Origin of the sequence: Peribacillus cavernae (genome assembly GCF_003989135.1) — a bacterium.
Classification (GTDB): domain Bacteria; phylum Bacillota; class Bacilli; order Bacillales; family DSM-1321; genus Peribacillus; species Peribacillus cavernae.
The window spans coordinates 1-53,468 of record NZ_RYZZ01000045.1 but is presented as its reverse complement, the minus strand read 5'-3'; the positions used below and the strand labels follow the sequence as shown (position 1 = coordinate 53,468).

General features: G+C 42.0%; 51 protein-coding genes and 1 riboswitch. Of the genes, 35 read left to right on the top strand and 16 right to left on the bottom strand.

From position 1 onward, the window contains the following. The first annotated feature begins 167 nt into the window (after nucleotides 1-167). Genes ELQ35_RS21180 through ELQ35_RS21165 form a run of 4 tightly spaced genes read left to right on the top strand, consistent with a single transcriptional unit; the run spans nucleotide 168 to nucleotide 4,887 of the window. Nucleotides 168-935: a 3-hydroxyacyl-CoA dehydrogenase gene (locus ELQ35_RS21180; RefSeq protein WP_126867167.1), complete on the top strand. Its 768-nt coding sequence runs from the start codon at nucleotides 168-170 to the stop codon at nucleotides 933-935. 36 nt (nucleotides 936-971) lie between these two features. Then, entirely contained in the window at nucleotides 972-2,117 is a 1,146-nt protein-coding gene (locus tag ELQ35_RS21175; RefSeq protein ID WP_126867166.1) for an acyl-CoA dehydrogenase family protein, read from the top strand. Between the two features lie 25 nt (nucleotides 2,118-2,142). Next, nucleotides 2,143-3,297: a thiolase family protein gene (locus tag ELQ35_RS21170; RefSeq protein WP_126867165.1), complete on the top strand. Its 1,155-nt coding sequence runs from the start codon at nucleotides 2,143-2,145 to the stop codon at nucleotides 3,295-3,297. A gap of 24 nt (nucleotides 3,298-3,321) precedes the next feature. Further along, nucleotides 3,322-4,887: a fatty acid--CoA ligase gene (locus tag ELQ35_RS21165; RefSeq protein WP_126867164.1), complete on the top strand. Its 1,566-nt coding sequence runs from the start codon at nucleotides 3,322-3,324 to the stop codon at nucleotides 4,885-4,887. 204 nt (nucleotides 4,888-5,091) lie between these two features. On the opposite strand, the gene ELQ35_RS21160 is transcribed toward ELQ35_RS21165, so the two are convergent. The 3 genes from ELQ35_RS21160 to ELQ35_RS21150 form a co-directional block, all read right to left on the bottom strand. Then, entirely contained in the window at nucleotides 5,092-5,283 is a 192-nt protein-coding gene (locus tag ELQ35_RS21160) for a YfhD family protein (protein ID WP_126867163.1), read from the bottom strand. A 105-nt stretch (nucleotides 5,284-5,388) separates the two neighbouring features. Then, entirely contained in the window at nucleotides 5,389-5,514 is a 126-nt protein-coding gene (locus ELQ35_RS21155) for a YfhE family protein (RefSeq protein ID WP_126867162.1), read from the bottom strand. 148 nt (nucleotides 5,515-5,662) lie between these two features. Next, complete coding sequence (locus ELQ35_RS21150; RefSeq protein WP_126867161.1) at nucleotides 5,663-6,577, bottom strand: TIGR01777 family oxidoreductase; 915 nt, start codon at nucleotides 6,575-6,577, stop codon at nucleotides 5,663-5,665. Nucleotides 6,578-6,660: 83 nt separating this feature from the next. Between ELQ35_RS21150 and recX the strand changes: the two genes are divergently transcribed. Together recX and ELQ35_RS21140 are read left to right on the top strand one after the other, a co-directional pair. Further along, on the top strand, nucleotides 6,661-7,473 hold the full coding sequence (gene recX / locus ELQ35_RS21145) for a recombination regulator RecX (protein WP_126867160.1): 813 nt from the start codon (nucleotides 6,661-6,663) through the stop codon (nucleotides 7,471-7,473). 142 nt (nucleotides 7,474-7,615) lie between these two features. After that, entirely contained in the window at nucleotides 7,616-7,936 is a 321-nt protein-coding gene (locus ELQ35_RS21140; RefSeq protein ID WP_126867159.1) for a YfhH family protein, read from the top strand. A 133-nt stretch (nucleotides 7,937-8,069) separates the two neighbouring features. On the opposite strand, the gene ELQ35_RS21135 is transcribed toward ELQ35_RS21140, so the two are convergent. Beyond that, the gene (locus tag ELQ35_RS21135) at nucleotides 8,070-8,237 is read right to left on the bottom strand and encodes a small, acid-soluble spore protein K (RefSeq protein ID WP_126867158.1); all 168 of its coding nucleotides are present in this window, start codon (nucleotides 8,235-8,237) and stop codon (nucleotides 8,070-8,072) included. A 111-nt stretch (nucleotides 8,238-8,348) separates the two neighbouring features. Between ELQ35_RS21135 and ELQ35_RS21130 the strand changes: the two genes are divergently transcribed. Next, nucleotides 8,349-8,615 (top strand): YfhJ family protein, encoded by a 267-nt coding sequence (locus tag ELQ35_RS21130; protein ID WP_126867157.1) that lies wholly within the window; start codon nucleotides 8,349-8,351, stop codon nucleotides 8,613-8,615. A gap of 107 nt (nucleotides 8,616-8,722) precedes the next feature. Here ELQ35_RS21130 and ELQ35_RS21125 read toward each other — a convergent pair whose 3' ends face one another. Next, nucleotides 8,723-9,703, bottom strand: a complete 981-nt coding sequence (locus ELQ35_RS21125; RefSeq protein ID WP_126867156.1) for a metal-dependent hydrolase — start codon at nucleotides 9,701-9,703, stop codon at nucleotides 8,723-8,725. 302 nt (nucleotides 9,704-10,005) lie between these two features. Here ELQ35_RS21125 and mutY point away from each other — a divergent pair, with 302 nt between their 5' ends. Beyond that, nucleotides 10,006-11,127: an A/G-specific adenine glycosylase gene (gene mutY, locus ELQ35_RS21120; RefSeq protein ID WP_126867155.1), complete on the top strand. Its 1,122-nt coding sequence runs from the start codon at nucleotides 10,006-10,008 to the stop codon at nucleotides 11,125-11,127. A 146-nt stretch (nucleotides 11,128-11,273) separates the two neighbouring features. On the opposite strand, the gene ELQ35_RS21115 is transcribed toward mutY, so the two are convergent. Then, nucleotides 11,274-11,498, bottom strand: coding sequence for a hypothetical protein (locus ELQ35_RS21115; protein WP_126867154.1), 225 nt, complete (start codon nucleotides 11,496-11,498; stop codon nucleotides 11,274-11,276). Between the two features lie 151 nt (nucleotides 11,499-11,649). Between ELQ35_RS21115 and fabL the strand changes: the two genes are divergently transcribed. From fabL to ELQ35_RS21075, 8 genes are all read left to right on the top strand, one after another. Continuing rightward, the gene (gene fabL, locus ELQ35_RS21110; RefSeq protein WP_126867153.1) at nucleotides 11,650-12,399 is read left to right on the top strand and encodes an enoyl-[acyl-carrier-protein] reductase FabL; all 750 of its coding nucleotides are present in this window, start codon (nucleotides 11,650-11,652) and stop codon (nucleotides 12,397-12,399) included. Nucleotides 12,400-12,478: 79 nt separating this feature from the next. After that, nucleotides 12,479-12,772, top strand: coding sequence for a gamma-type small acid-soluble spore protein (locus ELQ35_RS21105; protein WP_126867152.1), 294 nt, complete (start codon nucleotides 12,479-12,481; stop codon nucleotides 12,770-12,772). A gap of 388 nt (nucleotides 12,773-13,160) precedes the next feature. Next, complete coding sequence (gene tnpA / locus ELQ35_RS21100; protein ID WP_221884994.1) at nucleotides 13,161-13,403, top strand: IS200/IS605 family transposase; 243 nt, start codon at nucleotides 13,161-13,163, stop codon at nucleotides 13,401-13,403. Nucleotides 13,404-13,553: 150 nt separating this feature from the next. Then, nucleotides 13,554-13,760, top strand: coding sequence for a hypothetical protein (locus ELQ35_RS21095; protein ID WP_126867151.1), 207 nt, complete (start codon nucleotides 13,554-13,556; stop codon nucleotides 13,758-13,760). Beyond that, nucleotides 13,753-14,340 (top strand): ATPase, encoded by a 588-nt coding sequence (locus ELQ35_RS21090; protein ID WP_126867150.1) that lies wholly within the window; start codon nucleotides 13,753-13,755, stop codon nucleotides 14,338-14,340. The genes ELQ35_RS21095 and ELQ35_RS21090 overlap by 8 nt, the downstream gene beginning before the upstream one ends. Nucleotides 14,341-14,854: 514 nt before the next feature. Next, nucleotides 14,855-15,109, top strand: coding sequence for a YgaB family protein (locus tag ELQ35_RS21085; RefSeq protein WP_126867149.1), 255 nt, complete (start codon nucleotides 14,855-14,857; stop codon nucleotides 15,107-15,109). A 303-nt stretch (nucleotides 15,110-15,412) separates the two neighbouring features. Beyond that, complete coding sequence (gene ntdP / locus ELQ35_RS21080) at nucleotides 15,413-15,940, top strand: nucleoside tri-diphosphate phosphatase (protein WP_126867148.1); 528 nt, start codon at nucleotides 15,413-15,415, stop codon at nucleotides 15,938-15,940. A 116-nt stretch (nucleotides 15,941-16,056) separates the two neighbouring features. Next, complete coding sequence (locus ELQ35_RS21075) at nucleotides 16,057-17,805, top strand: ABC transporter ATP-binding protein (RefSeq protein ID WP_126867147.1); 1,749 nt, start codon at nucleotides 16,057-16,059, stop codon at nucleotides 17,803-17,805. Nucleotides 17,806-17,959: 154 nt separating this feature from the next. Here ELQ35_RS21075 and ELQ35_RS21070 read toward each other — a convergent pair whose 3' ends face one another. Beyond that, nucleotides 17,960-18,736, bottom strand: a complete 777-nt coding sequence (locus tag ELQ35_RS21070) for a 3-hydroxybutyrate dehydrogenase (protein WP_126867146.1) — start codon at nucleotides 18,734-18,736, stop codon at nucleotides 17,960-17,962. Between the two features lie 286 nt (nucleotides 18,737-19,022). On the opposite strand from ELQ35_RS21070, the gene ELQ35_RS21065 reads away from it, so the two are divergent. From ELQ35_RS21065 to ELQ35_RS21025, 9 genes are all read left to right on the top strand, one after another. Next, nucleotides 19,023-19,961: a 3-hydroxyacyl-CoA dehydrogenase family protein gene (locus tag ELQ35_RS21065; RefSeq protein ID WP_126867145.1), complete on the top strand. Its 939-nt coding sequence runs from the start codon at nucleotides 19,023-19,025 to the stop codon at nucleotides 19,959-19,961. After that, on the top strand, nucleotides 19,962-21,140 hold the full coding sequence (locus ELQ35_RS21060) for an acetyl-CoA C-acetyltransferase (RefSeq protein ID WP_126867144.1): 1,179 nt from the start codon (nucleotides 19,962-19,964) through the stop codon (nucleotides 21,138-21,140). 74 nt (nucleotides 21,141-21,214) lie between these two features. Next, complete coding sequence (locus tag ELQ35_RS21055; RefSeq protein WP_126867143.1) at nucleotides 21,215-21,505, top strand: hypothetical protein; 291 nt, start codon at nucleotides 21,215-21,217, stop codon at nucleotides 21,503-21,505. A 2-nt stretch (nucleotides 21,506-21,507) separates the two neighbouring features. Then, nucleotides 21,508-22,596 carry a sigma-54 interaction domain-containing protein gene (locus ELQ35_RS21050; RefSeq protein WP_246026168.1) on the top strand — a complete coding sequence of 363 codons (1,089 nt, stop codon included), beginning with the start codon at nucleotides 21,508-21,510 and terminating at the stop codon, nucleotides 22,594-22,596. A 615-nt stretch (nucleotides 22,597-23,211) separates the two neighbouring features. After that, the gene (locus ELQ35_RS21045; RefSeq protein WP_126867141.1) at nucleotides 23,212-24,603 is read left to right on the top strand and encodes a GntP family permease; all 1,392 of its coding nucleotides are present in this window, start codon (nucleotides 23,212-23,214) and stop codon (nucleotides 24,601-24,603) included. A gap of 169 nt (nucleotides 24,604-24,772) precedes the next feature. Continuing rightward, nucleotides 24,773-25,468 (top strand): CoA transferase subunit A, encoded by a 696-nt coding sequence (locus tag ELQ35_RS21040; RefSeq protein ID WP_126867140.1) that lies wholly within the window; start codon nucleotides 24,773-24,775, stop codon nucleotides 25,466-25,468. Between the two features lie 15 nt (nucleotides 25,469-25,483). Further along, nucleotides 25,484-26,134 carry a 3-oxoacid CoA-transferase subunit B gene (locus tag ELQ35_RS21035; protein ID WP_126867139.1) on the top strand — a complete coding sequence of 217 codons (651 nt, stop codon included), beginning with the start codon at nucleotides 25,484-25,486 and terminating at the stop codon, nucleotides 26,132-26,134. Between the two features lie 109 nt (nucleotides 26,135-26,243). Next, on the top strand, nucleotides 26,244-27,569 hold the full coding sequence (locus ELQ35_RS21030) for a short-chain fatty acid transporter (protein ID WP_126867138.1): 1,326 nt from the start codon (nucleotides 26,244-26,246) through the stop codon (nucleotides 27,567-27,569). A gap of 333 nt (nucleotides 27,570-27,902) precedes the next feature. After that, on the top strand, nucleotides 27,903-30,245 hold the full coding sequence (locus ELQ35_RS21025) for an alkaline phosphatase D family protein (protein WP_126867137.1): 2,343 nt from the start codon (nucleotides 27,903-27,905) through the stop codon (nucleotides 30,243-30,245). Nucleotides 30,246-30,415: 170 nt separating this feature from the next. Here the strand turns inward: ELQ35_RS21025 and ELQ35_RS21020 are convergent, their stop codons facing one another. The 7 genes from ELQ35_RS21020 to ELQ35_RS20990 all read right to left on the bottom strand — a co-directional run bounded on the left by ELQ35_RS21020 (nucleotide 30,416) and on the right by ELQ35_RS20990 (nucleotide 42,495). Next, on the bottom strand, nucleotides 30,416-30,784 hold the full coding sequence (locus ELQ35_RS21020; protein ID WP_126867136.1) for a hypothetical protein: 369 nt from the start codon (nucleotides 30,782-30,784) through the stop codon (nucleotides 30,416-30,418). A 15-nt stretch (nucleotides 30,785-30,799) separates the two neighbouring features. Continuing rightward, nucleotides 30,800-31,330 (bottom strand): NAD(P)H-dependent oxidoreductase, encoded by a 531-nt coding sequence (locus tag ELQ35_RS21015; RefSeq protein WP_126867135.1) that lies wholly within the window; start codon nucleotides 31,328-31,330, stop codon nucleotides 30,800-30,802. Nucleotides 31,331-31,368: 38 nt separating this feature from the next. Next, nucleotides 31,369-32,982, bottom strand: coding sequence for a DHA2 family efflux MFS transporter permease subunit (locus ELQ35_RS21010; protein WP_126867134.1), 1,614 nt, complete (start codon nucleotides 32,980-32,982; stop codon nucleotides 31,369-31,371). 39 nt (nucleotides 32,983-33,021) lie between these two features. Further along, the gene (locus ELQ35_RS21005; protein ID WP_126867133.1) at nucleotides 33,022-33,660 is read right to left on the bottom strand and encodes a biotin/lipoyl-containing protein; all 639 of its coding nucleotides are present in this window, start codon (nucleotides 33,658-33,660) and stop codon (nucleotides 33,022-33,024) included. Nucleotides 33,661-34,289: 629 nt separating this feature from the next. Then, entirely contained in the window at nucleotides 34,290-35,384 is a 1,095-nt protein-coding gene (locus ELQ35_RS21000) for an FUSC family protein (protein WP_126867132.1), read from the bottom strand. Nucleotides 35,385-36,356: 972 nt separating this feature from the next. Then, nucleotides 36,357-40,829, bottom strand: coding sequence for a glutamate synthase-related protein (locus tag ELQ35_RS20995; RefSeq protein WP_126867131.1), 4,473 nt, complete (start codon nucleotides 40,827-40,829; stop codon nucleotides 36,357-36,359). A 358-nt stretch (nucleotides 40,830-41,187) separates the two neighbouring features. Further along, entirely contained in the window at nucleotides 41,188-42,495 is a 1,308-nt protein-coding gene (locus ELQ35_RS20990) for a glutamate-1-semialdehyde 2,1-aminomutase (RefSeq protein WP_126867130.1), read from the bottom strand. A gap of 301 nt (nucleotides 42,496-42,796) precedes the next feature. Between ELQ35_RS20990 and ELQ35_RS20985 the strand changes: the two genes are divergently transcribed. The 5 genes from ELQ35_RS20985 (at nucleotide 42,797) to ELQ35_RS20965 (ending at nucleotide 47,730) form a co-directional block, all read left to right on the top strand. Beyond that, nucleotides 42,797-43,612: an ABC transporter ATP-binding protein gene (locus tag ELQ35_RS20985; RefSeq protein WP_126867129.1), complete on the top strand. Its 816-nt coding sequence runs from the start codon at nucleotides 42,797-42,799 to the stop codon at nucleotides 43,610-43,612. An 80-nt stretch (nucleotides 43,613-43,692) separates the two neighbouring features. Beyond that, entirely contained in the window at nucleotides 43,693-44,640 is a 948-nt protein-coding gene (locus tag ELQ35_RS20980) for an iron-hydroxamate ABC transporter substrate-binding protein (RefSeq protein ID WP_126867128.1), read from the top strand. Beyond that, on the top strand, nucleotides 44,637-45,674 hold the full coding sequence (locus tag ELQ35_RS20975; protein ID WP_126867127.1) for a FecCD family ABC transporter permease: 1,038 nt from the start codon (nucleotides 44,637-44,639) through the stop codon (nucleotides 45,672-45,674). Before ELQ35_RS20980 ends, ELQ35_RS20975 begins: the two co-directional genes overlap by 4 nt. 4 nt (nucleotides 45,675-45,678) lie before the next feature. Next, nucleotides 45,679-46,683, top strand: coding sequence for a FecCD family ABC transporter permease (locus ELQ35_RS20970; protein ID WP_370873521.1), 1,005 nt, complete (start codon nucleotides 45,679-45,681; stop codon nucleotides 46,681-46,683). 21 nt (nucleotides 46,684-46,704) lie between these two features. After that, entirely contained in the window at nucleotides 46,705-47,730 is a 1,026-nt protein-coding gene (locus ELQ35_RS20965) for an NAD(P)/FAD-dependent oxidoreductase (RefSeq protein WP_126867125.1), read from the top strand. A gap of 52 nt (nucleotides 47,731-47,782) precedes the next feature. Continuing rightward, nucleotides 47,783-47,881, top strand: a riboswitch (guanidine-I (ykkC/yxkD leader). Between the two features lie 170 nt (nucleotides 47,882-48,051). On the opposite strand, the gene tatA is transcribed toward ELQ35_RS20965, so the two are convergent. Continuing rightward, entirely contained in the window at nucleotides 48,052-48,264 is a 213-nt protein-coding gene (tatA, locus tag ELQ35_RS20960) for a twin-arginine translocase TatA/TatE family subunit (RefSeq protein WP_126867124.1), read from the bottom strand. 213 nt (nucleotides 48,265-48,477) lie between these two features. Between tatA and ELQ35_RS20955 the strand changes: the two genes are divergently transcribed. From ELQ35_RS20955 to perR, 4 genes are all read left to right on the top strand, one after another. After that, complete coding sequence (locus ELQ35_RS20955; protein WP_126867123.1) at nucleotides 48,478-48,897, top strand: potassium channel family protein; 420 nt, start codon at nucleotides 48,478-48,480, stop codon at nucleotides 48,895-48,897. Between the two features lie 66 nt (nucleotides 48,898-48,963). Then, nucleotides 48,964-49,431, top strand: a complete 468-nt coding sequence (bcp, locus tag ELQ35_RS20950; RefSeq protein WP_126867122.1) for a thioredoxin-dependent thiol peroxidase — start codon at nucleotides 48,964-48,966, stop codon at nucleotides 49,429-49,431. 11 nt (nucleotides 49,432-49,442) lie between these two features. Beyond that, nucleotides 49,443-50,552 carry an aminopeptidase gene (locus ELQ35_RS20945; protein WP_126867121.1) on the top strand — a complete coding sequence of 370 codons (1,110 nt, stop codon included), beginning with the start codon at nucleotides 49,443-49,445 and terminating at the stop codon, nucleotides 50,550-50,552. A gap of 442 nt (nucleotides 50,553-50,994) precedes the next feature. Next, a complete protein-coding gene (gene perR, locus ELQ35_RS20940; RefSeq protein WP_126867120.1) occupies nucleotides 50,995-51,438 on the top strand; it encodes a peroxide-responsive transcriptional repressor PerR in 444 nt (147 codons plus the stop codon). 277 nt (nucleotides 51,439-51,715) lie between these two features. Here the strand turns inward: perR and ELQ35_RS20935 are convergent, their stop codons facing one another. Next, on the bottom strand, nucleotides 51,716-52,072 hold the full coding sequence (locus tag ELQ35_RS20935) for a YgzB family protein (RefSeq protein ID WP_126867119.1): 357 nt from the start codon (nucleotides 52,070-52,072) through the stop codon (nucleotides 51,716-51,718). Nucleotides 52,073-52,227: 155 nt separating this feature from the next. Between ELQ35_RS20935 and ELQ35_RS20930 the strand changes: the two genes are divergently transcribed. Next, complete coding sequence (locus ELQ35_RS20930) at nucleotides 52,228-53,091, top strand: nucleotidyltransferase-like protein (protein ID WP_126867118.1); 864 nt, start codon at nucleotides 52,228-52,230, stop codon at nucleotides 53,089-53,091. Nucleotides 53,092-53,468: the final 377 nt, after the last annotated feature.

Here is a 53,468-nt window from a genome sequence, read left to right as displayed (position 1 = left end):
TCCGAGGGCGAAAGCCCTCGTCCTACTCTACTATTTTGATATTGAGGTTCTCCCTAAAAAATCTTTATTATAAATTTTAAAAATATCCTTTTCCCTGCTATAATAAGGTATATTCGGAAGATTTAGAAAGATAGCATCAGAGAGAACGAAAACGGGGGAGGTTATGCATGAATATTTCAAATGCTATTGCTATAGTTACTGGCGGTGCTTCGGGGCTTGGGGAGGCAACTGTTAGAAATATTACAGACAAGGGTGGAAAAGCAGTAATATTGGACACTTCTGAAGAAAAAGGTAAGCGTTTGCAAGATGATTTGGGAGAGTCCGCCTTGTTCGTAAAGACTGACGTTACAAAAGAGGAAGATGTCTGGAGGTCGCTGAATCAGGCCATTGAATCATTTGGTTTTATTAATGCAGTTGTGAATTGTGCCGGAGTAGCGATCGCAAAAAAAGTGTTGAGCAGAAAAGGACCCCATGAATTGGACTCCTTTTCTAAAGTAATATCGATTAACTTAATAGGTAGTTTTAACGTCATCCGCCTGGCTGCCGAAAAAATGGTACATAACGAAGAAAATCAAACCGGTGAAAGAGGGGTGATTATAAATACGGCGTCTGTAGCCGCTTTCGAGGGACAAATCGGGCAGGCTGCGTACAGTGCTTCAAAGGGAGGCATTGTTGGGATGACGCTGCCGATTGCCAGGGAACTTGCATCAAGCGGCATCAGGGTCATGTCTATCGCACCGGGACTATTTCATACGCCGATGTTTGATACTTTGCCTGAAGAAGCGCGGGTTTCGCTCGGGAAAACTGTCCCGTTCCCCTCACGGCTTGGATTGCCTGAAGAATACGCAAAATTGGTGGAAAGCATTATTGAAAACCCGATGCTGAATGGTGAAACCATCCGCCTCGATGGCGCAATCAGAATGCAGCCGAAATAAGGCGGCAGAAAATCAATCCGGAGATGAGGAGAGTCCATGAACCATCTGTATCTAACTGAAGAGCATGACATGTTCCGTAAATCATTGCGAAAATTCCTCGACAAAGAAGCTTATCCTTATTATGAACAGTGGGAGGAGGACCGTATGATCCCGCGTTCTTTCTGGGAGAAGCTTGGCGAACAGGGATTTTTATGCCCCGATCTGGATGAAAAATATGGCGGTGCAGGAGTCGATTGGGGCTTTTCAGTTGTCATTAATGAAGAGTTGGAGCGTGTAGGTACAGGGCTTGTCGGTGTAGGTCTTCACAGCGACATTGTTGTACCCTATATTAGTGCATATGGTACGGAGAAGCAAAAGCAGAGGTGGCTGCCTAAGTGCGCGACAGGCGAAATCATCACCGCGATTGCCATGACAGAGCCCGGCACTGGTTCAGACCTGGCCAATATAAAGGCGACTGCAATTCTTGAAGATGACCACTATCTTGTAAATGGACAAAAAACGTTTATCACAAATGGAATCCAATCCGATTTAATCGTTGTCGCCTGTAAAACAGATCCCCATGCCGAACCGAAGCATAAAGGAGTAAGCCTGCTTGTCATCGAAAGGGATACTCCCGGTTTTTCGAGAGGCCGGAAACTGAATAAGGTCGGCTTGCATTGTCAGGATACAGCCGAGTTGATCTTCGAGGACTGTCGTGTGCCTAAGGAGAATTTGCTTGGCGAAGAAGGGAAAGGTTTTTCCTATCTGATGGAGAAGCTGCAGCAGGAGCGTTTGGTTGTCGCGATTGCCGCGCAGGTGGCTGCAGAAGATATGTTCGAAATGACGCTTGAGTATGTAAAAACAAGGGAAGCATTCGGTAAGCAAATAGGGAAATTCCAAAATACCCAGTTCAAAATTGCCGAGATGGCCACGGAAATCGAGATGGGGAGGACTTTTCTGGATCAGTTGGTTGCCAGCCACATTTCCGGTGAAGATATCGTGACTAAGGTTTCCATGGCCAAGTGGAAGCTGACCGAAATGGCAAGGGAGCTTGCGACGCAATGCATGCAGCTTCATGGCGGCTATGGCTATATGGAAGAATACAAGATTGCAAGAAGGTACCGCGATATCCCTGTTGCCAGCATTTATGCGGGCACAAATGAAATAATGAAGACAATCATTGCGAAAAACCTGGGATTATAAATTAGATTTCAGAAAGGAAGATAATATGCGTGAAGTAGTCATTGTTGAAGGAATCCGTACACCAGTTGGCAGAAAGAATGGGGCACTTAAAGACATCCGTCCTGATGATTTGGCGGCAGAGGTTTTAAAAGAATTAGTGAACCGTACCGGGATCAAGCCGGAAATTATCGATGATGTGATTTTGGGCTGTGTCAGCCAGGTCGGTGAGCAGGCTGGGGATATTGCAAGGGTGGCAGCCTTGATTGCCGGATACCCGATTGAAGTCCCAGGAACGACCATTGACCGCCAATGCGGTTCAAGCCAGCAGGCGGTACATTTTGCCGCACAGGCAATTCTGTCAGGAGATATGGATGTTGTCGTGGCTGGCGGAGTGGAAAACATGTCCCGCGTTCCGATCGGTTCCAACTATCAAGGATCAGGATTGAGCGAAAAATTAACAGAGCGCTATGAAATGATCCATCAGGGTTTGTCCGCAGAACGAATTGCTGAGAAGTATGGTATCACCAGGGAAGAGTGCGATCAATTTGCTCTCGAAAGCCATCAAAAAGCATTGCGTGCGCAAGCCGAAGGGTTTTTTGACCGTGAAATAATCCCCGTGACAGGAACACTTGCGGATGGAAGCAATGCCGAAATCCGCGAAGACTCAGGACCAAGGAAAGAGACATCTCTGGAAGTACTGGGCGGGCTTAAAACGGTTTTTAAAGAAGATGGCTTGATTCATGCCGGAAATTCAAGCCAGATCAGCGATGGTGCAGCTGCCCTTCTTTTGATGGAACGAAACAAAGCAGAAGAGCTTGGCTTGAAACCGCGTTTCCGTGTGCATACAAGGGTTGTCGTCGGCTCAGATCCAACCTTGATGCTAACTGGGCCAATCCCGGCTACAGAAAAAGCACTTAAGAAATCAGGACTATCCATTGATGACATTGACGTTTTTGAAGTGAATGAGGCGTTTGCTCCAGTAGCCCTTGCCTGGCTGAAAGAAACGGGGGCAAACCAGAAGAAACTCAATCCGAATGGCGGGGCGATCGCGCTTGGACATCCACTGGGCGGCAGCGGAGCGAGGTTGATGGTTACAATGATGCACGAATTGGAGCGAACTGGCGGACGATACGGCCTGCAAACAATGTGCGAAGGCCACGGCATGGCCAATGCGACCATTATTGAACGTCTATTAAAATGAGGAAGAGTCAGGGAGGGAACCAGGATGTCAACAACAATTGGCAAGATCTTTGATTTGACGGTAAAAAAATTCCCCAACAAAGAAGCACTTTATGATGAGCGAAGAAAAGTGCGCTATACGTATCAGGAATGGAGTCATCGGGTAAACTCTCTGGCTAATGCCCTGTTGGCCGATGGCGTTAAAAAAGGCGACCGTGTTTCCACGTATCTTTATAACAATGAAGAACTGGCGACCGCCTTTTTTGCCTGTGCCAAAATCGGAGCTGTTTTCAACCCGATCAATTTCCGTCTTATGGAAGAGGAGCTCAGCTTTATTTTGAGTGATGCAAAACCAAAGGTTGTCCTGTTTGAAGAGGCGCTTGAGACTACCATTGCAGACATTGAAAAACGCTTTCCCGAAGTGGCATTCTGGTTCATTGATGAAAACACTCCTTCCTATGCGGCAAACTATCATGAAAAAGTGGCTAATGCGCCTCAAGCTGAATTGACTGATGACATAAAAGAAACAGATCTTTATGCAATCATGTATACAAGCGGGACTACCGGAAGACCAAAAGGGGTTCTTCATAGGCAACGTGACATGGTTGAACAAAGCATGATTTTGATTAATGGCTGCAGCTTTAACAGTGATGATATCGGGTTAATCACAGCTCCGATGTTCCACTGTGCCGAACTGCACTGTACTTTCCTTCCACGCGTTCACGTAGGTGCAAAAAGTATCATTCTCCACCAATTTGATCCTAAGAAAGTCTTACAATTAGTTGAAGAAGAAAGGGTTACCAAGTTTTTTGCCGCTCCGACAATGTGGAATATGCTCCTGCAGGAAAATCTGGATGAATATAATACAAAAAGTCTAAAGCTCGGATTATATGGTGCTGCCCCGATGGCGCCAACACTAGTAAAAGCATGCCGGGAAAAACTGGGGATTGAACTTGTTCAAGCTTACGGGATGACGGAGATGGGTCCAGCAATCACGTTGCTTTCTGAAGAAGATCAAATAAGGAAGGCTGGCTCCGCAGGCCAAGCCTGCCTAAACCATGAAATTATTATCGCACGCCCTAAAGAAGACGGACCATCTGATCCGGATGATGTCATGCCGCCAGGGGAAAACGGCGAAATCCTCGTTAAAGGTCCATGTATGATGAGCGGCTACTTCGGGCGTGAAGAAGCCAACGAAAAAGCTCTGTACAAGGGGTGGTACCATTCAGGGGATATTGGCTATCTGGATGAAGAAGGTTATCTGTGGGTCAAGGACCGCGTAGATGACATGATTATCAGCGGGGGAGAGAACGTTTATCCAAGAGAGGTTGAGGACACTCTTTATGAGCATGCAGGAGTTCTTGATTGTGCTGTTCTCGGCCAGCCCGACGATCGTTGGGGTGAAACTGTAACAGCCTTTGTCGTAGCCAAAGACTCTTCCTTATCCGAAGAAGAATTGGAGGAGTGGTGTAAAAACAGCAGGACGCTTGCAAATTATAAACGTCCTAGAAAGTATATGTTCTGCAATGAACTGCCTAGAAATGCGAGCGGCAAAATTCAAAAGTTTATCCTCCGTAAGCAGCTGGAAGACGCTATCCACAACCATAACTAGCGCTACCATGAGGATACATCAACTTACCCACATTATCCACAATGTTATCCATAGCTTTTGTGGATAATGTGGGGATAAAATGATTTTTTCAAATGGTATGACTACAAGCTTTCCAAAAGATATCCACGTTATCCACACGCGTGTTGATAACTTTATCCATTTGTCAAAAAGAAAAACAGGGAAGAGATCCTCCCTGTTTTTACGTTATTTGCTTTTTTGTCTATTTCTTGCGCGTTGATCAGCTGCGTCAGAACGTACTTGCGACTCTAGATCATTATGATCCGCAAGCTCATTGGAATATTCAACATCCAGTCCGTCGCTTTTTAAGTTCTTCGGCACCTGTGGCAGTGTTTGTTTATTCTTATCCCGATTATGGTGAATATTATTTCTACCCATATTAGCAGCCTCCTCAAGAAATAATTCGGAATGACCCCGAAGCTTTAGCCATTACCGTTATATTTTCTGCAGAAGGAATCGGTAATATGTATGGAGGGCAGCATTTTAGTGTCTTCCTTTTTTTTCTGTAAATCCACCGGCACGGTCGGCGTTTTTAAATTCGCGGGCATAAAGGACTGCCTGCGTGCTTGACAGTGTATTCTTCATTTTTTCTTTTCTCTTTTGATCCATCGCTTATCATCTCCTTAAGGAAAGTATATACCCATTTTTTCCCCACCGCGTAAATCCATACATTGATTATGCTTTTTCAGGTCGGTTGGCTGCTTTTAAAGACGAAAAAGGCGTACATTTTACATACCTCTCAGTCAAAAAGTAACGTTCAACGCCGGTCCGTTAGCAGATCCTTCAGGGCGGGCGCCAAATCAGGGTAGATAAATGGATATTGATGATTCAGCAGCTTTTCAGGAAGTACTTTCTGTCCTTCTAAAACTAGGACGCTCATTTCCCCGAGTAACCTTTTCAGTAAAAATGCTGGCACTGGAAACCAATGAGGCTTGTGTAAAACTGCTCCTACTGATTGACCAAAATCGTTCATTTGTTTCGTGTGAGGAGCGGTAAAGTTCACCGGTCCCCTGATTTCTTTATGCTTCATACAGAAAATGATGGCTTGTGTGACATCTTGAATATGAATCCAGGACACCCATTGCCGACCGCTACCGATCCTTCCGCCTGCAAATAGCTTGTAGGGAAGGACGATGCTTGGCAATGCCCCATCTTTTCTACCCAGTATGACACCAAAGCGGGTTAACACAAGCCTTGACGTGTAGGAACCTGCTTTCATGGCCTCTTTTTCCCAAATTTTAACCGTGTTGGCCAGGAAATCATCCCCTTCTGAGCGGGTATCCTCTGTATATGTAATTACTTCTGAATTGCCGTAATAGCCAATGGCACTGGCATTTATTACGGTTTCCGGCTTTTTAAGAAGCTGTGAAAGAATTCGTGTCATCTCTTTTGATGATTGTATACGGCTTTCGACGATTCTTCTCTTCCTTTCAGCAGTCCAGCGTCCACTATTCAGGGATTCCCCGGCCAGGTTGATAAAAACATCTATCCCTTCCAGTTCTTCTTCGGGGGAAGCTCCATTGGACAACCACTGAACGTAGCGGACTTGTTCATGCGATACATATTTATCAGGGTTCCTAGTCAGGATGCATATCTCGTGCTTTTCTTTGAGAAGTTCTTCGGTTAACGCCGTTCCGATAAACCCGCTGCCCCCGGCAATCGCAATTTTCATGAATATACCTCCTTGAAAAATTTCTGTCTTTTACACATAAAACATCCTTTGGGATGTGTTACATTAATATCAGGGGTGATTTTATGCCGCAAATTACAAAAGTAACGAGCCAAAAAAAACGAAAAGATCGTTATAACATTTATATAGATGATGGCAAAGGTGAAAAATATGCCTTTAGCGTGGATGAAGAAGTCCTTTTGAAGTTTAATCTGAAAAAAGGAAAAGATATTGACGAATTTGACCTTGCTGATATTCAATATTATGATGACATCCAAAAAGCCTTTACGTACGCCTTGAATTATTTATCACACCGAATGAGATCGGAATTAGAGATCCGTTCCTATTTAAAGAAAAAAGAAATCGATGATCCGATTATCCAGGAAGCTGTTTATAAGCTGTATAATTATAAATACCTGGATGACTTGGCGTTTGCACAGGCATTCGTCAGAACACAAATTAACGGCGGCAATAAAGGACCGTTAACGATAAAGCTTGAGCTGAAAGAAAAAGGCATTAACGAAAAAATCATTGAGCAGGCCTTGCTTCAGTATCCGTTTGAAATTCAAGAAGAACACGCCCGAAAGCTTGCCGAAAAGTCAATTGCGAAAGAAAAAGGTATCTCTGAACGCGCCCTGAAGCAAAAGCTGGAACAAACATTGCTTCGAAAAGGGTTTTCCATGGAAGCAATCACAGAATCCTTGCAAAACGTTAGCCTTGAAAAAGGCGATGATGAAGAATGGTATTCGCTATGCCATCAAGCTGAAAAAGCCCATCGCCGGCTGCAAAAATACACAGGCTTTGAGTATGAGCAAAGAATGAAGCAAGCCCTGTTCCGCAAAGGATTCCCAATCGACTCGATTGAACGGTATTTAGCAGAAAAAAAGGAGCTTAGTTAACGGATTCAATAATGATTTGTTTCTCTTCTCGATAACATTAGTATCAATCATTTCTTTAACTTCCCGTTCTGTGAGTGTATCAAACGCACCAAAATAGCCAATTCCGGCATTATTGATTAAGATAAAAATAGAGGTGTTACAAATGAATGATATAAGATACAGCCGAATGACACAACATGAGTTAAACCAGGAAATCGCTGCACTTAAGGAAAAAGCGCGCAAGGCTGAGCAGCTTGGAGCGGTAAATGAATTTGCTGTACTTGAGCGCAAGGCTGTCATGGCAAAAGCTTATTTGTTAAACCCCAAGGAATACAAGCCGGGGGAAATTTATCATATCGAGGGGGATCCGGGTTCTTATTTCAAGGTGGAATATTTAAATGGAGTGTTTGCCTGGGGATACCGCCTGAATGGAAGCGGAAAAGAAGAAGCACTGCCTATTTCGATGCTCACTAAAGTTAAGTAGAGCGATGAGCAAATAAGGGCCGGAGACTACAGGAAGTTGTTTGTTTTTCCTGCAGCAATCCGGCTCTGCTTGGGGACGCGCGAATTATCGCGCATGAACGGACAGTAAGCCCCCCACTAATAGAAGTTTCACCTTATCGCAGCGTATCTGATTCCCGCTGGTTAGATGCTCTCATTCGTTCCTGGGGATGGGTATTTGTCGAGCCGTCCGCGCGTTTTGAAGCATATTCAGCTTTAGCACGCGGTTCCCCCTCGAATTTATTGCCGTTCTGATTTGGGAAGTTCTTTGCTTTATTCCTCATTTTTTCCCCTCCTAAAATCGAAATGCGAGTCAGCGCATTACTAGTATGGGTAAAAAGCATCGAAATATGTTGGAACGAAGACGATCAAAAAATGGTAGAGAGGTGATTCATATGAACGAACATCACGACAGACTGACTGACCTATTATTGGAGAAAAACAGTAATCTTTCTTTTACACAAGCCCGAAATTGGATTGAACTTTTATGGGAGGATTTTGAAGCAACCTATGCCAAGGCCGGCCATGAATATGCCGGTGAAGAAATGACAGCACGCGTTGTAAGGCAATGGGTTGAAAATCACGGTGAAAGGCTGCATGAATTCATGGGAAAGAATCCGAAATATCAGCAACTGTTAAACAAAAAAGAAAATCTCCATTAAAAAAGCCAGCCTCTTTTGGAATATCCAAAGCAACTTTAGGATAAACCAATGGGCCAGCTATTTATTAGCGGGATTCACCTAACCAGCAAAATAACAACTTTCGCTGGTTATCCCGGTAAAATATTTAATTTTTTTCGGAGCTTTGCTTCACTAAAGATCCAGCCGGTATAGGAATTAGTGATATTCAAGTCACGGTCGAGATGGACGACTGCTACAAAAGGGTAAAAGCCATTGCTTCTGTACCTCAGATCAATGAATCTGACTTCGTGAGTAGTGTCATTGCTTTCGATTTCCCAACGGTAAACGGGGGAAAAGGAAAGGAAAGCAGCCAGGTTTTTATCGTATTTTGCAACATCGAGAACCTCACTTACCGGCAGTGGAACACGTTCAAACTGATCAAGGATTGTCACAGCACCATTGTTGGCCCTTGCGACATAAAAATGCTTTTCGGTGATGACAGCCACCTTCCAGCGATGATATCTCATCGTAGATGACATGATGATTTTCCTTGCTTCAGGAATCTGCATCTTAACCGCTTTTTTAATGATCCGCTGTTCCCTAAACCGTGCCAGATAATAAATAACCAAAATTCCATACATCGATAAGAATGTGTAGCCCGGCGGGGAACCAAGGCCCCATAATATCAACCCGGCAATATGAATGCCGAAAATAAACGGATCAAATGTGTTGATGATTCCGAGCGCAACCCATTTTGATGAAATCGGACGAAGGGCCTGTGTACCATATGCATTAAATATATCGACGAAAACATGCAGGAACACAGCCAAAAAGGTCCAAATCCACAGATGGAATAAATTTGATTCAGGAACCAAGGCATAGATGGTGCCGCTAATCAAAAGCGGCCATAAAAGAACAGCCGGCAATGAATGGGTAAGGCCCCGATGATTTCGGATATAAACTGCATTGTTTCGTAATTTAAGAAATGTATCGATATCGGGAGCCTGGGAACCGAGTATTGTACCCACCATAACCGCAGTTGCAGTAACAGAACCTTCTGCTACGGCGGGATCTAAAGTTGCGAGTCCTCCAAGTGCTATTCCCATGACAAAGTGAGTACCAGTATCCAAAGAGTTTACCTCCCTTGCTGTCCACTTCAAAGTGGCGCAAAAACAGTATAATCGGTATGATTCATAATCATAGCGCAATCTTGCAAAATGTCCAAATAAAATTAATTTGAAGTATTTATGACAAGTATTGCAATTATCAACGTTGATGGTTGCAGGTAGTATTTTATGGCAGCCAGTAATGGTTGTATAGATATTTTTCCTAAAACATTCGGATTCAAACAATAATTCAGCTTTCGTCCAAGTTTAAGACGTATTAATATATTCCCACTTTTGCTATAAATTTAGCATCGCGGAGGGCAACCATGAAAAATCATGACATTCAACATTTATCAAAAATCGATAGTATAAGCTTCCGAAACGATTTAATATCCTGGTTTGAAAAAGAGCAAAGAGACCTTCCATGGAGAAAGGATCAGGACCCTTATAAGGTATGGGTATCTGAAATCATGCTGCAGCAAACCAGAGTGGAAACGGTTATCCCGTATTTCAACAGGTTCATTGACTGGTTTCCTACACTTGAGGAGTTTGCCGAAGCTGATGAAGAGAGGATTCTAAAAGCATGGGAAGGGTTGGGATACTACTCAAGGGTTCGCAATCTCCACAGTGCTGTAAAAGAGGTCCAGGAAACCTATAACGGGGTTGTGCCGGATACACCCGCAGAAATCTCAAAGCTAAAGGGTGTAGGGCCATATACGGCAGGAGCCATTTTAAGCATTGCCTACGGAAAAGCGGAGCCGGCGGTGGACGGAAATGTAATGCGGGTGCTATCAAGGATCCTTTTAATAAAGGAGGACATCGCAAAGCCAAAAACCCGTAAAATTTTTGAAGACGCTATAAGAGAGTTGATCGATCCTGCTAAGCCTTCGTTTTTTAACCAGGCATTGATGGAGCTTGGAGCGCTAATCTGCACACCGGGGGTGCCTGCATGTTTGTTATGCCCGGTTCGGGAGCATTGTTTTGCATTCCAGGAAGGGGTTCAGGCGGAACTGCCGGTTAAGAACCAAACGAGAAAAAGCAGGGACGTTCAGCTAGTGGCTGCGATCATCACGAATGAGAAGGATGAGTTTTTAATTCATAAACGGGCAGCAAAAGGATTATTGGCTAATCTATGGGAATTCCCTAACTTTGAAATCCATACACAGCTTTTGCCGAAGCGGAGTTTTTTTCAGGAACAGTTCGAAGCTGATTTCGGAGTAAAACCTTCCGTCGGTGAGTTTATTGCAAAGATCGACCACGTTTTTTCACACCTGGTTTGGAATGTGGACACATTTTCGGGAAAGCTTGCTCCCTTGATTGATAAGGACGTGATGGAAAGCAGCAAGTTAAGATGGGTAAGCGAGAAGGAAATGGAGGATTATGCTTTTCCTGTATCTCATCAAAAAATGTTTGCAGCTTATAAATCCGGGACAAAAAGATTGCTGTGATTTCTCAGGAAAAGGAGCGATGAAATACATCGCCCTTCGCAAAAAACAGTAGTTTCGAGGGTATTTGCCCCAGTGTGGAAGCACCGTCGCTTTTATTCAATCGCAATCGGATAACGGGCATGGGAGTTTTCGACAATCCGTTGTTCTCAGTCGTAGCTTACTTCAGTTCCATGCGTGTAATCAGCACTTTGCCTGTCGAGACCGCCGCGAGTTTCAATTTCCTCGACAATTTCGCGGTGGATGGTCTGTCCTTCTTGATTCAAATAAGGTACCATTTGTTGCAGGGAGTGATGGAAAAAGGCAAGCTCACTATTTTTCCATTCAGATTTGGATATAATTGATAATTCGGTCATATCACGGCCTACATACATAGTTAACACTCCTTTTCTCATTATTTTTCATTAGAAGCACGTTCTTTATGCATGTATTTCCATAAAGAAAACTCGCCGATTGGCGAGTCTGTAAAAGGCGAAGAAAGAGGCGTAGTTGCACTTATGCAGATAAGAAAGGATGAATAAACACATGTCACAGAAAGTAGCTTTAGTTACCGGCTCGAGCCGTGGAATTGGCAAGCAGACTGCTTTGCGCCTTGCTGAGGAAGGGTATGACCTCGTGATTAATTATGCCCGCAGCAAATCAAAGGCCTTGGAGGTCGCTGAAGAGATCGAGGCGCTTGGCAGAAAGGTTTTAATTGTGAAAGCCAATGTAGGGGACGTCCCTAAGATTAAGGGAATGTTTGAACAAATTGAAGAGTTTTATGGCAGATTGGATGTATTTGTTAATAATGCAGCATCAGGGGTTTTGCGCCCTGCAATGGAGCTACAGGAAACACACTGGAATTGGACAATGGACATCAATAGCAAAGCCTTCTTATTCTGTGCACAGGAAGCAGCAAAATTGATGGAAAAGAACAGCGGCGGGAAGATGGTAAGCATCAGCTCATTGGGATCGATCCGGGTTCTCGAGAATTACACCTCAGTCGGCGTTTCAAAAGCGGCTTTAGAAGCACTGACAAGATATCTGGCTGTGGAATTATCACCAAAGAACATTTGCGTAAATGCCGTTTCGGGAGGCGCGATTGATACAGAGGCATTGAAACATTTCCCAAATCGTGAAGACCTCCTTGCTGATGCGGCAAAAGAAACACCTGCCGGCAGAATTGTTGAAATGGAAGATATGGTCAATGCGATCATGTTTTTGATTTCGGAGCAATCAAGCATGATTCGCGGCCAAACGATAATTGTCGATGGCGGCCGTTCCTTGCTTATGTAGCCTTTGGATAATTTTAACTAAAAAAAATCGAATACTCCTCCCGTTAATGGTTACATTAATTAGCGTGGAGGTGATTTAAATGGCAAACAACAACAAACAAACTCAAGCTGGAACAAACGTCCAGCAAGTAAGACAACAAAACCAACAAGCTTCATCTGGTCAAGCTGGTCAAGGCCAATACGGAACTGAATTCGCTAGCCAAACGAATGCTCAGGAAGTAAAGAAACAAAACCAACAAGCTGCTCAAGGAAAAAGCCAGTCAGGTCAAGCTGGACAAGCTGGTCAAGGCCAATACGGGACTGAATTTGCTAGCCAAACGAATGCTCAGGAAGTAAAGAAACAAAACCAACAAGCTGAGCAAAAAAAACGCTAACACACGATAAGGCATCCTTCACAGGGTGTCTTTTTTGTTGAATTCTAGCTCAGATTGGTTGAATGCATTCACGTTGAATTATTTTGCTGCATCCTTGTTAGTTGATCAAATTGATTCGAACCGCAAATGGGATTGAAGAAGTTTTTCCAGATCCTATTCTTCAGGTTGAACGGCAAGCTCTTCAATTTACAGATATCCCTAACGAGAAAGCCCACTCCTTTAGGGGTGGATGAAAGTGAGGTCGAACCAGGCGTATCTTCTGATGCGTTACTGGTTCGATTTTTCTTTTTTTAATTTATAAATGCGTGGTCCAACTCCACCGTCTTTAGACGGTATAAGCTTTTAGCCTTGAACTTATGTGTCCATACTTGAAGTGTGAGGTGAAAGTATGGACGGCTACCAAAAAAGTGGTCATGTAGTATATGACATCAAGTTTCATGTTATATGGGTGACAAAATATAGATATAAGGTTTTACGAGGTCCGATTGCGGTAAGAGTAAGGGAGTTAATCAGACAGGGCTGTGAAGCAAGGGGAATCTCGATCATACAAGGAAGTGTAGGAAAAGATCACATCCATTTATTGCTATCATGCCCACTAAGTCTAGCAGGTGGTCGTTTAAGGGTGCTTTAATAGAAGATAGACTGAGCTGTTAATGCAAAATCATTGAAATTAACTTGTAGGAAAAATATTAGGAAACAGAGTAATGTTTTATTCAAAAGTAATGAATCAAATGTGGTAAAATTAAACTAATTAATAAGCAGAAAAAGGTGGTGAACGATTATGTTAGAACAGGACGACAATCCGAAGGAAAGAAAATTTGCTTGGGTGGATAAATGGGCGAAGATGACAGGAGAACGTGCTAGAATTGATGCGAAAGTAAATAACACATATATCGTTTATAAAACTAAGAATGGGTTAGTCAAAGAATATCCTAATGGTGAAGTAATACCATTTAACGCAATGGATCAGGAGGATGAAAATGAGTGAAAATTATCACTCGGTAATGTATGTATTCGCGGGCAATAACGAAAGTGGAAAAAGTACATTTCGCAACCTATTAATAGATAAGTTAGGGGTTGAAATTAATATTGACCCTGATGGTATCGCTCGGCGAATTGATCCGTTAAACCCAGAATCAAAAAGGTTAGAAGCTGGTAAATCAGCAATAAAAATGGTTAAAGAGTGTATCAAGGAAGGCAATACATTTTCAATTGAAACGACTCTTGCTGGAAACACTGCTATAAATCAAATGAAATCGGCTAAAAAAGGCGGATTTGAAATAACAATGTTTTTTCTTGGTTTAGAGGATGTAAGACAGAATATTGAACGAGTAGCCTTACGTGTTAAAAATGGAGGTCACCATATTCCGACTGAAGATATTCTTAGAAGACATACTAAATCAAAGAAAAATCTTATTAATAATCTTGAACTGATAGATAATCTGTTAGTTTTAGATAATAGTAATTTGGACGGTGAACTTATATTAGAATCGGTGCAAGGAACTGTAACTTTTGAAGCAGATAATATCCCTGAGTGGGTAGATCCTATCCGGAAAAAATTAAAATGAATTTTTATGTACACTTCCTGTTCAATAAACGGATGCGATTGCTGCATAAGGCGGTTGCCGTTACTCAAGTAAAGGTGCAAATAGTTCAAGAACGATGGGTGCAATGAAAGAAATTTAGAGGTGCGAAAATGTTTTTAAACGATTTTATGAATGATAATTTCCCGAACTTAGAACTTAGACCACCTTTGTTTTATAGTTGGTAAATTGGGCTATAAATATATTACTTGACTTTTCTTTTTAGGTTTTATGCAATGCTACTGATATAAGGAAGAGAAAGCAACGACAATGGAACTCCAAAAAATCTCCTCTTTATTGCTTGCCTCAATCATTAAATCTAACATATACAGGTACGACGAAGGGAAGAGTATACCATTTAACATTCGATTGAAGAGTATAGTTTTTAGTATTCGACAAAACTTCCACCCGCTCAACAATATAAGTCAAAGGATAATTGATACCAAGGAAGAATACATAGACCATGATAAAAAAATAATCATTGGCGAGGTGCGGGTAGATGAAGGAATTTGACAGGCTGATTAATGAACAGTTGAAAACAATGGACAAGCTTTTGTTTTTGCAGTCTGAAATTGAAAGATGCCAGGAGATTGAGCAACAGCTGAGGTCTTTGCAGGAACAAACCGAAATTGAGCCGATAAATGAAGAGATTATAAGGATGAAAAAAGAGCTGTCTGGAATTCAGGATATATTTGAACAGCAAACAGAAGAAGTCATTCGATACTATCAGGAGGGTCAGGCAGCGATTTTGTGAAAGATAAAAAACAAAGTGCTCAGTAAAAGAAAAAACGTATGTATGGTTAATCTGGCCAGTGATAGGCAAAAGTCTGATTGTTAATGAATTCTTCCTACTTTTTGGATAGGGTTCCATGCAAAAACGGGCTTTTTTGCAAATTTTCACTGCCGGGTTAACCTCTTTTGTTTTAAATTCTGTTATAAATCGCTATAATAAAGGAATATAAGAGAAATTGGATAAGCTTTATGTACTTGAACGAATTAAAGTTCTATTATCTATTAACTTAACAGTCGTCCTAGGAGAAAGTAGGGGAGAAAAAACATGGGGATTCCCACTGAAGGAGGAAAAATCCCAATCCACAGTTATAAACATGATGGGCTCATCCATAGAGTCTGGGAAGAAACCACCGTATTAAAAGGGACGCAGAATCTAGTCATCGCGGCAAATGATCGGACAATGGTCACTGAATCGGATGGAAGGACCTGGATCACCAGGGAGCCGGCTATCTGCTATTTTCATTCTAAATATTGGTTCAATGTAATTGGAATGTTGAGAGAAGATGGCGTTTATTATTATTGCAATCTAAGTTCTCCGTTCATCTGCGATACCGAGGCACTAAAGTACATTGACTATGACCTGGATATTAAGGTGTTTCCGGATATGACCTTTAATTTATTGGATGAGGATGAATATGAACGGCATCGAAAGGAAATGAACTACCCGGATGTCATTGATAAAATTCTAAAACGGAATGTCGATTATTTAATTTATATGATTCGCCAGCGGAAGGGACCTTTTTCTGCAGAATTCATTGATTCATGGTATGAACGTTTTTTAACCTATCGTTAATAGGTAAGAGGACTGGCCTGTTGTGAACATCAACAGGTTTTTGTTTGGCCCCTAGGCCGGGGTTTAGGCCATTTTTAAGCAATAAAAAAACACATCAGAAAAATCGGGGGAATTATGTGGACAGCATAAGGAGATATCTGCAGTTTGTTAAACCGTATAAATGGCAAATTATTGGGACGGTCTTTATTGGCTTAATTAAATTTGCCATCCCTCTTTTACTTCCAATCTTAACGAAATACGTATTGGACGATATCGTAGGTAATGACAAAATCTCAACGGCAGTAAAAACAGAAAAGCTGTATTGGGTTATGGGCATCATGCTTGTAATATTTGTCGTTTTGAGACCACCGATTGAATATTATCGCCAGTATTTTGCCCAGTGGACAGGAACCAAAATCATATATGATATTCGTAATCAGTTATTTACACACATTCAAAAATTAAGTTTTAAGTATTATTCCAATACCAGGGCCGGTGAAGTGATTTCGAGGGTCATCAACGATGTGGAACAAACGAAGAACTTTGTGATTACAGGATTGATGAACCTTTGGCTCGATATCGCGACGATTATTATTGCTATCGCTGTGATGTTTACAATGGATATTAACCTGACAATTGTATCGTTAGTATTAATGCCATTTTATGCGTTTTCCGTCAAACACTTTTTCGGAAAACTAAGGGCCATTACAAGGATCCGCTCACAGGCGCTCGCAGATGTCCAGAGCCATCTTCATGAACGTGTCCAGGGGATGCCGGTTATTAAAAGTTTTGCGATTGAAGACTATGAGCAGGAGCTGTTTGATAAGCAAAATAGAAACTTTCTGGATAAGGCGCTTGAGCATACGAGCTGGAATGCAAAGTCATTTGCCGTTGTAAACACCATCACGGACATTGCTCCTTTACTTGTGATCGGCTATGCCGGCTATGAGGTCATTCAAGGCAACATGACGGTAGGAACGATGGCTGCCTTTATTGGCTTTATTGACCGGCTTTATAATCCGCTGCGCAGGCTGGTCAATTCGTCGACGACAATGACTCAGACGCTGGCTTCGATGGACAGGGTCTTTGAGTTTATTGATGAAAAATATGACATTGACGATAAGCCAGGTGCTACGGAACTTAAGCATGTTGAAGGAAATGTCAGCTTTGAAAAGGTTACATTCGCTTACGATGAAAAAGAGAAAGCCGTTCTGAAGAATATCAATCTGAATGTGCAAAAGGGTGAAACGATTGCACTTGTTGGTATGAGCGGCGGCGGTAAATCATCGCTCGTAAGTTTGATCCCCCGTTTCTATGATGTAAATGAGGGATGCATATTACTGGATGGAACCGATATTCGCGAATATAATGTCCGCAGTTTGAGGGACAAGATTGGAATGGTCCTTCAGGATAATATATTGTTCAGTGAATCTGTAATGGCCAATATACTAATGGGTAAACCGGATGCCTCGGAAGCAGATGCAATAAATGCAGCCAAGGCAGCAAATGCCCACGACTTTATTATGGGTTTTCCAGAAGGCTATGATACGAAAGTGGGAGAAAGGGGAGTTAAGCTTTCAGGAGGACAAAAACAGCGCGTGGCGATAGCGCGGGTGTTTTTGAAGAATCCGCCTATCCTGGTAATGGATGAAGCTACATCTGCTCTGGATCTCGAGAGCGAACACCTCATTCAGGAAGCACTCGACAAACTGGCGAGGGACAGGACGACTTTCATCGTAGCCCACCGATTATCGACGATCACCCACGCTGACAGGATCGTTCATATTGAGAATGGGGAAATTGCGGAAATGGGGACGCATGAAGAATTGATGCGAAAACAGGGGCATTACTATCGATTATTCCAGGTGCAGCTGCTGGAGTCCTGATTCAATCATCAATAGAATAAAGAAAAGTTCCGGAAATCTGTTAAGAATTCCAGTTCCTCTTATTTTGAGTGCCCAGAAAGCCTAGCTGGCGCGTAAAGCCCAATCCTTTTAAAAAAGCCCCGAACATATGATAATGTTCGGGGCTTTTTTTTCTTTATTGTGCGGTATAACCACCATCAAGTACGACAGCCTGCCCTGTAATGCCACGGGCTTTTTCGCTTGCAAGGAAAATTGCATAATCAGCAATTTCAATGACATCTAGCAAACGTTTTTGTGGGACCAATGGGTAAATGACATCTTCGAGGACACTTTCCAGTGGTACTTGTCTCGTTCTTGACAGGTCTTCAAGCTGTCCGCGTACAAGTGGAGTGTCCACGTATCCTGGGCAAAGGGCATTAACTGTGATGCCTGAAGAAGCACATTCTAGGGCTGCAACTTTTGTTAAACCAATAACACCATGCTTAGCGCTGTTATAGGCAGCTTTGTTGGCAAAACCAATCAGACCGTTGATGGAAGCAACATTGATGATTCTTCCAAATCCTTGTTCTTTCATTATCGGCAATACATGTTTGATGGCGATAAATGGAGCCGTTAACATAATTTTGATCATGAGTTCGAACTTTTCAGTAGGGAACTCTTCAATCGGAGAAACATGTTGGAGACCGGCGTTATTAATAAAAATATCGACACGTCCAAATTTGTTTTTTGTTTGTTCAATTAGCTGGATAATGTCTTCTTCTTTTGTTACGTCGGCTTTAAGACCGATGACGTCTAAACCATTGTTTCGAAGTTCTTCAGCAGACTCCTCAACAGTTTGTTCATTAAGATCGGATAGTACTACTTTTGCACCGTTTTCAGCAAATACTTTCCCAATTTCAAAGCCGATTCCTCTTGCTGATCCAGTAATGATTGCTACTTTATGTTTAACCATTTTACATTCCTCCAATAAAAAAATGTAATGGTTTTCTGCTAGGAAATGAACAATGCTAAACATATATATACAAAAAATTTAAAATTAGGGAAAGAAAGCTAATTATGTTTTAAAATTCAGGGAAGGTTTATTCTTTAATTGATGGGGGGTAGGTTATTAAAAAAAAGTGTACCATAATTCTTAAAATTCTTAAAGAACTTTATTAAAGTTCTTATAATTCTCAGTTTTGGCATGACTTTTGCATGCAATAATCGTGAACACACTATTTCTAGAAAGGGGAGTTGTAATGATCAAACAAATTACAGTCATTGGCTCTGGCGTGATGGGAAGTGGCATTGCGCAATCCTTTGCGGTCGGTGGATATTCTGTGGTGGTCAATGATATTAAGCCAGAATATTTATCGAGAGCAGAGGGATTGATTTCCGATAATCTATCATTGCTGGAAAAAGAAGGCGTGTTAACGGAACAAGAGAAGCAGAACGCTCATTCTGCTATTACTTACACGTGTGATTTGGCGAAGGCAGTTCGAGAGGCTGATTTTATCGTCGAGGCCATTCCAGAAGTGATCGAGATGAAGTGGAGACTTTATCAAGAATTAGAGAGGCTGATGAAACAAGAGGCCGTTCTTGCTTCTAATACGTCAACCTTTCCGATTTCTCGCTTAGCTGAAAAAACTCCTATTGCGCAGAGGATGATAATCACCCATTTCTTTAATCCAGCTCATCTCGTTCCTTTGGTTGAAATTGTGAAGCATGATCTTACAAAACCGGAAGTTGTTGAGGAGACACTTGATCTGATTCGAAGCATCGGTAAGTCTCCTACTCTGTTAAAAAAAGAGATACCAGGATTTGTTGCGAATCGGCTTCAGACGGCTTTGATGAGAGAAGCTTTTTATTTGTTAAAAGAAGGTGTAGCGAGTGCTGAGGATATTGATACGGCCGTAACCGCTGGTCCGGGTTTTCGCTGGGCATTCACTGGACCGATAGAAATTGCAGACTTTGGCGGACTTGATACATGGAAAAGAGTGTTTGATAATGTCGCACCAGATTTAGATCAAAGCATCGAGGCGCCTGCTCTCATTCGCGATTTTGTCGAGCAAGGTAAGCTGGGAACCAAATCAGGTGAAGGGATCTATAACTATGAAACTATTTCTGTTTCCCAGAAATTGAATGAAAGAGATCGTCATTATATTCAACTTGGAAGAATTAAAAGGGAGGAAGTATAAATGAGAGAAGTAGTGATTGTAGGAGCAGCAAGAACACCAGTTGGTTCGTTTGGAGGCAGTCTTGCCAGTGTATCAGCAGTGGATTTAGGGGTTGTCGCGGCTAAGGAAGCAATCAAACGAGCAAATATATCACCCGAGATAATTGATGAGGTATTAATAGGGAATATTTTATCAGCGGGTTTAGGACAAAATGTTGCCCGTCAAGTAGCTATTCATGCTGGGTTACCGGAAACAACCCCAGCTTTGACTGTAAATAAGCTTTGTGGTTCCGGGCTTCGTACGGTTATTATGGGGGCACAGTTTATCGCGCTTGGAGATGCTGATGTGATTCTTGCAGGGGGCATAGAAAGCATGAGCAATGCTCCATATGTACTTCCTAATTACCGGTTTGGACAGAAAATGGGGAATGCACAAGTCATCGATTCCATGATTCATGACGCATTGACGGATGTCTTTAATGACTATCATATGGGAGTAACAGCGGAAAATATTGCCGAACAATGGAAGATTAGCCGTGAAATGCAGGATGAATTTGCACTGAATAGCCAACGGAAGGCAGAAAAGGCACAGCTTGCAGGACGTTTTGATGAGGAAATTGCACCGGTTGAATTAACTAAGAGAGGCAAAACGGTTGTGGTAGATCAAGATGAGCATCCACGCCACGGTTCGACGATCGAACAGCTTGCCAAGCTGCGCCCTGCATTTAAAGAAGGTGGTACAGTAACAGCAGGAAATGCATCTGGAATCAATGATGGCGGTGCGATGCTTGTGTTGATGGCAAAAGAAAAAGCGGAGGAGCTTGGCCTTGAAATTATCGCAACCGTTGCGTCTTATGCGAACGCGGCACTTGATCCCAAAATAATGGGATACGGGCCTGTACCAGCAGTAAGAAAAGCATTAGCAAAAGCAAATCTAACGGTGGATGATATTGATTTATATGAACTGAATGAAGCTTTCGCAGCACAGTCCCTCGCAGTACTTAAGGACCTGGAATTGGACAAAAATAAAGTGAATGTGAATGGTGGTGGGATTGCACTAGGTCATCCAGTAGGAGCAACTGGTGCGCGTATTTTAGTAACTTTACTATATGAAATGAAGCGTACAGGATCCAAAAGAGGACTTGCTACCTTATGTATTGGCGGCGGACAAGGAACGTCATTAATTGTAGAGAGACATTGATCCCAGCCGTTTCTCCTTCTTTTCTCTATGTTATAATGAGTGGAACAACTTAGAAATAACTAAGGAGAATGGGTATGGCTATTAATGATCAAACTATTCAATTAGCAATCCTGAAAGCGATATTGGAAAAACTACCATTTGGAGTGTTAGTAACCAGAAATGAAAGCGATATCGTTCTGTGCAGCCGTGTATTGTCCGAGTCTCTTTCAGAAAATCAACGAGATCTTCAAATGTCGATGATTATCAGAAAAGATCTCACTCCTGGAGTGAATACGCCAATCCAGTTAAACGGGAATCATGGTATCGTCAGAAAAGAATTTATCAAGGTTTTGGAAGAGGGCTACCAGCTTTACCTCTTGTTATGATGTTGAAACAAGGAAAAATTGTAGGGGCAGTCGGGAAAATTTTATTTAAAAATGTTGGGCAGTTTACTGCTTTATCTAAACGAGTAAAATCCCTGGAAGTTGAGTTAAAAAAGTATAAAGGGGATTTTCGGGAAAGAAACAAGGCTTCTTATACGTTTGATCATTTGATGGGGAAAAGCCCGGCTTTTATAGAGGTGAAAAATCGAGCGAGAAAAGCAGCAAAAAGTGACTCTAACGTATTGTTATTAGGAGAAAGCGGAACAGGTAAAGAGTTGTTTGCTCATTCCATCCATAATGATAGCAGCCGTGCGATGGGTGTTTTTGTCAAGGTAAACTGTGCTGCAATACCTGCAGAGTTGCTGGAGTCGGAGCTTTTTGGATATGAAGAGGGTTCCTTCACAGGTGCAAAGAAAGGCGGAAAAGCAGGGAAATTCGAAGCGGCAGACGGCGGAACCATTTTTCTTGATGAAATAGGGGAATTGCCTATGCATATGCAGGTAAAATTATTGCGTGTTTTACAAGAAAAAGAGATTGAACGTGTAGGAGCTGCAGGCAGCACTCCGATCGATGTGAGGGTAATCGCTGCCACAAATCGTAATTTAGAAGAAATGGTTCGTAAAGGCGAGTTTAGACTTGATCTATATTACCGTTTAAAGGTTATGGAAATCACTGTTCCACCTTTGAAAGAACGAAAAGAGGATATTAAAATTCTAGTACACCATTTTATGGATAAGTACCAGCAGATCATGAAAAAACAAGTGAAAGGGATAAACGATCATGCATTGCGTTTACTTACCATTTATTCGTGGCCGGGGAATATACGAGAGTTAGAGAATATCATTGAACGTGCTTTAAATATCGGAGATGAGGGAGAAGTTATCACGTCTGAACATCTTCTTGAGGAAATAACCGGTCATAAACAAATGACTCCGGTTCGTTCATTAGCTGAAGTGATGGAAGAGACAGAAAGGAATACGATTTTAGCCTGTTTAGGAATGACGCAAGGAAATAAATCCGAAACGGCTAAGCAATTGGGCGTCAGTCGTACTACCCTTTATGAAAAAATGAATAAATATGGATTGTTATCTTAGAAATGGTTGTCTCAGGAAGAAGATCTCGTACTTCCAACCCTTTATCAGGTTGTAGAAAGTTGCGAAGTTTTTTATGTGGATATAGTCTTTTTTAAAAAAATGAAGGTGTGTCAGGAAATCCTTACATAAAAAAACGAGGAAATAGTCATTATGTAAGGGTAACCGTACAGTCTTTTTTGTTAGCGCTTTCTTAATGTCGAAAAATCTGAACAGTTACTTCGATTTATTTTCTATGAAAGGGTATGTTTCCTTGTTGATTGAGTATTCTTTTCAATAAAAAGCGATTTTAAAATAAAAAAAATTATTTTAAGGAATTACGTCCACATATGGTTGGGTTATTTTAGACTTGGCACAAGATTTGCATAGTAAAAAGGTAGAATGGTTTATCTGCTAGATAAATAGTTTTGCAAGCATGTCGATAGTGTAAATATTGTAAGCGCTTGCGATAGTGAGGGGAGCAGAACGATTCATAATTTTTGTAACATCCCTATTCAACCGTGACTTGGGGAAGGCAGGTTTGAACAGGGAAAGCTAGTTTAAAGAATCATGAATTGCTTGATTAGTTGAAGCTTTTGGGGGATAGGGATGTTTTAGAGAAACAAAGGGGGAATTAGATTGGCATTACAAGTTTTTGCCATCGTACTGGCACTTGGTTTATTGATGTTTTTAGCATACCGGGGTTATCCGGTCATTATTATCGCGCCGCTTGTTACATTGCTGGCTGTTGTTTTATCTGGAGGTCTTTTGCTGCCGAGCTATACGGAAACATATATGACAAATGCAGCAAACTATATAAAATCATTTTTCCCAATCTTTTTATTAGGAGCCATTTTCGGGAAAGTGATGGAGATGAGCGGTGCAGCAGCATCGATTGCTCAAACCATTGTAAACAAATTGGGTACAAAGCGGGCAATCCTAGCTGTTGTGTTAGCTTGTTCTGCGTTGACATATGGCGGGGTTTCCTTGTTTGTAGTTGCGTTCGCTGTTTATCCATTTGCAGCTGCAATTTTTAAAGAAGCAGATATTCCTAAACGTCTGATTCCAGGAACAATCGCACTTGGTGCTTTTACCTATACGATGGATGCACTTCCTGGAACGCCGCAAATTCAAAATATCATTCCTACGAATTACTTTGGAACAGATGCTTATGCAGCTCCATTAATCGGAATTCTCGGTGCAATCTTCGTTTTCGCAGGAGGGATGATCTGGCTGGAGCGCCGTCGTAAGCAGGCATTGGCTAAAGGTGAAGGATACGGAACAGGTCATAGTAATGAACCGGAAAGTGTCGACATTGCAACGCTTCCAAACTTTTGGCTGTCGATTGTGCCGCTTGTACTGGTCATCCTATTTAACTATTTGTTTAGCCGCAGCGGGTTCTCTGTTAAGAGTTGGTACGCTCAGACCGAATTAACGGACTTATTTAATATTGCAGATGTAAGTACAGTGACATCTTCTTGGTCATTAATTTGTGCACTGACGATTGGAATTCTCGCAGCGATGCTTCTCAATGTTGGCCGCATTAAAGTGAAGCTTGCAAGCGGATTAACAGCAGCTGCTATGGGTTCGTTACTTGCCATTTTCAACACGGCATCTGAAGTTGGATTTGGGAATGTTGTGAAGACATTGCCTGGCTTTAAAGCGATTCAAGACTCGGTGTTCAATGCCAGCAGCAACCCGCTCGTTTCCGAAGCGATTGCTGTAAACGTTCTTGCGGGTATTACCGGCTCGGCTTCCGGCGGGCTGTCGATCGCATTGGAAGTAATGGGAAGTCATTATTTGCAGATAGCACAAAATGTCGGCATTACTCCTGAAATGCTTCACCGGATTGCTTCAATGGCGTCCGGCGGTATGGATACGCTTCCACATAACGGAGCAGTAATCACTTTGCTTGCAATTACAGGGCTGACACATCGCCAATCTTATAAAGATATTTTTGTGATTACGATCTTGAAAACTGCGGCAGTATTCCTTCTTGCTTTTGCTGCTTCACTATTTATCCCGGCCTAACAGGCTGTAATATCGCACCTCAATTTTTATGTGGGATTCAGGAAAAAGAGGTGGGGGATAAACAGCCAGTAAAGCCCCGATTGGTTCAACTAACTATCAGTGAAAACCCCACTGATGGAAGTTTCACCTTATCTAAAAATATGTACAGAACAAGAATGGAGATGGAAAAATGGGAAAAGTCATATCATCATTAGACGAAGTAGTTCAACAAATTGAGGATGGTGCAACAATCGTTGCTGGCGGCTTTGGATTATGTGGAATTCCAGAAAAGCTGATTAGCAGTTTGCGTGATAAAGGAGTTAAGGATTTAACGGTTGTCAGTAACAATTGCGGGGTTGATGACTGGGGATTAGGTCTGCTTCTGGAAAATAGACAAATTAAAAAAATGGTCGCTTCCTATGTGGGAGAAAATAAACGGTTTGAACAACAATTTTTAAGCGGCGAACTTGAGGTTGAGCTTGTTCCTCAGGGTACACTTGCTGAACGCTTACGAGCAGGGGGCGCAGGAATTCCGGCTTTTTATACAGCTACAGGGGTGGGGACAGAAGTGGCTGAAGGAAAAGAGCATAAAGAATTTGATGGAAAAACGTATATTATGGAAAAAGGAATTGTTGGGGATTACGCGTTTGTAAAAGCATGGAAAGCCGATCCTTTTGGCAATCTTGTTTTCAGGAAAACAGCACGGAACTTTAACCCTGTAATAGCTACAGCTGGAAAAATTACAATTGCTGAGGTGGAAGAAATAGTAGGCATTGGTGAGCTGGACCCAGATGGAATCCATACATCTGGCGTGTACGTTCAAAAGGTTTTCGTTGGAGAAAATTATCAGAAACGAATTGAAAAGCTTACAACAGCTAACTCATAAAGGGGAGGGTTTTTTATGACTGGAAGAAAACTAATTCTAGAACGCGCTGTAAAAGAAATCCAAGATGGGATGTGTGTAAACCTAGGAATCGGGATGCCGACCTTAATCGCCAATATGATTCCGGAAGATGTTGATGTAATGCTTCAATCTGAAAATGGATTGCTTGGAATTGGTGCCTACCCGAAAGAGACCGAAGTGGATCCTGATTTGATTAACGCAGGAAAAGAAACGGTAACGGCAAAAGCAGGCGCTTCCTATTTTGACAGCGCTGAATCATTTTCGATGATTCGTGGCGGGCATATTGATCTTGCCATCCTTGGTGGTATGGAGGTTTCCGGAAATGGAGACCTGGCAAACTGGATGATTCCCGGGAAAATGGTAAAAGGAATGGGCGGTGCCATGGATTTAGTGCAAGGTGCTAAACGAATTGTCGTAATCATGGATCATGTGAACAAACACGGTGAATCCAAGGTGAAGAAGAATTGTACTCTTCCTTTAACAGGTCAAGGTGTCGTTCATTGCCTGATCACGGACCTGGCTGTTTTTCATTTTACCGACGCAGGAATGGAATTGGTTGAACTGCAAAATGGAGTAGCACTAGATGAAGTAAAAGAGAAAACGGAAGCGGATTTTACGGTGAGCGAATCCTTGAAACAGTTGGATTAATACAGATCCCACACCAAGATTCCGTTAAGTTGAACATATATAAATCAGAGAGTCGAACGCCGACTCTCTGATTCTACGAGTGTCTATGAAAACTTTAGGAGGAATCGATGTGAAGGCAATAATTTCATTTTCAAATAGACTGATGCAAAGGTATATGCCTGACCCATTTATACTTGTAATTGTGCTTACTTTTTTTGTGATCGGACTTGCCATGTTTTTGACAGACAGCACACCTGTTCAAATCTTAGGATACTGGGGAGACGGTTTCTGGAACCTGTTAGAATTTTCCATGCAAATGATTTTTATTGTGGTAACAGGACATGTTATGGCGAGTAGTCCATTTTTTAAAAAATTATTGGGAAACTTAGCCAATGTACCAAAGTCACCGGGTCAAGCGATTATCCTTGTTACCCTTGTGGCTCTGATTGCATGCTGGATCAACTGGGGATTTGGTCTAATTATTGGAGCGTTGTTTGCAAGAGAAATTGCTAAAAAGGTAGATGGTGTGGACTATCGATTGTTAATTGCAAGTGCTTATAGTGGGTTTATTATATGGAGTGGGGGGCTTTCTTCATCCATCGCATTAACCATTGCCACTCCAGGTCACTTTACAGAAAATCTTATAGGTGTTGTTCCAACAAGTGAAACTCTTTTTTCAACATTGAATTTAGTCCTTGTTATCGGACTAATTATTTTAGTTCCTATTATCAACCGACTAATGATGCCGCCAAAAGAACAAGCCTTTATAATTGATCGCAATCTATTAGAAGAAGCGGATGTTATGCAATCAGGCACAGTAGAGCAAAGTGAAATGACACCCGCTGATCGTTTGGAAAACAGTAAAATACTGTCCGTGCTTATTGGTTTATTAGGTCTTTCTTTTTTAGGATATTATCTCGTTACTAACGGACTTTCTATTAATCTTAATATTGTTAATTTTCTATTCCTCTTTATTGGAATAATATTGCATAAAACACCAAAGCTATTTTTGGAAGCAGTTACAAGTTCAGTAAAAAGTGCAAGCGGAATTATTATTCAGTTTCCATTTTACGCGGGGTTAATGGGTATTGTAACGGCTTCAGGACTAGTTGGGGTATTATCCAATGCGTTTATATCTTTTTCAAATGAGAATACATTTCACATGTTTACGTTATGGAGTGCAGGTCTTGTAAACTTCTTCGTCCCTTCAGGCGGAGGACAGTGGGCAGTCCAAGCTCCTGTTATGTTGGAGGCTGCGCAAAATCTGGGGGTTTCCTTATCAAAAACAGCGATGGCTGTTGCATGGGGAGATGCCTGGACGAATATGATTCAACCGTTTTATGCATTGCCAGCTTTAGCAATTGCAGGTCTGAAAGCAAAGGATATCATGGGCTATGGTTTGATAATCATGTTTATAACAGGGTTCTTTATTTCTGCAGTCTTTTATTTCTTATGATACGATTTATTTTCACTTTATCCAGGCTTCAACGATTATGTTGAGGTCTTTTTTTTTGTGTGTCTGACATGGGTATAGCCTATAGGGTAAGAGTCAATAGGGAAGGGTAAACAAAAGGATGTCTATTAGCTTTTGAATGATTGTTTGGAATAAGAATCATTTTGCTATGTAAAAATGTTAAGTCTATTGTAAGATTTTTTGACAAAGTTAACGGTATGCTAATGTTCTTATGGTTTATCTATTGAATTAGGTAAATTCTATACAACCCTTATCCTTTTTGTGTTACAAATATGTATGTTTGTAAGAGAAAATACATAGCTAAGGAGTGAAAAGATGGTCCACGAGAAATGGTTAGAAGAAATGAACTCTAAGAAAATGAGCCGGCGTTCCTTTTTAGGAGCATCAGGAAAAACAGCTTTTGCAACAGCAATATCGTTTACAATTCCTTATTCTATTGAAAATAAAAAAGCAGACGCTTCATTTACGTTTACCGAGAATCCCTTCACTTTAGGTGTTGCGTCAGGTGACCCATTACCTGATGGGGTTGTGTTATGGACCCGATTGGCTCCAAATCCACTCGCGGAAGACGGATTAGGTGGAATGACTAATATAAATATCCCGGTACACTGGGAGGTTGCCGAGGATGAATCGTTTAAAAAGATTGTACGCAGCGGGACAGAAGTGGCTGCACCGGAGCTAGCGCATTCCGTTCATGCAGAGGTGCATGGTCTCGGAGCAGGAAGGGAATATTATTACCGCTTTAAGGCTGGCAATAAGATGAGCCTGATTGGTAGAACGAAAACGGCCCCGGAATATGGATCACATATAAAAAATCTTACATTTGCGTTTGTTTCATGCCAATCATGGACTGGCGGGCGTTATGCAGCTTATAAAAACTTGGCTGAAGAGAACGTCGATTTTGTCGTACACCTTGGAGATTATACATACGAAAAGAGAGATACCGAAACGCTGGCTGATTTCCGCATTAATCATGCGCTTTATAAGACATCGCCCGATTTGCGGGCTGCGCATGCGAAGTTTCCTTTCATTGTCACGTTTGATGACCATGAAATCGAAAACAACTGGGCGAAAGATGTCTCCCAATCGGACCGGGAGGAATCAAACGAGCGCGAGCGTTTTCTTGCTTTGCGAGCGGCTTCTTTTCAGGCTTACTACGAGCACTTGCCTCTTAGGGTCCGCTCAAAACCACAAAATGGGCAGATTCTTCTATATCGGAAGTTCACATATGGAGACCTAATCGAGTTCAATGTGATGGATACCCGCCAATACCGTGATGATCAAGCAAGTGAAGGGTTTCCTGGAGGCCCGCTAGCCCCTGAGGCTTCAGATCCAGCTAGAACCATGGTGGGATCTGAACAAGCGGAATGGCTATTAAAAAGTCTTTCTCAATCACGTGCACGCTGGAATGTATTGGCCCAACAAACAATCATGGCCCAGTTCGACTACGACACAGGCGAGGGGATTTCGGTCAATCATGACCAGTGGGATGGCTATAGAGCTGATCGGGACCGTATCCTGAAATTTATCGAATATCGACGTCCATCAAATCCAGTTGTCATCAGCGGAGACTGGCATTCGAGCTGGGTGAACGATTTAAAGAAGGATTTTAATAATCCTCATTCTAAGACGTTGGCCACCGAGTTTGTAGGGACGTCGATTAGTTCAGGTTGCGGGTGGAAGGATGATGTCGAAGCGGCACTTTCTGTCAATCCGCATATCAAGTTTTTTAATGGAGATTACCGTGGTTATGTGCGTTGTCAAGTGACACCTAAATCGTGGCAGAGTGATTATCGTGTTGTATCTTCTGCAAGTAATCCGGACGCTACTGTGAGCACGCTTGCCTCATTTATTGTGAAAAACGGCAAACCAGGGGCTTTACGTATTGGTGGAGTGGATGTGTCAAATATCGTCGCAAATACGATGTTCTCCGGTAAGCCAAGCCCAGTTTCAGTAACACTTAGCAACGGAACGGCAAAAGCAGTCGAGGTAGACGTGAGCATAAATGTTCCGAAAAATTGGAAAAGCGAGAGAGTAACTATCGTTCTTGAACCATCTGGATCTTCAACGGTTGAGGTGATGGTCATTCCTCCAGCTCAAATCCCAGTGACTGAAAAACTTAGTCTAGAAGTAAATGCCGGAAAAAAGACGCAAGTGTTTGGCGCTTCCCTTGACTTCGAGGCTGTCTCTGTACCATCTGGTGACACGCTTTTGCTTGCACTTGATTCTGGAAGTGCGACAAGTGCACTTTTGCCGTCTTTCTCTAGATTATCCCCTGAAGATATCTGGGTTGCTGCAAAAGGATACGGGTGGATCGGAACAGCGCCATCTGCCAGAGACAGAAATAAGCTTGATGAGTTGCAGCGTGATTTTACCCTTTCCAGAAACACGCCAACGATACTTAGACTAGCCGTGCCATCAGGTGTTCATAGGATTTATATCCTAACAGGGGATGCCTCGTATGCATCAGGTAATACAGTGATCAGATCTGAAGGCAGATTGCTTGCCGAATCTGGAGGAGAGTTTAATCCGGGACAATTTAAGTGGATTCCATTCGAACTCGATGGAGGAATGGAAGGAAGAGAAATTGATCTTGAAATTACCGGTGCACTAAAGGATGGATATTGGCGCATTGCGGCTTTGGTCATGTTACCGTGATAGACGTTTCGAATGAGTTTATGCTGTCATTAGCGGAAAAAGGTCATTACTCATAATATGAAACCCTTCTGAATTTAGTATAATCCAAGGATTTTTTGCAAATGATTGCTTTAGGTATGTGGACTACTGAATAAAAAAATCCTGAATTCTTAGCAGAATTCAGGATTTTTTTAGTTTTTTTGCTTATTGCTAAGTGCCTTCAGTGTTTCACGATAATCATCATCATTCATTATTTGTTCTTTTTTACTCTCTTGTTTAGGTTCAAACGATTCCTGACTTGTACTTTGCATCTTTTTCAAGGCGAGACGATAATCCGAATCCTTCATTTTATGCTCGTCATTGTGCTCGATTACTGCCTGGGTGGCCTTATTATTGTCCTCTGTAGAAGGTGAGGATGTTACATCTTCTGGCTTATTACCTATAGGTGGCGAATCTATATTAACAGACTCACTTTTACGCGGTGAAACAGCGCGCATGTTCATCGTCACTAAGCCGACAGCAACTAAGACTGCAATGATAAGAAAGATGATCATTGCCATTCTCTATCAGTCCTCCTAGCGCTCATTACTAAATGATTTTGTTACATCAGCAACACGTTCTCCTAATGCTCTCCCTAAAACGAGGCCTTGTTCTGAAATGACCTCAGTACTGTCAGGAGGGCAGGGAACGCCCACTCCATAATAGGAACCGTACAATGCGTTTTCCGGAATGCTGCCAGGCAGTCCAACCACGATCATCCCTTGATGAAACATAGGAGTAATCAGGTTCAGCATCGTCGCTTCAATTCCTCCGTGAGTAGTTGCAGTCGTACAGAAAACAGCCCCGATCTTATTGACCAGTTTACCATTGGCCCATAAGTAACCAAGTCTATCGATCCATGACTTCAACCCGGAGCTTATGGTCCCAAAGTGGCCCGGACATCCCCAAATGATTGCGTCCATTTCAGAAAGTTTATAAACATCGGCTGTGCTTACATGGTCAATATATACCTCGGCACCGTTGACTCTTGCGGCACCCTCGGCAATTGATTCAGCAAGAGCTCTTGTATGTTCACCTTCACTGTCATAGACAACGTAAATTTTCATGTGTGCAAACCTCCTAGCAATTGATGTGACCCACAATCTTACTTTGATTCATTAATAGGTGAAGGAAGCAATGGTATCTCTTTTCTCCGTTTTGCTTCTTCGCGTTTTTTATCCTTACGTACGTCACGTAAAAACAGGCTTAATACAAGACCTGCTACGGCAAAGCCGGTTGCCCAGAAAAAGGCATCATTTATGCCGAGGACGTTTGATTGTAATTGAATTTGTCCGGAAATTAACGTCATCGCAGTCTGCCGTGCCTGTTCAGCTGTTTGGTGCATCGATTCCATGATCGACTGTACGAGAGATTGGAAAGTTTGAGCAAAAGCCGGGTCGGTTGTACTCATTTCATTTCCCAGCGTAGTTGCATGGAATGCTGTTCTATTTGTATAAATGGTCGTTACCAGGCTTGTTCCAATGGCGCCGGTAACTTGTCGGATCGTATTTGTCATAGCTGTGCCATGAGCGTTCAAGCGCTCTGGCAACTGATTCATGCCCGCGGTCATAATCGGCATCATTAACAGGGACATACCGAGAGAACGAATCATATAGATGACCACTAAAGTGGAATATCCTGTCTCCGGAGTCAACTTCGTGAACTCATACGTAGTCAGAACGGTAATAACCAATCCAACAATCGCAAGCGGACGAGGACCAACCTTATCAAATAATACACCAGATATAGGTGACATGGCCGCCATAACGAGTGCACCCGGCAGCATCAACAGTCCTGATTCCAGCGGTGTGAATCCGCGCAGGTTTTGCAGATAAATTGGAAGTAAAAATAACCCGGTGAACATGGCCACTGTAATAATGGCGGAAATGACATTTGATAACGAAAACATATCATATTTAAATACCCTGAAATCCAGTAATGGCTTTTCTGATTTAAGCTGTTGAATTACGAATACAGTAATCGCTGCAAGGCCGATAACAATCGTTGTTAAGACGATTGGATCAGTCCAGCCGTTGGAACCGGCTTCACTGACACCGTAAAGAAGGGATGCAACCCCTAAAAGCGATAAAAACGCACCTAATAAGTCCAGTTTGACCATTTTTGGTTCTAGAAGATTTTTCAAAGTGAACAAGGCAATGATGATTACGATTATACCGAGCGGAACCATGCCATAAAACATCACTCTCCAGCTGTAATGTTCGATAGTCCATCCAGAAAGAGTCGGTCCAATTGCCGGGGCAAACATCATTGCGAGGCCGAAAATCCCCATCCCTCTACCGCGTATTTCGGGAGGGAAAATAAACATGATGATTGTCATGACCAATGGCTGTAAAATTCCGCCTCCTGCAGCCTGGATTAAACGGCCGATCAGAATCACTGTGAAAGTTGGTGCGATTCCACAAATAAATGTACCGATCGTAAAGAGTGTCATTGCCAGAATGAACAAGCTACGTGTTCCAAAGCGTTCAATCAAGAATGCGGATAGTGGGATCAGCGCACCGTTCACGAGCATAAACCCGGTTGAAAGCCATTGGATAGTGGTAGCGGTCACGTTAAAATCCGTCATCATTCTAGGCATAGCGACGCTTAAAAGCGTCTGGTTCAAGATTGCGATAAACAAACCAAGCATTAAGATGCTGAGCAGCGGGATATGTTTCCTTATTCCATGATCATTGGTATCGACGGTTTGGGAAGCCATTTAGACAACCTCCTTTCCTAATTACATAGAACTCGTCCATCATTTTGTGGAAATCTTCACTTCTGCGTTCATTCCAGGCAGAACTTTATCAGATGGGGCCTTAATGGAAACTTTTACAGAAACCTTTTGAGTTACTTTTGTATAGTTGCCGCTTGCGTTTTGTTGAGGCATTAATGAAAACATGGAATTAGTCGCATAGCCGATATTTTCAAGTGTTCCTTCGTATATCGTATCTGGATCTCCGTCCACTGTAATATCAACACTGTCACCTTCTTCAATGTCCTGAAGATCCGTTTCTTCAATATTGGCTGTAATATAAAGATTATTCATATCAATAGTTTGTGCCAATACCTGCCCCGGCTGTACCATCTGATTATCATTTGCTTGCTCTTTAACAACTGTGCCATCAGCTGAAGCGGTGATGTTCATCGATGTTTCCCCGCCGGAAATCTTTCCTACATTTGCATCTTTATTAAGCTGGTCTCCCTCTTTAACACCCCAGTCAGTCAACTTTCCAGCATTAGGTGCAACTATGGTAGTCATATCCCCAGCTACTTTTGCCTCATCAGTATTTACGTAGTTTGCGCTCTGGTAATAGTAGTAGCCTCCTCCTGCCACCAGTGCAAAAATAATGATAATTCCTATGATATTAATAAGAATTAAGCGCCCTTTACTCATTGTTTTTTCTCCCTTCGAATCGTTCGGAATTCAAATATTTTGCTTGCATGTAAAATTCAATGTAGATGAATATTGCTTATCTGATCTGAATTAATTTCGCGAATGTACGTAACCATATACGGCCGTCTTCATTCAAATCACGACGCTCCCTTCAATATAATATTTAATAAAGTTAAATATTAACCGACATAACTATAGTCGTCAACAAGAAGTTATTTTACCAGATGAATATTTTTTTGTCACTAATAAACATTTTCCTGTGAAGAATCTTTACAAATTACAAGGCGCTTCCGATTTTTTCTAAGAGTATTTGACAATTATCAGCAATTTATTTGCGTTTAAAATAGAGAATAGATGTCCTTTGAGGGAGTGAGCAGGCTGGATTTTGAGTGGGATGTTACCAATGATATTGAAATGGGTATTTTCCGAATTAGAAAGAAGCTTCGGACTGTTGTGGAAAAAAACCTTCAGCCATTTTGGGTTAACGAAGAAAAATAACAAATCCTATTTTAATAGGTTCATAATTAGAAAAAGGCAGCTCCAGTTATCGGAACTGCCTTTTTCTAATTATAGAATGAAGTTCATGTCAGCTTTGCCATATGAGGCTGCCTTTAGCTGTTGTACGGCTGCTAATCCACAATATCATATTCAACAGAAACTTCATTCTCATTTTTATGAAAGGCTTGAAAGTTGTTGATTAGTTTTTCGAGATGTTCCAATTGTTCATCATATTCAATGATCGCTGAAATGAGAGGGACAAGGCGGGTGGCGATATCCTTTTCCTTGCCTTCTTCGTATTTCTTTTTTTCAAGCTGGGAAAAGAAAAATGATAGAAAATCTTTTCGGCTTAAACCATGATTGTTATATTCATCAATACAGCTTAGACTTTTAATTTTTCCGACATACTTTAGCAGGACCTGTTCATGCTGGTGGATTAGGCTGTCAAGCTGGTGTTGTATTTGCGCCTGAAATTCTTCGGACATTAGAGTGATTTCATTTTCAAATTTGTGTATTCGTTTTAACGTTTCGTAGGACTTCTTTGTCGTAGTGATCATTTGCCTGTAGATGACTAATTTTCGTGACTTAGAAAGATTTTCTTTCTTAAAGTAAGCGTGCTCTTCCTTATACATGGAATATACCTGTTCCAGCTTTAAAAGATTACCCTTAAGCCTGCCGATATCTTTTTTTAATAATGTATGCTCTGATGCATGCCTCGTGCTGATGCGAATCCACTTGAATATATCTTCAGTTATATCAGAAATGCGGCCATACAGCTTTGTTTCATATTTCGGAGGAATAAAAACGAGATTAACGATGAACGATGACAGAATTCCAAGCAAAATGGATGAAAAACGTATCGTTGCAAACTGTAAAAAGTCCCCTTGCTGGCTTTCCATGATGGCGATAACCGTTACAATGGAGAGGACCAGGCTTTTTTCCGTTTTCAACTTCAAATTTATCGTGATCACAATCACAACTGCCAAACCGATAATAAAATAATGATTGCCAAATAATAGTACGAACATCACGGCTACGATGGCTCCGACCAGATTGCCCTGTATCTGCTCAATGACCGACAGATAAGACCGGTAAATCGTCGGCTGAATCGCAAATATTGCGGCAATTCCGGCGAACACAGGAGTAGGGAGGTGCAGAAGCTGTGACAAATAAAGAGCCAGAACAATAGCGATTCCCGTTTTAATTATGCGGGCACCAAGCTTCATATCAATATGTCCTTTCTTTCTTTTTCAGACAAAAGTAATGGAAATTTATACTTTCGGGTGCAATCAAACCTATAAACTTACGATATGCCATATACACGTATATGTATATGTAATTTACCCTAAAACAATGAAATAAACAATTATGTAATATGCAGAGGTTAAGAATCAAGTGGAAAATACGAATTTTTAAAAATAGTAAACTAAATATGATATAGATATAAATCATTTATATAAAAAAACACACCGGAATGTCCATCTTATGAAAAAACCCGTCAAAGGCTACTATACCCTTTACTGATCCTTCGAGGATCCCTATGAAAGCCTCTTCCCCCACTTATTTTTGATTTTGGGTCTTCATTCCCCCGATGAAAGCACCTTCTCTCGCCTTTTTACCGATTTTGGGCCTTCATTAGCCGGATGAAGACACTTTTCCCCACTTATTTATCGATTTAAGTCTTCATCAACTGGATGAAGCCACTTTCTCTCACTTACTTACTAATTTTGTACCTTCATTGTCTACGAAGGGGAAAGCTTAGGATGGACTATGATGTTGTGAATCACTTTAATGTTATACGAAATGTGTATCACATGTGAGGTCTAAATGGGCTTCGCTGCCGGTCGAAGAGTAGAGAATAGCGAATAGATAGATGTTACTTATCACAGCATGAAAAACATGAAAAGGATGCCACAAAACGAGAAAAGAAAGACTAGTTTTGTGGCAATCCTTTTTGGAAGAATTTTATTGACCGTGAAAAAAAAGCTTGTAGAGAAAGAACTCCTTTCTCCACAAGCAGAGCTGGTACTCAGGTGAGTAACCAGTTTTTAAAAAAGAAAAGAAATTAATGTTATTGGTACATAGCTCCATCGCCTGCCCCCACGTACAGGACGTGCTAGTAGTATCGATGAAGACATAAGGACGTGGCGGCTCTAATTAACGTTTCTTTTTTCAAGGCGCTTGCGCTTTGTCTTATGTCATTCTGTAGATACCGAAGGGTCAGCCTGCTCTTTGACCGGTACGATCTGTACAAAATGCTGTTCAGGAAAAACAAGCAGTTGTTCTAATGATGAAGCTTCTTCCTCTTGGCCCTGCTCCTGAAGCAATGAAACATACTTGCCAAGAAGCTCATTTATATCACGCAATCCTGTTGCAGACAGCGGCTCGATAGAAACCTTCGCCCCTTTTGCAATCCGTCTTTGAAGTGCATCTTTTGTTAAACCGGCTACGGGCTGCTTACGTAAATAAACAACACCGCCTGTCATACCAGCACAAATCCATGGACCCGGATCGCCGAGGACCAAGCCTCTTCCGTTAGTCATATACTCAAATGCAAAGCCTTTAATGTTTGAATGAACCGCAAGATTACCAGTTTCATTTTCTGGAATTGGCTGTTTTAACTGGCCGCCGATAATCATATCGGCGCCGGAAAGCCTAATGCCGGCACGGGCATCGGCATCTCCCTGTGCTACAAGCAAGCCGTGTTGTGCACCGTAACCAAAGCCTTTGCCAACCGAACCATTATAGTACAACCCGTCCTTGCCGGGAGATTTAAAGATAAGAATATTACCGCCGATGGCCGCTTTGCCAATTCCGTCCTGGGCTCCGCCGCTTACACGAATCTGGATGCCTTCGCTGTTATATGCACCCAGGCCGTTGCCGGGAATGGACCCGTCTTTATAGGTCAGCTGGACAGGAGGGAGGTTCTTATAGGAACCATCCAATCTTCCGCGGACACGGTGGCATGATACACGGCTTCCAAGGACACGCTGTTCAGAAGTGATGGAGCTGTATGCACGTGATTCATGAAGTTCATCTACCCTGGAATCCAAATATTCCGCTCCGACAGCTACTTGCATAGCACCTTCTTTTACGGAATCAGCTGCTTCTTTATGGGAGAATTGGCTGATCTCCAATGTTTTTAACAGGTACGTCAAGTCGAGCAATTCTTTCCCTTTTGTTTGGACCAGTAAATCTGAACGTCCGACAATTTCTTGAAGGTTTTTGATGCCGAGAGAGGCAGTCAGCACTTTTAGTTCATTGCCAAACGCGGTGAACATGTTCATCAATCCTTGTACGGCCGGATTAAACTTACGCGGGACGAAACGGCGTAAACCATGCTCCTTCGCCTGTGCTTCCGATTCAATCTGTGTGGCAATGCCGACATGGCATGTATCAAGGTGACAGCCGCGGCAGGCTGTACAACCGACGGCAATCATCGAAAGGGTACCGAAGCCGACCCGGTTTGCACCAAGAAGCATTACTTTCAACACGTCCATTGAGCTTTTCAGGCCGCCATCTGCCCAGATTTCCACGTTTTGGCGGATACCAGCTTCAAGCAGAGCATTGTGCGCCGCTTTAACGCCTATTTCTACAGGAAGCCCGACATGCTGCAGGGCGTGAATACGGGCCGCACCTGTACCGCCATCAAAGCCGGACAGAGTGATGATATCGGCACCAGCTTTAGCGATACCTACCGCAATTGTGCCGATGTTAGGTACGACGGGAACTTTAACGGCAACTCTTGCTTTATCGTTTGCCGTTTTCAACTCATGAATCATTTGTGCCAGATCTTCAATCGAATAAATATCATGGTTGTTGGATGGCGAAATCAAATCCGATCCGATAGTGGCATTACGGGCTTCGGCAATTTTCGCTGTAACTTTGGAACCTGGAAGATGGCCGCCTTCACCCGGTTTAGCTCCCTGGCCGATTTTTATTTCGAGCAGGTTAGAAGAGTTAAGCAGCTCTGCATTTACCCCAAAACGCCCGGATGCGATTTGCTGGCCGCGAGATTTCGGATATTTGCCAAGCATATCCTTTATTTCTCCACCTTCACCATTCATACTGATCATGTTTAAACGGTCAGCAGCTTCTGCATATGCGCGAAAAGCTGTTTCATTTTGTGATCCAAAAGACATGGATGAAATCACAAATGGCAAGCTTTGGTTTCCAACAGATATATTGACTTCTTCTGCAGGGACTGGAGTATCTGCTGCTTTCAATCTGGTTAAATGCCTAATGGTAGTTGGATTTGCTTCTTCCTGTTCAGAAATCTTTTCACCGTAGGCAGTATAGTCGCCGGTCGCAGCGACCTCCCCGATGGATTTCCAGATTCTTGGAAACAAAGTGAACGTCCGTCCGACTCTTTCTTTTTCATTGTTATAATCAATGGCGCGCTGTTTGGCATCCTCTTTTAATTTTTTAAAATCCTGTGCCAATTGATCAGAGCCGAAGAAATTGACTACATTTAAATACTTGCCGATTTCCGCGTGGAGGCCAATGCTTGAGAACAGGCGGCCATATCCTCTTAACTCATGGATGCCGATTGTCGAGATGACTTTCTCAAGTCCTTTTGTTAAAGCATTATACAAATTAATTGTTGGTGTAGTGGTATCACTGGATAAAGATAAGAACATGAAATACGGGCTGATCAGATTTGCTCCAAGCCCGTATGCAACAATGATATCGTGCAATGAACGGATGGAGGCGGATCTTAGCAACAGGGAGCAGTCGCGCCGTTTTCCAGTGTTGACAAGCGCCTGATCGACAGCTGAAACAACCAAATGCGGATCAAGCCAGAGATTTCCGTTTTGATGAGCTGCTGCATCATCAAGAACAATCAGTGTCTTCCCGCGGTCTACAGCTTCAGCTGCTTCAGCTGCTAGTCTGTCTAATGCTTCCTGGACATCTTCCTTTTCGGTAAATGTTGCAGAGATAGAGTGTGCCAGCTGCTGTTCCTGAAAGTAGTTCACGAATTGGTCATAGCTTGGCTGGGAGAGTGTATTCGTACAATCATAGCCCATTTGTCCTTCAATTAAGAGCGGAGTCAGGAGTTCAGTGACTTTCCCGGTCTCCTCCTTCTTAAATAAGGACGGCCGCTTACCGATAATCGTCCGGGTAGAGAAATGTTCTGTTTCCCGGTCACGGTCAATTGCCGGATTGGTTACGACAGCGACACTTTCCTTAATATAGTCTGCCAGGTTTTTTCTCTGCGGGTTTAGGGCAGCCAAGGGTGCATCATGGCCCAATGAGCGGATAGGTTCCACACCTTTTTCAGCCATCTGCTCTACCAGCTGGACGTGATCGCGTTCCCAGCCGAATGCTTTATATTGCCCATTATGGATTCCTGGAGGCTGCTCGGTAGACACAACCTTTTCGAATACAGGTGGATTAAGGCGGATATGGTCATTCGAAAGCATGAAACGCTTGCTGTATCTTTCATAGACTTCTTCTTGATAGTTTTTGTAATTAAATAGCTTGATAGAATCTCCTTCCCATTTCAGCCCGACTTTTTCCCCTGGGCCGAGCGGCTTCGGATCTCCGGTATATTCAGATGAGGGAATGATCCCTGGTTCTGAAGAGAATAAATAGGAAGTTTCTGTTTCTATATTCCATAGCGGACGCAGACCTAAAGAGTCTACCGAAAATACGGCTTCATCACCAAATCGGGAGATAATCCCGGCAGGACCTTGAGCAAAATGTCCCCAGGCTTCCCGTAAATAGGTGTACAGGTTTTGCAGATGCTCCGGATAAACTTTCATTTCATTGATAATTGGCGGGAATAGCAGATCGACCGCTTCAAATAAGGAATAGCCGTCCCTTGAGATGAATGTTTCGATTGTACGGCTTAAATCCTGCGAATCACTGCCGTCTTTTACAAGCGGCACTCCTACCATTTTGGCTTCATCACGGAGCTTGCTGATGGTATTGATTTCACCGTTATGTCCCAGCACACTAAACGGCTGCACGCGGAAGAAACTGGACAAAGTATTCGTCGAGTAGCGGTTATGGCCAAGTGTCATCGTAGATGCGACAAGCGGATCAGCGAGATCAGGATAATAATGTGGCAGAATATCTCCGGCACCCATTACTTTATACACAGCATGATACTGGCTGAGAGATGCCACGTGAATGTTGTCATTTTCTTCAATTGCTGGTGTCAGCTCAAAAAGAGCTTTTGATAATTCTTTTTGATCAGAAAGATCAGAGGTACAGGCGAATTGCCAAAATACCGGGTTTTCCTGGATGGCAATCGGGCCAAGCGCCGCTGAACGGTATGCTTTGTCCGTTTCGAAAAGCAGGGTAAGTCCCTGTTGCTTCAATTTATTCCTTACTTCTTTCTTAAGCGCTTCGGTCTCGGCTTTGCTGCTTAAGAAGAGATGGCCTACTATAAAGAAGTCGCTGTCTACTGCAGCTGAATCGATATCTGCCTCCGTAAGCTTCTGTTTCCAAAGTGACTTTGGAATATCAATGTGAATGCCGACGCCATCGCCTTCACCGTTGATAAAACCAGCACGGTGATTCATTTTGACAAGCGCATTGATGACAGCAAAGATATTTTCCCTGGTCGGGACTTTCTTTTTCTCAATGCTGGACACGATACCGCATGCGTCGTGCTCTTGTTTATAAAATTCCTTAAATAAACTCGGGGTCCATTGTTGTGTCATTTGTTTCGGCGTTAAATAAGGGAGGCCCTTATTGGCTGCCTTCACCTCCTATATGATTTAGCATTTTTAGAGATTCTATAACGGGGGAAAAAGGAAAACTTTAGATTCAGAGGTTTAACCTTCTGATACAGAGTGTAAAGAACGAAGAAAGGGCATTATATAGAATTTAGAATAGTAACATAATAGTATCATTTAAATTTTCAGAAATCAATTATTTATACATAATGTTGGATAATATTAATGGAGGGATGAATCCAGTTTATGTTTAAGAATATCCAATTGTAAACGTTTTCAAATCATTACTTCGGAAAAACCCCGGGAAGATTATTAATCTCGAGGTTGAATCTTATTTGTATTTTTATGCGTTTATAGATTGGGATGCTAATGATTTGAATGCATGTTCAACCGCTTTTAAAGTATGAATTATATCTTCCTCGGTATGCGCGATTGTTAAAAACCAGGCTTCATATTTTGACGGCGCAAGATTGATGCCCTGGTGAAGCATCAGCTTAAAGAATGTAGCGAACATATGACCATCTGTGTTTTCAGCCTGTGTATAGTTTTCGACTTTTTCTGTTGTGAAGAAGATCGTCAAGGCACCTTTTAAGCGATTGATTGTAATCGGGATTTGGTATTGTGCAGCTGCCCGTGAAATCCCTTCTTCGAGGATGGCGCCAAGTCTGTTCAGTTCCTCGTAAACACCTTCCTGTTTCAGAACCTCCAAACAAGCAATCCCCGATAGGATCGATGCAGGATTTCCCGCCATCGTACCGGCCTGGTAGGCAGGGCCAAGTGGAGCGACTGTTTCCATAATCTCTTTTTTGCCGCCGTAAGCACCGATCGGCAGTCCCCCGCCAATAATTTTCCCTAAAGCGGTTAAGTCAGGTTGAATGCCCAGTAAATCCTGGGCGCCGCCATACATAAAACGGAAGGCTGTAATCACCTCGTCAAAAATGACAAGCGATCCTGCTTCGTGCGTTAGTTCGACAACGGATTCCAAAAACCCAGGGTTTGGCTCGACAATTCCGAAGTTTCCTACAATCGGCTCTACAAGCACGGCAGCAATTTGGTCTCCCCACTTTTCCATTGCGTCTTTAAATGGCTCAATATCATTAAACGGAACCGTGATGACTTCCTGTGCGATGCTTTTTGGTACTCCGGCTGAATCAGGTGTACCTAATGTGGAAGGCCCGGAGCCAGCGGCAACGAGAACCAGATCGGAGTGGCCGTGATAACAGCCCGCAAATTTGATGACTTTGTCCCGGCCCGTATAGGCGCGGGCAACACGAATGGTCGTCATTACAGCCTCGGTCCCTGAGTTTACAAAACGAACCTTCTCCATAAATGGCATGGCTTTCTTCAGCATTTTTGCAAATTTGACTTCATGCGCGGTAGGTGTCCCATAAAGAACCCCGGTTTCGGCTGCTTGTTTGATCGCTTCATTAATGTGAGGATGTGCGTGGCCAGTGATAATCGGTCCATACGCCGCCAAATAATCGATGTATTTGTTTCCATCAACATCCCAGAAATAAGCCCCCTTGGCACGTTCCATTACTACGGGAGATCCTCCGCCGACAGCCTTGTAGGAACGGGAAGGGGAGTTCACACCGCCGACAATATGTTCTAAAGCTTCCTTATGTAAATTCTCTGAATTTGTATACTTCATTTTAAATTGCCCTCCTAATCGTATTGCGAAGTTACCAATCTTTATTCTAGCATTTTTTTAATAAAAAATCTGAATCTGCATAACGTCTTGATTTAGCGGAAAATATTAAAAAAGTACTGTTGACATATTAGGTTAATTTAAATAAGATTTAATTGAGAATGATAATTGTTTTCAATTATGTTACTAGGTAAAAGTGAAAATAGTAAAGTGAGGAAATGATTATGTACTTACTTTAGATACCTAATAAATAATAAATTCTCTTTTGACCTTACTATTTAAGAGATAAAAAGGAGGTAAATACATGTCGCGACTTTTTACAGAGAATTTAAGAATATCGTATGGAGACTATGATATCGTCAATAATTTAAACATGGACATTCCTGATGGGAAAATTACTACAATTATTGGACCAAATGGATGTGGAAAATCTACAGTTTTGAAGACATTGTCTCGAATACTGACTGCGAAATCCGGCTCTGTGTATTTAGATGGAAAACAAATTAGTAAAGAATCGACAAAAAAGATTGCTCAAAAGATGGCGATCCTGCCCCAATCACCCGATGCCCCAGAGGGACTAACGGTTGCAGAATTAGTCTCCTATGGAAGGTTTCCATATCAAAAGGGGATGGGAACGCTGCAGGATAAAGATCGTGAAGTAATGGAATGGGCACTTCGGGTAACTGGCATTTCCACCTTCAGGGACAGAGCGGTCGACGCTCTTTCAGGAGGACAGAGGCAACGAGTATGGATTGCCATGGCATTAGCGCAGGAAACTGAAATCATTCTTCTTGATGAGCCGACAACATATCTGGATTTATCACATCAGCTAGAGGTTTTGGAGCTACTGCAATACTTAAACGAAACGGAGAAACGTACCGTTGTTATGGTGATTCATGATTTAAATCATGCTGCCCGTTTCGCGGATCATATGGTGGCCATAAAGGATGGTGACATTATTAAGGAAGGGAATGCAGAAGAAGTTATGACTTCTCAGGTTCTTAGAAGTGTTTTTAGCATTGATGTAGAGATTGGCATTGACCCAAGAACCAAAAAACCGATGTGCCTTACTTATGATTTAATTAACAGGGATCGTGCAATGGAAGGAACGGCAATATAAAGATTTACTGTAAAGGATCTTTTTTTTAATCTTTACTGAGAATAATTATTATTATCAAATGGAATTTGGAGATGAGAACAATGGATAGATATAAAAAACATTTTTTTCTAAGTATTATCGCAGTTCTTTTAGTAGGTTTATTGGCAGCATGTGGAAGTGGTAATAGCGAAATAACAAACGCTAGCACCAAGTCTGATTCTTCATTTAAAACGAGAACGTACCATTCTGAAAATGGCGAAATTGAAGTGCCTGCCAACCCGAAAAGAATTGCTGTGCTGGCAGCTACCTATGCAGGAAATTTACTAGCACTTGGAAATACACCTATCGCGGTCAATGAATACCCGAAGACCAATAAATTTTATGAAGGCAAGTTGGATGGCGCAGAAGTAATAACCGTTGATTCTTTAGAAAAGCTTCTGGCATTAGAACCTGATTTAATCATTACATACTCCGATGATAAAAATGTAAAAAAATACTCTGAGATTGCTCCAACAGTTTCTTTAACCTATGAAAAATATAGCTATCTGGAACAGCATATTGAAATTGGGAAGATTATCGGTAAAGAAAAGGAAGCTAAAGCATGGGTGGATGAGTGGCAAGAGAAAGCAAAAGTTGAAAAGGAAAAGGTCCAAAAAGTAATTGGCAAGGACGCTACTGCTATGGTTTTCGAAACATATGGAAAAGATATCTACGTCTATGGAAAGAACTGGGGTCGAGGAACAGAGGTAATCTATCAGTCTCTTGGCCTTAAAGCTCCTGAAAAAGTGAATCAAGAAGTATTTGGTCCTGGCTATAAAGCGATTTCATCAGAGGTGATTCCGCAATACGCTGGTGATTATATATTTGTTGGAGATGGAGCTGCTACTACGGATAACTCTTTCATGAAAACAGATGTATGGAAAGGAATTCCTGCGGTTCAAAAGAATAATGTGATTACTTTTGAATCAGAGTCCTTTTATTTTAATGACCCAATCTCACTGGAAAAAGAGATGGAGTTTATTGTAGATGCACTAACAAAAGGCAAATGATTATTACAAAAACCAAAGAGTTAAAAGATAATAATGTTTATTCACGGCCGGCGATCGGTACAGCAATATTGGCTTTTGGAATTCTTCTCCTTATGTGCAGTATTGTGCTATCCATTTCAGTAGGAGCTGCAAACATTGACTTTTTAACAGTTTGGAGATCGATATTTAACTATGATTCTACTAGGGAAGCAGATCAAATCATTGTTAGTATCAGGCTGCCAAGGGAGTTGGGGGCAGCAATCGTTGGTGCAGCCTTTGCGGTTAGCGGTGCCATTATGCAGGGGATGACAAGGAATCCCCTAGCAGATCCTGGTTTACTTGGTTTAAACGCAGGCGCAAGTCTGGCTCTTGCGCTTGTCTTTGCTTTCCACTCGGGAGCTACTTATCTATTAATTATGTTCATTTCTTTTATTGGTGCCGGTATAGGAGCTGGAATGGTATTTGGGCTCGGATCTTTGAGCCGGGGAGGAATGTCTCCACTCCGTATTACTTTAGCGGGTGCAGCGGTCTCAGCATTGTTAACAGCTTTAGGGGAAGGTATAGCGCTGTATTATAACCTCTCCCAAGACCTTGCATTTTGGACAGCTGGAGGTGTTTCAGGGACAAACTGGCTTCAGTTGAAACTTGTTTTCCCGGTAGTTGTTGTTGGAATATTAATAGCAATCATGCTTTCTAAAGGGTTAACCATTCTCAGCTTTGGTCAAGAAGTGGCAAAAGGGTTAGGGCAGCGGACTTTACTTACAAAAACAGTCCTAATGATTGTTGTATTGACCCTTGCCGGAACTGCCGTTTCACTGGTTGGATCTATAGCTTTCGTTGGATTGATGGTACCTCACATTGTCCGTTTTCTGGTTGGAACTGATTATCGCTGGATTATCCCATGTTCAGCAGTCTTTGGAAGTGTATTAATGGTTCTAGCGGACACTGCTGCGAGAATGGTAAATGCTCCATTTGAGACACCAATAGGAGCAATCGTATCTATGGTTGGCTTTCCTTTCTTCCTTTATCTTGCACGAAGGCGAGGAAAAAATTAGCATGATAAATTCAGATCAGCTTAAGAGAGTTCGAATAACCATGATCTCAGCTTTAGTTTTGCTTATGGCGGTTTTTGTCATAAGCGTGGCAACTGGCTATGTATCTTTATCTCCTACTCAATTAGGACGTACCATTATAGGGCAGGGGACCACCAAGGAAAATTTAATATTATACGGGTTCCGACTTCCGAGAATTCTAGTTACTATTCTAGCAGGAATGGGGCTTGCCGTTTCCGGAGCAATTCTGCAAAGTATTACCAGAAACCCACTTTCAGACCCTGGTATTTTAGGGATCAATGCAGGAGCAGGACTGATGGTGGTTTTTTATGTCATGTTTTTTACTGCAGAATCCACTATTTTTTTATACGTACTGCCTCTTTTTGCATTATTAGGAGGAATAGTAGCAGCAGCTTTTATTTACATCATGTCATTTGAAAAAGGTGAGGGAGTTGACCCAACGAGGCTCGTTTTAATTGGTGTCGGAATGGCAGCGGCCCTTTATGGTGCTATTTTAACCCTGTCGACCCGTTTGGAACGTGAGCAATATGATTTTTTCGCTAATTGGATGTCAGGGAGGATATGGGGAGACGATTGGACGTTTGTTCTTGCTTTACTTCCTTGGATTCTTATACTCCTTCCGATCGTTTTTACCAAATCGAATGTATTAAATACATTAAATATGCATGAGCATGTATCTGTTGGATTGGGAGTCCATGTGGAGAGGGAAAGATTGGTCCTTATCTTTATTGCCGCGGCTCTTGCGTCAGTTTCTGTATCAGTCAGTGGAGGTATTGCGTTTGTTGGACTTATGGCTCCGCATATCGCAAGAGCCCTGGTAGGACCTCGTCATCAGGGCTTCCTCCCTGTTGCAGCTATGCTTGGTGCCATTTTACTCCTTGCCGCAGATACGATTGGAAGGATCATATTAGACCCTAGCGGTATTCCTGCAGGAGTTGTCGTCACAATAATTGGTGCACCATACTTTATGTACTTAATGGCAAAAAAATAGTTTCAAAAGGGAGAGATCAAGATGGAAAACGAGGGCCTGTATGATGTGACGGTTATAGGGGGAGGACCCATTGGTCTTTTTACTACTTTCTATAGTGGTATGCGTGAACTAAAGACTAAACTGATTGAAAGCAGTCCAGACCTTGGTGGGAAGATAACGATGTTCTATCCTGAAAAAATGTTAAGGGATATAGGCGGAGTTTTAGGAATCACTGGAGCCGATCTTGTTAAACAGCTAGAACAACAAGCAAAGACCTTTGAGCCGACCATCATATGTGGTCAACTAATTTCGGACCTTCAACGAAATGAAGATGGAACGTTTCTGTTAACAACCTCCACCGGAGAAATTCACCATACTAAGACAATTATTCTGACAGTGGGTGCAGGTATTTTTAAACCAATTAAACTTGATCTAAGTGGTGCGGAATTTTATGAGAATAGCAACCTTCACTATTCAGTAGATGAGCTTGAAACTTTTAGAGATAAGAATGTCCTGATTTCCGGTGGAGGGAACTCTGCGGTTGATTGGGCCAATGAATTAATCTCGATTGCAGAAAGTATCACCGTTATCCATCGTAGAGAAGAATTTGGTGGACATGAACGTCATGTTGCAAATATGAAAAAAATGGCTAATATACTGACACCATACGAATTAAAAGAATTGCTTGGTGAAGAAAATTTGATAAAGCAAGTGATAATTAAAAATCTGGAAACAGGAGATAGACATACTATTGAGGTCGACGCATTGGTTGTTAACCACGGAATTCAAGGAGATTTCGGTGGAATAAACGACTGGGGGCTGAACTTGCGAGAGGAAAGATTTGTTGTAAACGGTGCAATGGAGACCAATATCCCCGGAATTTTTGCAGCGGGTGATGCTGTCACTTATCCAAATAAATTAAAACTCATCGCTGGGGGTTTTAGAGAGGGCCCTATTGCAGTGAATAGCGCAAAAAAATATTTGAAACCAGATTCTGAGCCAATGTCTATGTATTCAACACATCACGAAAAGTTGCTTGTAGTTTTAGGTCAAGAAAAAACCACATAGACACTAGCTTGATAATCAAAATGTTGTATAATAACATGGATAACAATTGAATATACGAGTTTTCTAGGGTTTCCGCGGCCAATTGCCGGACTGGTCCGAGAGAAAACGGCAGCTTAGTGCTGTTACACGGAAGGATAAAAGCCCGGGAGAATACTGTGAATCAGAATCTCCCGGGCTATTTTTGTTGATTAGAGGAGTTGAGTTATCGTGAATGCAGATGTCGGAATTAATATGAAAACAGGATTAGTTACGGCAAAAATAAATGAAAAAAGGGAGGCATTTTTGTGATGCCTCCCCTTTAATCTTAATGCATTTATGCTGCTATATGTTTTCCTTGCTATCTTTTTTTGCCTTGTTAATATCTTCTTTAATATCCTCGGTTATATCGTTCGTTAGATCAGAGGTTGCCCTTTTGAACTCGCGCAGGGAATTGCCGACTGCCCGGCCGATTTCCGGCAGTTTACTGGGGCCAAAGACAATAAGGGCGACAATAAGTATTAAGATTAAACCAGGGACACCAATATTTGAAAGCACGGTTTCATCTCCTAGCGTATTGGTAAGTATGAGTATCTTTAGTATAGCCCTTTTCCCTTATAAAATAAAATGAAATTTAAAATCTTTTTTCTTCAAGGATCGTTACCTAAGCAGATATGAAGATGAAACGGCAAATTTAAGTTTTTTACATATAACGAGGTGAATGAGAGTAGGAATAGTAGTATACAAGCCGCCTGGGAAAGAAGGAAGAGCATGCCGTTTTATCTTCTGATGGTGCTGATTATATGGTGCATGGTTATGAGCATTCGGACTATCTTTATAGAGGAAAAAAGTAAGAAGAAATTTTCAATGGAGAATTTGATCTGGATTGCCAATCTGTATGCAACGATCCTGATCGGGTTTGCCTTGATCTATTTGTTGTTTGAGCTGAACCATTATGTGGTGATCCTAGATAGCGGTATGCGGATCGAGAGTAATTTCTTTCAGCAGCTGGAAACATCCTTTTACTTTAGTGCGATGACGATGTTTTCGGTTGGCTATGGAGATGTTAGTCCGGTCGGGATCGGCAGGATTATTGCTGCGATCGAGGCCTTTATCGGTTACAGTCTGCCGGCGGCATTTCTGATCCGGGCTGTGATCGACTTTGAACAGCACGAGCGAAGGGATGTTTGAAAGTTGTTTTTACCTGGATAATTGGGTACGCTTACCATGAAGATACTAAATGGAGGTGGCCTATAGGTGACTACAGTAATCGGAGAAAAAGCACCGGATTTTACACTTACTTCAACAAATGGCGAGAAGGTAGCATTGGCTGATTTTAAAGGGAAGCATGTTGTTCTTTATTTTTACCCAAAGGATATGACACCTGGATGTACAACTGAAGCATGTGATTTTCGCGACCAGCACGAAAAGTTTGAAGAGCTTGATGCTGTGGTTATTGGCGTCAGTCCGGATCCCATCGAAAGCCATGCCAAGTTTATTGACAAGCATGGGTTGCCGTTTTTGCTTTTGGCTGATGAAGACCATGAAGCCGCAGAGCTTTACGCTGTCTGGAAGCTGAAGAAAAACTTCGGCAAGGAATACATGGGTATCGAGCGCTCGACATTTTTGATTAATAAAGAAGGCGTGCTTGTGAAAGAGTGGCGTAAGGTAAAGGTAGAAGGGCATGTAGAGGCAGCGCTGCAATTTCTGAAAGATCATATCTAACGGGGGAAATCATGAGGGACGCTAGATTGAAAAGATTAGCAAAACTGCTGCTGAACCATTCGGTTAAGCTGCAGGAGAAAGAAAGAGTTTTAATCCGCGGACACGTCAACACAAAGCCGCTGCTAAAAGAGCTGATTGATGAAGCCTATGCAATGGGGGCCTATCCTTACATTGATTTAATGGACGACGAAATCAACCGCCACTTGGCGATAGGCTACGAAAAAGACCAGCTGAAAACGTATGCAGACTGGATGATGAAAAAGTACGAAGATACAGACGCTGTGATTGTTGTTTATGGAGAAGAGAATGACGCCGAGCTTGCGGATGTTCCCGCTGAAAAGCATCGCATCCGCGGTGAAGCCATGAAGCCGTCAACCTTTTTTTACGTGAATAACCGGCGCTGGGTGCTTTTGAACTATCCTACACAAGGGTTGGCACAAAAAGCGGGAATGAGTCTAAGCCGTTTTGAGGATTATTTATTAAACGTTTGTACCGTAGACTATGAGAAAATGGGCAAATCGATGCAGCCACTGAAGAAGTTAATGGAACGTACAGATAGGGTCAGGCTTATTTCTCCTGGAACGGATTTGTCATTTTCGATTAAAGGAATTCCTGCTGTTATCTGCTCAGGAAAAAGGAATATCCCGGACGGAGAAGTTTTCACGGCACCTGTTAAAGACAGTGTCAATGGAACGATCTCCTTTAATACCCCTTGTCCGTATCAGGGGACAACCTTCCGTGATGTTTCACTGACATTCAAGAATGGCAAGCTGGTTGATGCTAAAGCAGACCAAACCGAAAAAATCAACCATATTTTTGATACGGACGAAGGGGCCCGCTATATCGGCGAATTTGCCATTGGCGTTAACCCAATGATAAAAGAACCGATGGGTGATATCTTATTTGATGAAAAAATTTGCGGCAGCATTCACTTTACACCGGGTGAAGCATATGAGGAAGCGGACAACGGAAACCGCTCTTCGATCCATTGGGATATGGTGCTCATTCAGCGTCCCGAATATGACGGCGGAGAGATTTACTTTGATGATGTATTAATAATGAAGGACGGTCTATTCGTGCTGCCTGAACTCGACGGGCTCAACCCGGAGCAATTAAAATAGACTTCATAGAAATTAGCCTTTTTTTGATCTGAAAAGGCTGGTGTCCAATGCAGATAAGATGCATCCGAATATACTCTTAGTAAGGGAATACCTCCTCAAAATTATTCTTGCGCGGGACTTGTGCCCGCGCTTTTTTTCTTTATAGAAATCCAAGATCATTTGAATTCTTTGAGGATAATTTAAAGGAATATCTAAAGGGTAGAAATGAGTATATTAATGTAGTTGATCCAAAAAAGGGATAATGAAATGTAAAATGCTACAAGGGATTGTTATTCAAGAAATTGAGGAGACGGAACTAACCATTCACTCAAAAGAAGGGTTGACTTTTCAAGCGATTCGCCCTATAAATCCAGCAGATATGTTGACAAAGTGCATAATATCAGGGTAGACTATTTATAAACATTACAATTTAAGAATGTATTCAGTTTAAGAAAAGAGGTGCATGACGGTGTCTCAAACACAGCTTAACGAAGCATTGGATTCATTGAAGGATACCGGTGTCAGGATTACTCCCCAGCGTCATGCGATACTTGAATATTTAATAGACTCGATGTCCCACCCGACTGCTGATGACATTTATAAAGCATTGGAAGGGAAATTTCCAAACATGAGTGTGGCAACGGTTTATAATAACTTGAGAGTATTTCGTGAAGTTGGGCTAATCAAGGAACTGACATACGGAGATTCTTCAAGCAGATTTGACTTCGTCACAACCAACCATTATCACGTGATATGTCAAAACTGCGGGAAGATTGTTGATTTTCATTATCCCGGATTGGATGAAGTGGAGCATTTAGCCACTCATGTTACTGGTTTTAAAATCAGCCATCACCGCATGGAGATTTATGGTGAATGTCCGGATTGTTCCGCGAAAGAAGCGCATTAAAAAAGTTCCGCCGCTAAAGGTTGGAACTTTTTTCTTTATAGAAATTACGTATACCTTCCAATAAGGTCCAGCGCCCAGCCGCTTGGATCATAAGCAGCCCTGCTCCCAAAAGACAGGATTTCCTGCCGAGCAGCAGCTTACCCTATCACGGCTGGGCCAAGGGGCCTCTGCTTCTACCGCTCATTACGGATATTTTGATCCCCGCTTCAAGGCTTAGAAAAAACCAAGAAGCCTAAGTGGGGGATAAAGAACACCCCACTGATGGAAGTTTCACTCTTTATATGTTATTTCCTTTGTTGCGATTATATTTTTCGTCAAATTCCTTGCCTTCAAGGTTTTTATCAAGAGTTAAGGGTTCGTTGCAATGCATGCACATATCGACCCGGCCCAAAATTTTTGTGGCTTTACCACAGCTTGGACATTTCACCTGGATGGTTTTCGTGGAAAGCATGCCGATCCAAAAATAAACGACCGTACTCGCGACAATACATAAAAGACCTAAAATCATAAAGATAGTCATGATGATTGGAGAATTCCTGAAAAATACCCCTCCATACATGACGATGAAACCAATAAAAATCAAGCTTAAAGCAAATGTACGGATTTTATTTATTTTACTAGAATATTTCGCCATAGTTGTCCCTCCTGAGATATTACTATATCATAAAACAGGCATTAATATGAAAGTATAAAACAGATAATAACGGATTAATTACCCGTTGTAAGCAGGGATATCGACGATGTTTGTCGAACTTCTATTAGCACAAAAAGGTTTTGGAGGAGTTAATAATGGAGGACATCCTTCGTCCAATCTATCAAGAACGAGCAAGTATGCAATCGACAATAGGAATTTTACTAATTGAAAAAAGAATGAACGCAAGTCCGATAACAGACACCTTCGATTACATTGTGTTTGTCATCGTAAATGAAGCAAATAAATCTGTTTTTGTGAAACATTATACATATCAAGACCAAAAGGCCGCGCTGCATATCGTTCAAGAACAGCAACTAAAGGATTGGCTCCTGCTTGGAACTAACCGAAAGGTCGTAGAGTGGATACAAAATGGGAAGATCTTGTTTGACCGAAATGAATATCTTTCTAATCTAAAGACAGAGATAAGGGAATTTCCTTTTTACGGAAGAAAGATCAAGATGGGAATTGAATTTGCGAAATTAATCAGAAGGTATATGGATGGCAAAGCATTTTTTGGGAATGGACATTTTCTTGATGCGTACAATCATGTCGTTCATTCCCTGCATCATCTTGCACGGCTTGAAATCATCGAGCAAGGGTTTCATCCGGAGGTGACTGTCTGGAACCAGGTAAAGCACATAGAGCCGGAAATTTTTAAGCTATACAAGGAATTGGTGAGCAGTGAGGAATCGCTGGAAAAACGGCTTGAACTCTTATTCCTGGCCAGCGAGTTCCTGATTTATTCAAGAACCAATCTGGGATCACAGCATTTACTAGAGATTATGGAAACAAAGGATGGAGTTTGGAGTGTAGCGGAGTTGATGGAACATCCTGAGCTCACCCACTATTCCGTTGATCTCAGTGTTTTATTGGAATATCTAATAGATAAAAATATCATTGAAGTAATTAAAGCAGAGACAAAAGGCCAGGAGATTTATCATCGTTACTATCGAGTGTAAAAGTTATTTCAAAAAAGTTATTGACCGTTCAAAGCTTAGATGGTATAGTTATAAACGTCGCTGCAGGACATCAGTTTTGCAGCCTCGGAAAACTTTTAAAAACATGTTGACAGCTAAGTTGCTAACATGGTAAGATAATAAAGTCGCTTCTAAAAGAAACGATTAAAAAAATCGGCTTGCACCGAGTCATTTAGACGAAGGTGGAACTATTAGTTTTTCTTATACATTCAGAAAGTACCTGTTTATACTTTTTGATTAGTCCAAGAAATTGCTCTTTGAAAACTGAACAAAACAAAACGCCAACGTTAATTTTTAAAAGTGAGCAAACACTTCAAAAAATTGCAATGAGCAAGTCAGACATTTCTTCGGAGAGTTTG

Bases quoted from the DNA above. Each gene is read 5' to 3' on its own strand.
- ELQ35_RS21105 (WP_126867152.1), top strand. From the start codon at position 12,479: ATGGCAAACAACAACAAACAAACTCAAGCTGGAACAAACGTCCAGCAA.
- ELQ35_RS21010 (WP_126867134.1), bottom strand. From the start codon at position 32,982: ATGGCTTCCCAAACCGTCGATACCAATGATCATGGAATAAGGAAACAT.
- ELQ35_RS20945 (WP_126867121.1), top strand. From the start codon at position 49,443: ATGAGGGACGCTAGATTGAAAAGATTAGCAAAACTGCTGCTGAACCAT.
- ELQ35_RS21040 (WP_126867140.1), top strand. From the start codon at position 24,773: ATGGGAAAAGTCATATCATCATTAGACGAAGTAGTTCAACAAATTGAG.
- ELQ35_RS20965 (WP_126867125.1), top strand. From the start codon at position 46,705: ATGGAAAACGAGGGCCTGTATGATGTGACGGTTATAGGGGGAGGACCC.
- ELQ35_RS21135 (WP_126867158.1), bottom strand. From the start codon at position 8,237: ATGAGGAATAAAGCAAAGAACTTCCCAAATCAGAACGGCAATAAATTC.
- ELQ35_RS21020 (WP_126867136.1), bottom strand. From the start codon at position 30,784: ATGGCAATGATCATCTTTCTTATCATTGCAGTCTTAGTTGCTGTCGGC.
- ELQ35_RS21060 (WP_126867144.1), top strand. From the start codon at position 19,962: ATGAGAGAAGTAGTGATTGTAGGAGCAGCAAGAACACCAGTTGGTTCG.
- ELQ35_RS21150 (WP_126867161.1), bottom strand. From the start codon at position 6,577: ATGAAAATTGCGATTGCCGGGGGCAGCGGGTTTATCGGAACGGCGTTA.
- perR (WP_126867120.1), top strand. From the start codon at position 50,995: ATGACGGTGTCTCAAACACAGCTTAACGAAGCATTGGATTCATTGAAG.
- ELQ35_RS20980 (WP_126867128.1), top strand. From the start codon at position 43,693: ATGGATAGATATAAAAAACATTTTTTTCTAAGTATTATCGCAGTTCTT.
- ELQ35_RS20985 (WP_126867129.1), top strand. From the start codon at position 42,797: ATGTCGCGACTTTTTACAGAGAATTTAAGAATATCGTATGGAGACTAT.
- ELQ35_RS21160 (WP_126867163.1), bottom strand. From the start codon at position 5,283: ATGGGTAGAAATAATATTCACCATAATCGGGATAAGAATAAACAAACA.
- ELQ35_RS21055 (WP_126867143.1), top strand. From the start codon at position 21,215: ATGGCTATTAATGATCAAACTATTCAATTAGCAATCCTGAAAGCGATA.
- fabL (WP_126867153.1), top strand. From the start codon at position 11,650: ATGTCACAGAAAGTAGCTTTAGTTACCGGCTCGAGCCGTGGAATTGGC.
- mutY (WP_126867155.1), top strand. From the start codon at position 10,006: ATGAAAAATCATGACATTCAACATTTATCAAAAATCGATAGTATAAGC.
- ELQ35_RS21065 (WP_126867145.1), top strand. From the start codon at position 19,023: ATGATCAAACAAATTACAGTCATTGGCTCTGGCGTGATGGGAAGTGGC.
- ELQ35_RS20990 (WP_126867130.1), bottom strand. From the start codon at position 42,495: ATGAAGTATACAAATTCAGAGAATTTACATAAGGAAGCTTTAGAACAT.
- ELQ35_RS21025 (WP_126867137.1), top strand. From the start codon at position 27,903: ATGGTCCACGAGAAATGGTTAGAAGAAATGAACTCTAAGAAAATGAGC.
- ELQ35_RS21005 (WP_126867133.1), bottom strand. From the start codon at position 33,660: ATGAGTAAAGGGCGCTTAATTCTTATTAATATCATAGGAATTATCATT.
- ELQ35_RS21090 (WP_126867150.1), top strand. From the start codon at position 13,753: ATGAGTGAAAATTATCACTCGGTAATGTATGTATTCGCGGGCAATAAC.
- ELQ35_RS21095 (WP_126867151.1), top strand. From the start codon at position 13,554: ATGTTAGAACAGGACGACAATCCGAAGGAAAGAAAATTTGCTTGGGTG.
- ELQ35_RS21180 (WP_126867167.1), top strand. From the start codon at position 168: ATGAATATTTCAAATGCTATTGCTATAGTTACTGGCGGTGCTTCGGGG.
- ELQ35_RS20935 (WP_126867119.1), bottom strand. From the start codon at position 52,072: ATGGCGAAATATTCTAGTAAAATAAATAAAATCCGTACATTTGCTTTA.
- ELQ35_RS20930 (WP_126867118.1), top strand. From the start codon at position 52,228: ATGGAGGACATCCTTCGTCCAATCTATCAAGAACGAGCAAGTATGCAA.
- ELQ35_RS21085 (WP_126867149.1), top strand. From the start codon at position 14,855: ATGAAGGAATTTGACAGGCTGATTAATGAACAGTTGAAAACAATGGAC.
- ELQ35_RS20975 (WP_126867127.1), top strand. From the start codon at position 44,637: ATGATTATTACAAAAACCAAAGAGTTAAAAGATAATAATGTTTATTCA.
- ELQ35_RS21000 (WP_126867132.1), bottom strand. From the start codon at position 35,384: ATGAAGCTTGGTGCCCGCATAATTAAAACGGGAATCGCTATTGTTCTG.
- ELQ35_RS20955 (WP_126867123.1), top strand. From the start codon at position 48,478: ATGCCGTTTTATCTTCTGATGGTGCTGATTATATGGTGCATGGTTATG.
- ELQ35_RS21130 (WP_126867157.1), top strand. From the start codon at position 8,349: ATGAACGAACATCACGACAGACTGACTGACCTATTATTGGAGAAAAAC.
- recX (WP_126867160.1), top strand. From the start codon at position 6,661: ATGCCGCAAATTACAAAAGTAACGAGCCAAAAAAAACGAAAAGATCGT.
- ELQ35_RS21115 (WP_126867154.1), bottom strand. From the start codon at position 11,498: ATGTATGTAGGCCGTGATATGACCGAATTATCAATTATATCCAAATCT.
- ELQ35_RS21165 (WP_126867164.1), top strand. From the start codon at position 3,322: ATGTCAACAACAATTGGCAAGATCTTTGATTTGACGGTAAAAAAATTC.
- ELQ35_RS21140 (WP_126867159.1), top strand. From the start codon at position 7,616: ATGAATGATATAAGATACAGCCGAATGACACAACATGAGTTAAACCAG.
- ntdP (WP_126867148.1), top strand. From the start codon at position 15,413: ATGGGGATTCCCACTGAAGGAGGAAAAATCCCAATCCACAGTTATAAA.
- ELQ35_RS21170 (WP_126867165.1), top strand. From the start codon at position 2,143: ATGCGTGAAGTAGTCATTGTTGAAGGAATCCGTACACCAGTTGGCAGA.
- tnpA (WP_221884994.1), top strand. From the start codon at position 13,161: ATGGACGGCTACCAAAAAAGTGGTCATGTAGTATATGACATCAAGTTT.
- ELQ35_RS21035 (WP_126867139.1), top strand. From the start codon at position 25,484: ATGACTGGAAGAAAACTAATTCTAGAACGCGCTGTAAAAGAAATCCAA.
- ELQ35_RS21070 (WP_126867146.1), bottom strand. From the start codon at position 18,736: ATGGTTAAACATAAAGTAGCAATCATTACTGGATCAGCAAGAGGAATC.
- ELQ35_RS21015 (WP_126867135.1), bottom strand. From the start codon at position 31,330: ATGAAAATTTACGTTGTCTATGACAGTGAAGGTGAACATACAAGAGCT.
- ELQ35_RS21175 (WP_126867166.1), top strand. From the start codon at position 972: ATGAACCATCTGTATCTAACTGAAGAGCATGACATGTTCCGTAAATCA.
- ELQ35_RS21155 (WP_126867162.1), bottom strand. From the start codon at position 5,514: ATGGATCAAAAGAGAAAAGAAAAAATGAAGAATACACTGTCAAGCACG.
- ELQ35_RS20995 (WP_126867131.1), bottom strand. From the start codon at position 40,829: ATGACACAACAATGGACCCCGAGTTTATTTAAGGAATTTTATAAACAA.